Consider the following 56,098-nt stretch of genomic DNA (forward strand, 5'->3'; position numbering starts at 1 on the left):
CGCCCGGTTACATTCCGAACCCGGAAGCTAAGCCTTTCAGCGCCGATGGTACTGCAGGGGGGACCCTGTGGGAGAGTAGGACGCCGCCGAACAATTTTTAGCCTCAACCCCCGGACTCTGTCCGGGGGTTGAGGCATTTTTGCGTTCCGGCGGCGGGGGAGCCCCTGTACGCCCGGCCTTGTGGCTGAGGGTAAGGTCAGGGGGCATCGTCCGTACGTTCCCAGCAGGAGGCCCCCGGGTGGAGGTCCAGGAGACCCGTGTGCAGACCGACCGGGTCTTCACCATCCCCAACATTCTCAGCATGGCGCGCCTCCTCGGCGTGCCCCTGTTTCTGTGGCTGATTCTCCGGCCGGAGTTCGGCGGCCCCAAGAGCGACGGCTGGGCGCTCCTCGTGCTGATGCTCAGCGGCGTCAGTGACTATCTCGACGGCAAGCTGGCCCGGCGCTGGAACCAGATCAGCAAACTCGGCCGGCTGCTCGACCCCGCCGCCGACCGGCTGTACATCCTGTCCACTCTCGTGGGGCTCACCTGGCGGGAGATCCTGCCGTGGTGGCTGACGGCCGCTCTCCTGGCGCGCGAGGCCATGCTGCTGGTCATGGTGGGAATCCTCCGACGGCACGGCTACCCGCCGCCGCAGGTGAACTTCCTCGGCAAAGCTGCGACTTTCAACTTGATGTACGCGTTCCCCCTGCTGCTTCTCAGTGACGGAACGGGCTGGCTTTCGTCACTCGCTGAAGTTTTCGGATGGGCTTTCGCCGGATGGGGTACAACTCTGTATTGGTGGGCAGGGATCCTCTACGTGGTCCAGGTCCGTCGACTCGTGAAGACGGATACCGAGGCCGATTGAGCCCGTTCCCTCCGTGTCGAGCAGCGTCGCCGGCAACGACGAGGACGTCCGCGGTCCACTGAGCGGACAGGCGAAGTCGGCAGGACCGTCATCTCTTGAAGGAGGACGTTTCCGACATGAAGGCCGTTGTGATGGCCGGTGGCGAGGGAACCCGTCTTCGCCCCATGACCTCGAGCATGCCCAAGCCTCTTCTGCCGGTGGTGAACCGGCCGATCATGGAGCACGTCCTACGACTGCTCAAGAGGCACGGTCTCAACGAGACCGTCGTCACCGTGCAATTCCTGGCCTCACTCGTCCGGAACTACTTCGGCGACGGCGAGGAACTCGGGATGGAGCTCACGTATGCCAACGAGGAGAAGCCACTCGGTACAGCGGGCAGTGTGAAGAATGCCGAGGAAGCGTTGAAGGACGACGCCTTCCTCGTCATCTCCGGGGACGCGCTCACCGACTTCGACCTCACCGATCTCATCGCCTTCCACAAGGAGAAGGGCGCCCTCGTCACGGTCTGCCTCACCCGGGTGCCGAATCCGCTGGAGTTCGGCATCACGATCGTGGACGAGGAAGGCAAGGTCGAGCGCTTCCTGGAGAAGCCCACCTGGGGACAGGTCTTCTCGGACACCGTGAACACGGGCATCTACGTGATGGAGCCCGAGGTCTTCGACTACGTCCAGGCGGACGTTCCCGTCGACTGGTCGGGTGATGTCTTCCCTCAGCTCATGAAGGAGGGCAAGCCCATCTACGGCTACATCGCCGAGGGCTACTGGGAAGACGTCGGCACCCACGAGAGCTATGTGAAGGCCCAGGCGGACGTTCTGGAGGGCAAGGTCCAGGTCGACGTCGACGGCTTCGAGATCTCGCCGGGGGTCTGGGTCGCCGAAGGCGCCGAGGTACACCCCGACGCGGTGCTTCGCGGGCCGCTCTACATCGGTGACTACGCCAAGGTCGAAGCCGGCGCCGAGATCCGTGAGCACACGGTCGTCGGCTCGAACGTGGTCGTCAAGAGCGGCGCGTTCCTGCACAAGGCAGTCGTCCACGACAACGTCTACATCGGGCCGCAGAGCAATCTGCGCGGCTGTGTGATCGGGAAGAACACCGACATCATGCGGGCGGCCCGGATCGAGGACGGAGCCGTCATCGGGGACGAGTGCATGGTCGGTGAGGAATCGATCGTGCAGGGCAACGTGCGGGTCTATCCGTTCAAGACGATCGAGGCCGGCGCCTTCGTCAACACCTCGGTCATCTGGGAGTCCCGCGGGCAGGCCCACCTCTTCGGAGCCCGAGGGGTCTCCGGCATCCTCAACGTGGAGATCACGCCGGAGCTCGCCGTCCGTCTCGCGGGGGCGTACGCCACGACCCTGAAGAAGGGGGCGACCGTCACCACGGCGCGAGACCACTCCCGGGGCGCGCGAGCGCTGAAGCGAGCGGTGATCTCGGCACTTCAGGCGAGCGCCATCGACGTGCGCGACCTGGAGAACGTGCCGCTGCCGGTGGCGCGGCAGCAGACCGCGCGGGGAAGTGCCGGCGGAATCATGGTGCGGACCTCGCCGGGCGTGCCCGACTCCGTGGACATCATGTTCTTCGACGAACGGGGAGCGGACCTCTCCCAGGGCGGGCAGCGGAAGCTGGACCGGGTGTTCGCGCGGCAGGAGTACCGGCGGGCCTTCCCCGGGGAGATCGGCGACCTCTCCTTCCCGGCGAGCGTCTTCGACTCGTACACCGGCTCGCTGCTGCGGAACGTCGACACCTCCGGGATCGCGGAAGCCGGTCTCAAGGTCGTCGTGGACGCCTCCAACGGCAGTGCCGGGCTCGTGCTGCCCAGTCTGCTGGGGCGCCTCCAGGTCGACTCGCTGACCATCAACCCCGGCCTCGACGAGTCCCGGCCCACCGAGTCGGTGGAGAGCCGACGGGCCGGGCTCGTGCGACTCGGCGAGATCGTGGCCTCGGCGCGAGCGGCGTTCGGTGTGCGGTTCGACCCCGTCGGCGAACGGCTCTCGCTCGTGGACGAGCGGGGGCGGATCATCGAGGACGACCGGGCGCTCCTGGTCATGCTCGACCTGGTGGCGGCCGAGCGGCGCTCGGGGCGGGTCGCCCTGCCCGTGACCACCACACGGATCGCCGAGCAGGTCGCCGCGTACCACGGCACGCAGGTGGAGTGGACGACCACCTCGCCCGACGACCTCACCCGGGTCGGGCGCGAGGAGTCGACGATCTTCGGCGGCGACGGGCGGGGCGGTTTCATCGTGCCCGAGTTCAGCAGCGTCTTCGACGGCGCTGCCGCCTTCGTCCGCCTGATCGGTCTCGTCGCGCGGACACAGCTCACCCTGAGCCAGATCGACGCGCGGATCCCGCGGGCGCACGTCCTCAAGAAGGACATCGCCACCCCGTGGGCCGTCAAGGGCCTGGTGATGCGCCGGGTGGTGGAGGCGGCGGGGAATCGTTCCGTCGACACCACCGACGGCGTGCGGGTGGTCGAGGCCGACGGCCGGTGGGTGATGGTGCTGCCCGACCCCGCAGAGGCCGTCACCCATCTGTGGGCGGAAGGCCCGGACGACGCCTCCGCGCAGGCCCTGCTCGACGAGTGGGCCGTGGTGGTCGACGGCGCCGGCAGCTGACGTAGCAGACAGGTCTGCGGGGAGGCGCCTCCGGGTGCCTCCCCGCAGACCGGAGGGGCCATTCGGCGGTAGGTCGTGCGACGTGCGACGATGTGCGGCATGTCGCAGCAGCCCCCCGTTCGGAGCACCGGATCACCGCCGCCGCGTCCGGACGCGTCCATGTCGCTGCTGAACAACGTGATCGACCACGCGCTCGACGACGGCTACGCCGAGGCGACCGCCCGGCGCGCGGCCGAGGGCGGTGGGCTGCCCCGTAGCCTGCGGGCCAAGATCGGGGTCGCCGCGGGTCTCCTGCTCGCCGCCGCCGTGGTGACCGTGGGCGCGGCCGAGGCGCGTATCTCCGCTCCGGTCGTGGCCAAGGAACGGCAGGAGCTGATCGACCGGATCGACGCCGAGACGTCCACCGCCGACCAGCTGGAGCGGGACGTCGAGCGGATCCGCACCGAGGTCGGGGAACGCCAGCGACAGGCGCTGCAGCAGCACGGCGGCGACCAGGCCGAGCTCGTGGCGCTGCTCTCGGGCGCGACCGCGGTGCACGGCCCCGGGGTGAAGCTCGTCGTCGACGACGCCAAGGACACCGACTCCGGTGGCGGCGGGCCGCGGGAGGGCAGCGGCTTCTCCGACACGGGCCGGGTGCGCGACCGTGACATGCAGCGCGTGATCAACGGGCTGTGGGAGTCGGGCGCCGAAGCGGTCGCCGTCAACGGCCAGCGGTTGACCTCGCTGTCCGCGATCCGGGCCGCCGGCGACGCCATACTGGTCGACAACAAGCCGCTGGTGCCGCCGTACACCGTCCTCGCGATCGGGGACGGGCAGCGGTTGAGCACCGCGTTCCAGGACAGCGCCGACGGGCAGTACCTGCACGCGCTGGTGGAGAACTTCGGGATCAGGAGCGGTATCACGGCCGAGGGCGACGTACGCCTGCCGGCCGCGCCGAGCCTGACCGTACGTACCGCAGAGCCGAGGGGGGCCGGGGCCGCGACGCCCTCCGGCCGGGCCACGGCCGACACAGGGAAGGGCACATCGTGATCGCCGTACTGGGCCTGATCGTCGGAGTCGTGGTGGGACTGCTGGTCCGCCCCGAAGTTCCGGCGGTGGTCGAGCCCTATCTCCCGATCGCCGTGGTCGCCGCCCTCGACGCGGTCTTCGGCGGCCTCCGGGCCATGCTCGACGGCATCTTCGTCGACAAGGTCTTCGTGGTCTCGTTCCTCTCCAACGTGGTCGTGGCCGCGCTGATCGTCTTCCTCGGCGACAAGCTGGGCGTCGGCGCCCAGCTGTCGACCGGCGTGGTCGTCGTGCTCGGCATCCGGATCTTCTCCAACGCGGCCGCCATCCGGCGCCACGTCTTCCGGGCGTGACGCCGATGAGCGAGAACCCGCAGAACCCGCAGGATCCCCTGAACCCGCAGAACCCGCGGGATCCGCTGAACCCCCAGGATCCCCAGGACGCTCAGGGCCCGGGAAACCACGTCGGCGCTCCGGGCCCGGTCGACGTACCGAAGGTCGACGGCGTCGGGATGCCGCCGGAGGTCGAGGTGCCCCGGCCGCCCGCCGATGCCGGCCCCGGCGGTCAGGACGCCCAGGCGCCGGCGCACCCCGCCGCCCCGGTCGGCACCGACCCGAGCGGGCGTCGACGGCTGGCCTCCGCCCTGTGGCCGCTCCGGGTGACCCGGGCCCAACTCGTCGTCGCGCTCCTGCTCTTCGTCCTCGGTCTCGGCCTGGCCATCCAGGTCTCCTCGACCAGCGACAACAGCGCGCTGCGCGGGGCCCGGCAGGAGGACCTGGTGCGCATCCTCGACGAGCTCGACGACCGCACCCAGCGCCTGGAGGACGAGAAGGCCCGGCTCGAGAAGCAGCGCACGGAGCTGGAGTCCAGCTCCGACCAGGCCGAGGAGGCGCGCAGGCAGACGCAGGAGAAGGAGCGGCAGCTCGGCATCCTGGCCGGCACCGTGGCAGCCGAGGGACCGGGCATCACCCTGACCGTCGGCGATCCCACCGGGGCCGTCGAGTCGGACATGCTCCTCGACGCCATCCAGGAGCTGCGCGCCGCGGGCGCCGAGGCGATCCAGGTCAACGGCGTGCGGGTCGTCGCGGACAGTTATTTCACCGGGATCGGTGATGACATGCGGATCGATGGAACGAAGGTGGCCGCTCCGTACGTCTTCAAGGTCATCGGCAAGCCGGAGGATCTCGAGCCCGCGCTCAACATCCCCGGCGGTGTCGTGCAGACCCTGGAGAAGGAGCAGGCCACAGCCACGGTGGAGCGGTCGGCGAAGATCGTCGTCGACGCCTTGCGACCCGCGAAGCGGCCTGACTACGCTCAGTCGTCCTCCCCGTGACAGGGGGGACGAGGGGGCCCCGCGACATGGGCAAGGCGTTGCGGGGGGTCGGCGCACCACAACGGTGGTGCGTGGTGGAAACTGTCCGGAGGATACGGACGTTGTGAAGGTGTCCGGGTCGGCAGGTGTGATGGATCTCGGTTCGTCCTGCCCCACGGGCGGGTCTGTTTCGGTCAAGGGGAATCGCCCGTGAAGTTGTTTGCGAAGTTGTTCGGCAAGAGCGCACGCGAGGACGGCGGCAACGCCAGGCACCGCGCGCCGCGCCACGCCCAGAGCGAGGAGCAGGGTGCCGAGCGCCCGCTCTTCCGTGACGAGGTCGACGGCCAGGGCGGTGACATTCCGGGCGCGCAGGGCGCGTCGTCCGTTGACCCCGCCGGTGCTGGCCGCATAGGTTTCGGAGAACCATCAACCTCAAGTGCGGGTGGAGGGTTCGCCCCCGATCCGTACGCGACACAGACCTCGGCGGGGCAGCCGCGGCAGGAGGATGCGTCCATGCCGGTGTGTACGAGGTGCGGTCATCGCAACGCGGCCGACAGCCGGTTCTGCTCCCACTGCGGCACGCCGCTGCGGGGCGGGGTCGCCGCCGAGCGTCCTTCGGAGACGACGTCCACGATCTCCATCTCGGGCCTCGAGGCCTACGAGTCGGAGGTCACCGGCCAGACCCAGCTGCCCTCCCTGTCGCCCGAGGCGCTGGCGGCCGTGGAGGCACTGCCGCTGGGCTCCGCGCTGCTCGTGGTGCGCCGCGGGCCGAACTCCGGCAGCCGGTTCCTGCTGGACGGGGAGCTGACGACGGCCGGCCGCCACCCCCAGAGCGACATCTTCCTGGACGACTTCACGGTCTCCCGGCGCCATGTCGAGTTCCGGCGGGGTCAGGACGGCAGCTTCACCGTGTCCGACGTCGGCAGTCTCAACGGCACGTACGTCAACCGTGAGCCGATCGACTCGGTCGTTCTGTCCAACGGCGACGAGGTGCAGATCGGCAAGTACCGGCTGGTCTTCCACTCGAGCCAGCGGGGCGTGTGACGCGCCTCGGAGAAGCCTTCAGGGAAGGTCCATGCTGCGAACACCGACGGGCGGCGCCGAATCCGGCGCCCCCACCGCGGGCGACCGGCTGGTGAGCATCGGCACGGTGCTGAGCCAGCTACGCGACGAATTTCCCGAAGTGACCATCTCCAAGATCCGGTTCCTGGAGGCCGAGGGGCTCGTGGAGCCCCGGCGTACGGCCTCCGGGTACCGGAAGTTCAGCCCGCAGGACGTGGAGCGGCTCGCTCAGATCCTGCGGATGCAGCGGGACCACTATCTTCCGCTGAAGGTCATCCGCGAGCACCTCGACGCCCTCGCCAGGGGGGAGCAGATCCCGCTCCCGGCCCCCGGGCGCCGGCGGGACCTGGTCGAAGGGGCCTGGGAGCAGGACGCGGAGTCGCCCAGCCCCACGCGGCTCGGGCGGGCGGAGCTGCTGGCCGCCGCCGAGGTCTCCGAGGCCGAGCTCGTCGAGTGGGAGTCGTACGGTCTGATCACCCCGATGCGGGGCGGTGGATATCACGCCGAGACCGTCACCGTCGCGCGACTTGTCGCGAATCTGGGGAGATTCGGTCTGGAACCCCGGCACCTGAGGGCTGTGAAGGCGGCCGCGGACCGGGAGGCCGGGCTGATCGAACAGGTCGTCGCGCCACTGCGTCGGCACCGTAATCCGCAGACCAGAGCCCATGCGGAGACCACCGCGCAGGACCTCGCCGCGCAGTCGGTACGGCTGCACGCGGCCCTCGTGCAGACCGCCCTGGGGATCCGTCTGCAGTGAGCGGGGAGCGGCCTTGGCAGGGCCCGACTATCCAAACCGGTCGAGCACGTCCTAGGGTTGCTGTGTGAACGAGCTCGACGTTGTGGGTGTCCGGGTGGAAATGCCCTCCAACCAGCCGATCGTGCTCCTGCGTGAAGTGGGAGGCGATCGGTACCTCCCCATCTGGATCGGACCGGGTGAGGCGACCGCGATCGCCTTCGCCCAGCAGGGGATGGCCCCGCCGCGGCCGCTGACGCACGACCTGTTCAAGGACGTGCTGGAGGCCGTGGGACAGGAACTGACCGAGGTCCGCATCACGGATCTGCGGGACGGGGTCTTCTACGCCGAGCTGGTCTTCGCCAGCGGCGTGGAGGTGAGTGCGCGCCCGTCGGACGCGATAGCACTGGCCCTCCGTACCGGAACGCCGATCTTCGGCAGTGACGGTGTGCTGGACGATGCCGGCATCGCGATTCCGGACGAGCAGGAGGACGAGGTGGAGAAGTTCCGCGAGTTCCTCGACCAGATCTCACCGGAGGACTTCGGGACCAACAGCCAGTGACGCGGAGCGATGTGGCCGAGGGCCGTTCGCGGGGTGCCGTGAGGGCATTCGAGTAGCCTTTCCCCGACGAGAGATACGGGAAACCACTCTCAGGGTGATTATCACTCGGCGTGCCGAGTGTGGCGATCGTTGACGCACCCCGAGTGACTGCCTACCTTCGAGTGGGCAGGTCAAGGACGGAGGGTCGGCGTGATGAGCAGCGCGGACGGTACGGCAGGGAGCTCGCTCGGACGCGCGTCCGGGGGGAGCGGTCCGTATCCGCTTCACGGCAGGGTCGGCGACTTCGGTACGGATGCCGCCGCGGGTGGTACGGGGGCGGGCGCCGCTCCCGGAACCGGGCCCGGCGCGGCCGCCGAGACGGTCGGTTATCGCGGCCCGACGGCGTGCGCGGCGGCGGGGATCACCTACCGCCAATTGGACTACTGGGCGCGTACGGGGCTCGTGGAGCCCAGCGTACGGCCCGCGTACGGGTCGGGGACGCAACGGCTCTACAGTTTCCGGGACGTCGTCGTCCTGAAGATCGTCAAGCGGTTCCTCGACACCGGGGTGGCCCTCCAGAACATCCGGGCCGCCGTCCAGCACCTGCGGGCGCGGGGCTTCCGGGACCTGGAGCGGATGACGCTCATGAGCGACGGGGCCACGGTGTACGAGTGCTCCTCGCCGGACGAGGTCGTCGAGCTGCTCAAGGGCGGGCAGGGGGTCTTCGGGATCGCCGTGGGCGTGGTGTGGCGGGATGTCGAGTCGGCGCTCTCGCAGCTGCACGGGGAGCGCGTCGACACGGGCGAGACGCTCGTGGGGCCCAACCCGGGGGACGAACTGGCCAGGCGGCGTAGGGACAGGGCGGTCTGAGGGGCGGTCCGAGGCGTCAGGCGGTCCGCAGAGGCGTCTTCGAGGCGGTTTCGCGTGGGCCGTGCGTACCGTGCGGGTCGGGTGGCGTGGGGTGGTGCGGCGGCGTTGTCAGTGGTGTGAGGCAGCATCGGTAGCGTGAGAGCCGCGCCGACGATCCTGCATCTCGACATGGATGCCTTCTTCGCCGCCGCCGAACAGGCGGCGAAGCCCAGCCTGCGCGGAAAGCCCGTGATCGTCGGCGGTCTCGGGCCCCGAGGCGTCGTCGCCACCGCCTCGTACGAGGCGCGTCGGTTCGGCGTCCACTCGGCGATGCCCATGGGCCAGGCCCGGCGACTCGCCCCGAACGCCGCCTATCTCGTGCCGCGCTTCGCCTTCTACCGGTCGATCAGCGAGCAGGTCATGGAGCTGCTCGGACGGCTCTCGCCGCTCGTGGAGCCGCTCAGCCTCGACGAGGCCTTCGTGGACCTGGAGGCAGGGGAGCTCGCCGACGACAGCGCGAGCGCCCGCGCCGCCGGGGAGCGGCTGCGGGTCGACATCCTCGCGGCGACGGGGCTGACGGGGTCGGTGGGGCTCGCGGGGTCCAAGATGATCGCGAAGATCGCCTCGGAGGAGGCCAAGCCCGACGGGCTCGTCCTGATCCAGCCCGGGACCGAGCGCGAGCTCCTCGGGCCGCGTTCGGTCCGGATCCTGCCCGGTGTCGGGCCGGCGACGGGGGAGCACTTGCGGAGGGCCGGGATGACCACGGTGTCCGACCTCGCGGAGGCGGGGGAGGACGAACTCGTACGGCTCCTCGGGCGGGCGCACGGGGCCTCGCTGTACCGGATGGCCCTGGGGCACGACGATCGGCCCGTGGTGGCCGAGAGGGACGCCAAGTCCGTGTCGGTCGAGGACACCTTCGACGTGGACCTGCACGACCGGGTGCGGATCCGGACCGAGGTGGAGCGGCTCGCGGAGCGGTGCGTGGGGCGGCTTCGGGCCTCGGGCCACTCCGGGCGGACCATCGTGCTCAAGGTGCGGCGGTACGACTTCTCGACCCTGACCCGGTCCGAGACGCTCCGGGGGCCGACGGACGACCCGGGCGTGGTGCGGGAGGCGGCGGGGCGGCTGCTCGAGGCGGTGGACACGACGGGGGGTGTGCGGTTGCTGGGGGTCGGGGTCAGTGGGCTCGCGGACTACACGCAGGAGGATCTGTTCGCCCAGGCCGAGGCGGAGGGCCTCACCGGCGGTGAGGCCCCCGCGGTGGACGCGGCCGAGGCCTCCGCCGTGTCCGGGCCCGAGCCCGAGGCCGAGGGGGCCGTGGAGCGGCGTTGGGCGCCGGGGCACGACGTGCGGCACGCCGTGTACGGGGCGGGGTGGGTGCAGGGGAGCGGGGTCGGCCGGGTCACGGTGCGGTTCGAGGAGCCGTGGTCGGAGCCGGGTCGGGTGCGGACCTTCGCGGTGGACGATCCGGAGCTCGTGCCGGGGGAGGCGTTGCCGCTGGTGCGCGGCGAGGGATGAGGGGTGACGGCCCGGCTTGACGCGTGGGCGTGTCTCAGCGCCCCTGGGACTCGGCAGGGGCGCGGTGGGGACCGGCTACTGGCCTGCCAGGCGGCCGAAGTCCGTGTCCGGGGTGTCCGTGGGGGATGGGGGGAGCGCCATGCCGTAGTGGCGGTAGAGCTGGAGTTCCTGCTCGGGGGAGAGGTGACGGCCCACGCCGAAGTCCGGGGCGTCCTTGATCAGGGCCCGCTCGTACGGGACGTGGAGGCCGTCGTCGAGCAGGTCGCTCGGGTCCAGGGGGACGAAGGCGTCCCGGCTGAACAGGCCGGTGCGGACGGCCGCCCACTCGGGGATGCCGGTCGCGTCGTCGAGGTACACCTCGTCCACGGTTCCTATCTTGTGTCCGTCGCGGTCGAACGCCTTGCGGCCGATCAGGCTGCGCGGATCGATATCGGTCTGCACGGTCCCTCCAACTGGTCGCAACTGCACGTACCCCCTACGAAAGTGCACATGTGGGATGTCGGCCACTTGAGCGAAAGGAGCGCGAACCTCGCTGGTAGGCTGGCTGTGGCTGTCGACCCTGTGCGGGAGAGTCCCCCGGAGAAATCTTCCGGAGGGCGCCGAAGGAGCAAATCCTCCCCGGAATCTCTCAGGCCCCTGTACCGCGCGGACGAGGTCACTCTGGAAAGCAGAGCGGTGTCCGACGGCATGCGCTCTCACCGACGGTGAAAGCCGGCGTGCCGCGAGGCGTGCCGGTGAAACTCTCAGGTTGAGATGACAGAGGGGGAGGCCGTCCGGGTACCCGCGCCGTGGTGCCCCTCGCAGGTCGTGACGACCAGGAGGCCTCCGCACATGACCGTCAACCGAACTTCGCTCTCCGAACTCGAACAGGGCATTCCGTTCGAGCAGCGGCACATCGGGCCCGACGCCGAGGCGCGCGCCAAGATGCTCGCCCAGGTCGGCTACGGCTCGCTCGACGAGCTCACGGCCGCCGCGGTGCCGGACGTCATCAAGAACACCGAGGCGCTGGCCCTGCCGGCCGCGCGCACGGAGGCCGAGGTCCTCGCCGAGCTGCGGACGCTCGCCGACCGCAACCAGGTCCTCGCGCCCATGATCGGCCTCGGCTACTACGGGACCTTCACCCCGCCGGTGATCCTCCGGAACGTGATGGAGAACCCCGCCTGGTACACCGCGTACACCCCGTACCAGCCGGAGATCTCCCAGGGCCGCCTGGAGGCCCTGCTGAACTTCCAGACCGTCGTCGCCGACCTGACGGGGCTGCCCACCTCCGGCGCCTCCCTGCTCGACGAGGGCACCGCCGCCGCCGAGGCCATGGCCCTGTCCCGGCGCGTCGGCAAGGTCAAGGACGGTGTCTTCCTCATCGACGCCGACGCCCTGCCCCAGACGATCGCCGTCATCGAGACCCGCGCCGAGCCGACCGGCGTCGATGTCGTCGTCGCCGACCTCAGCGAGGGCATCCCCGCCGAGGTCGCCGAGCGCGGTGTCTTCGGTGTGCTCATCCAGTACCCCGGCGCTTCCGGTGCCGTCCGCGACATCAAGCCCCTGATCGACGCAGCCCACGAGCTCGGCGCCGTCGTGACCGTCGCCGCGGACCTGCTCGCGCTCACCCTGCTCACCTCGCCCGGCGAGCTCGGCGCGGACATCGCCGTGGGAACGACGCAGCGGTTCGGCGTGCCCATGGGCTTCGGCGGCCCCCACGCCGGCTACATGGCCGTCCAGGACAAGCACGCCCGTTCGCTGCCCGGCCGACTGGTGGGCGTGTCCGTCGACGCCGACGGCAACCGTGCGTACCGCCTGGCCCTGCAGACCCGCGAGCAGCACATCCGCCGCGAGAAGGCCACCAGCAACATCTGCACGGCCCAGGTGCTGCTCGCCGTCATGGCCGGCATGTACGCCGTCTACCACGGCCCCGAGGGCCTCAAGGGCATCGCGCGCCGCACCCACCGGTACGCCGCGATCCTCGCCGCCGGTCTGACGGCCGGTGGCGTGGAGCTCACCCAGGGCGCCTTCTTCGACACCCTCACCGCCCGTGTGCCCGGCAGGGCCGACGAGGTCGTGGCCGCCGCCCGTGAGGCCGGCGTCAACCTGTACCGCGTCGACGCCGACCACGTGTCCATGTCGTGCGACGAGACCACCGGCCGCGCGCAGCTCGCCGCCGTGTGGGGCGCCTTCGGCGTCACCGCCGACGTCGAGACCCTGGACGCCGGCATCGAGGACGCCCTGCCCGCCGGTCTGCTGCGCTCCGACGCGTACCTGACCCATCCGGTCTTCCACGCGCACCGCTCCGAGACGTCGATGCTGCGCTACCTGCGCCGGCTCGCCGACCGCGACTACGCGCTCGACCGCGGCATGATCCCGCTCGGCTCCTGCACGATGAAGCTGAACGCGACGACCGAGATGGAACCGGTCACCTGGCCCGAGTTCGGTCAGATGCACCCCTTCGCCCCGGTCGACCAGGCGCAGGGATACGTCACGCTCATCACCGAGCTGGAGGAGCGCCTCGCCGAGGTCACCGGCTACGACAAGGTGTCGATCCAGCCCAACGCCGGTTCCCAGGGCGAGCTGGCCGGGCTGCTCGCCGTCCGCGCCTACCACCGCGCCAACGGTGACCTCCAGCGCACGGTCTGCCTCATCCCGTCCTCCGCGCACGGCACCAACGCCGCCTCCGCGGTGATGGCCGGCATGAAGGTCGTCGTCGTCAAGACCGCCGACGACGGCGAGGTCGACGTCGCGGACCTGCGCGCCAAGATCGAGCAGTACCGCGACGAGCTGTCCGTGCTGATGATCACCTACCCGTCGACGCACGGCGTCTTCGAGGAGCACGTCGCCGACATCTGCGCCGAGGTGCACGACGCCGGCGGCCAGGTGTACGTCGACGGCGCCAACCTCAACGCGCTGGTCGGTCTGGCCAAGCCCGGCCACTTCGGCGGCGACGTGTCGCACCTGAACCTGCACAAGACGTTCTGCATCCCGCACGGCGGTGGCGGTCCCGGCGTCGGCCCGGTCGGTGTCCGGGCGCACCTCGCCCCGTACCTGCCGAACCACCCGCTCCAGCCCACCGGGGGCCCGGAGACCGGCGTCGGCCCGATCTCGGCCGCCCCGTGGGGATCCGCCGGCATCCTGCCGATCTCCTGGTCGTACGTGCGCCTGATGGGCGGCGAGGGCCTCAAGCGGGCCACCCAGGTCGCCGTGCTCGCCGCGAACTACATCGCCAAGCGTCTCGAGCCGCACTTCCCGGTGCTCTACACCGGCCCCGCCGGTCTGGTCGCCCACGAGTGCATCGTGGACCTGCGCCCGCTGTCCAAGGCGACGGGCGTCACGGTCGACGACATCGCCAAGCGCCTCATCGACTACGGCTTCCACGCGCCCACGATGTCGTTCCCGGTGGCCGGCACGCTGATGATCGAGCCGACCGAGTCCGAGGACCTGAGCGAACTGGACCGTTTCTGCGACACGATGATCGCGATCCGGACCGAGATCGAGAAGGTCGCCTCGGGCCAGTGGCCCGCCGACGACAACCCGCTGCGCAACGCCCCGCACACCGCTGCCGCCCTGGGCGGAGAGTGGAACCACGCGTACACGCGGGACGAGGCGGTCTTCCCGGCCGGGGTCTCGCCCGCCGACAAGTACTGGCCGCCGGTGCGCCGCATCGACGGTGCCTTCGGTGACCGGAACCTGGTCTGCTCGTGCCCGCCGCTCGACGAGTACAACCACTAGGCACCGGGCATGACGTGAGGGCCGGTTCGGAGTTTCTCTCCGGGCCGGCCCTCGGCGTTCTCCTCGGTGTCGCTCGCACGGGTCGTCCGTACGGGTCGCTCCTCCGGGTTGTTCGTACGGTGTCGGTGCCGCCGCTTCAGGCGGCGGTCGTCACCCGTCCCGCCGTCAGCGGCCGGTGCGGCGCGATGATCTGCCCGTCCGGCAGCAGTTCACCGGTGTCCTCGAAGAGCAGGACTCCGTTGCACAGCAGGCTCCAGCCCTGCTCCGGGTGGTGTGCCGTCAGTCGGGCCGCCTCCCGGTCGGCGGAGTCGGCGGTGGGACAGGCAGGCTGGTGCTGGCACATGGGTGGGTTCTTTCGCTGCGTCGTGATGGATGTCCTGCGGCTCTTCGCGCTCATCGCCGCCCCCGTCGGTCGGTTCGGTTCCGGTCCCAGTCTTGCCCCCTGGACGGCCTTCCGCAGGTATTTCACGTCAGCTCGTCCTCTTCAGGGAAGACGCATCACCCGCAGGGGCGGTTCAGGTCAACGGCACGGTCTCTTCGGGTGGTTCTGGATGGCCCGAGCGGGCTAGTCCGTCCGGGCGGGAGTGTTCGGAGAAGCGTTCGGGCAGGGTGCTCGGACGGCAGTGCGCCCCGTGACCCGACCGGGTCACGGGGCGGCGGTGCGCGTGCGACGGATCAGGCGGGCGCCGGCGAACCCATGAGGGGCGGCGGCGCGAGACGCGTACTGAGCACGGGCAGGAGGTCGGCGACCTGGTAGGCGCGGTGGGCCGCGATCCCCGGCGGTGCGGGCGCGAGCGGCACCATCAGATCGGCCGCGGCCGGGGCGGCGACGGCCCCGTCCGCCTCCGGATCGGCGTGCAGCCACAGCGTCTGCATGTAGAGCTCCGGTACCGAGAGCAGCCGCGGCTGGTACGCGACGGGCAGTGCCTCGGCCTGGAGCAGCGCTCGCTCGGTGGCGGTGACGTACGGCCCTTCGAAGAAGTGCGAGAAGGACCAGCCGTCGGGGGTGAGCATGGTGTCCGCGGCGGCGATCGCCCGGCCCCCGCTCCTGATCAGGAAACGCCATCCGGCGAGCCGGATGCGGGGTGCCTGCCCCGGTGCTCCGGTCACGTCCAGGACGTGGACGGGCAGGGGGAGTTCGGGGCTCAGCGGTCCCTGCGCTGCCCGCAGGGCGGGAGTGCGTGCCTCGTGGACGGCCGTCGGGGAGCCGAGGGCCGCGAGGACACTGCGGAGGGCCGGCGCAGGGGCCGGGGAGGGTCGGAGCATGGTGGGTCGCCTCTCGCTCAGGAGACACGGTGACGCGTGGGCAGGTACGACGGCGCTGTCGACGGCGGGGCCGGAGGAGGCCATGAGGCCGTGGCCCGGGCGCCAACACTCTGCCTCGTCCGCGGAGTTTATACGACACGTGTTCACAGAGTGTTTCCGCTAGACGTCGCCGATATTCCTGGCAAGGCGTCATCAGGTCGTAAAACGCGGGCCGCGGAAGCGGAATCCCGGAGGGGTGCCGTCCTCACCTGCGTATTCCTCGCGGAGGGGGACGGCTGAATTTCGTCCCGGAGTTCCAAGAAGATAGGACATTGGTATATGTCGATCGCCCTGTGCCCTCGGGATGTGCCGTTGGAGTGCCGCATCCAGCCTATCGTCCGACAGCCTTCTTCCGCAGGCGTTGTGGATCAGCGGGTTGGGCATCATCGTCCGTGACACGCGGCCGCGATGGCGGCCGGCCACTCGGGGAGGGACGCTTCGATGGGGGAGAAGGTCGTGGCCGACGGGTTCGGCCCGTCCGACCGGCAGCAGTACCGGAGAAAGCTCCAGCAGTGTCTCGCGGGGCTGGCGAGGCTGTTGGCGGAGAAGCGGTTCGACCGTCCCCGCAATCTCATGGGCGTGGAGATCGAACTCAATCTCGCGGGTGCGGACGGACTGCCCCGCATGCTGAACGGGCCGGTTCTCGAAAAGATCGCGAGCCCCGATTTCCAGACGGAACTCGGAATGTTCAACCTCGAAGTGAACATCGCGCCCCACCAGCTCGGTGGCCGCGTTTTCGACCGGCTCGCGGAAGAGATCGGAACCGGCATCGGATATGCCGACCGCAAGGCCGCGGAACTGGACGCCGGTGTCATCATGATCGGCATACTTCCCACGCTCACCCAGGACGACCTGGTCTTCGAGAACCTCTCGGTCGCCGACCGCTACACCCTGCTCAACAACCAGATCCTGGCGGCCCGCGGCGAGGACTTCACCCTCGACATCCACGGCGTCGAACGGCTCCTCTGCACCTCGGAGTCGATCGTGCCCGAGGCGGCCTGCACCTCGGTCCAGCTCCACCTCCAGGTGACGCCGGCCCGGTTCGCCGCCGTGTGGAACGCGTCGCAGGCGGTGGCGGGCGTCCAGATCGCGCTGGGCGCCAACGCGCCCTTCGTCTTCGGCCGCGAACTGTGGCGCGAGTCGCGCCCGCCGCTGTTCCAGCAGGCCACCGACACCCGCCCACCCGAGCTGCAGTCACAGGGCGTCCGGCCGCGCACCTGGTTCGGGGAGCGCTGGGTGGACTCGGTGTACGACCTCTTCGAGGAGAACCTCCGCTACTTCCCCGCGCTGCTGCCCCTCGTCGACGACGAGGACCCGCTCCTCGTCCTCGACGGGGGCGGGGTGCCGCGCCTCCAGGAACTCGTCCTCCACAACGGCACGGTCTACCGCTGGAACCGGCCCGTGTACGGCTTGGTCGACGGGGTCCCGCACCTGCGCGTCGAGAACCGGGTGCTGCCCGCAGGGCCGACCGTCACCGACGTCATCGCGAACGCGGCGTTCTACTACGGGCTCGTCCGCTCGCTCGCGGACGACCCCAGGCCGGTGTGGAAGCGGTTGGCCTTCGAGGACGCGGAGGCCAACTTCGACACGGCCTGCCGCCATGGCATCGAGGCGGAGCTGCGCTGGCCCCGCTCGGGCCGCACGGGCGGCATCGCGACCGTGCCCGCGGTACGGCTCGTCCTCGACGAGCTGCTGCCGGCCGCCGCGGCCGGGCTCGACGCCTGGCACATCGAGCCCGCCGACCGGGACTTCTATCTCGGGGTGATCGAACAGCGCTGTCTGCGGCGGGTGAACGGGGCCTCCTGGCAGGCCGACACCTTTCACCGGGCCTCGGCGTCGGGCCTCGACCGCGAGGCGGCGTTAGCGGCGACGACCCGTCGCTACCGGACTCTCATGCTCGGGGGCGAACCGGTGCACACCTGGCCGGTGGGCATCGACTGAGCCGGGGGTGCGGGCGGCGCGGCGGCTGATCATGACAAAGTGGTCGGGGCCGCCCGAACGGCGACGGCCGTCCGTGAGCGGGAAGTGGAGACAGGTGTGGTGTCGGAGCAAGGAGTCAGTGATGCCGCCCTGCCCCCTGAAGGACTGACCCCTCGGCTGCTGCGCTCCGAGACGCTCATCGTCCTCGCGCTGTCGCTCGGGGCGAGCGCGGTGTCGTCCCTCATCAGTTTCATCGGTTCGCTGACCAAGTCGGGGGCGCTGAAGGAACAGGCGGCCACGCTCAACGGCTCGTACGCCCTGGGGCGGCCGTGGCTCGACCTGTCCTGGCAGCTGTTCGGCATCGCCACGGCCCTCGTGCCGGTCGTGCTCGTCGCCCATCTGCTGCTGCGCGAGGGTGCCGGGCTCCGGGCCGTCGGCTTCGACCGGACCCGGCCGTGGTTCGATCTGGGGCGCGGGACGCTGGTCGCGGCGGGCATCGGGAGCGCGGGGCTCGCCTTCTACCTGGTGATGCGGGCGACCGGGTTCAACCTGACCGTCGTCCCCGAGTCGCTGCCCGAGGTGTGGTGGAAGTACCCGGTACTGATCCTCTCCGCGATCCAGAACTCCGTCCTGGAGGAGGTCGTCGTCGTCGGGTATCTGCTGCGCAGGCTCGGTCAGTTGGGGTGGACGCCGATGGCGGCCCTGGTGGCGAGTTCGGTGCTGCGGGGCTCGTACCACCTGTACCAGGGGATCGGCGGCTTCCTCGGCAACGTGGTGATGGGTGTGGTCTTCGTCCTGCTGTACCGGCGCTGGGGGCGGATCGGGCCCCTGGTCGTGGCGCACGCGCTGCTCGACATCGTGGCCTTCGTCGGGTACGGGCTGCTCGCGGGCAAGGTGGGGTGGCTGCCCACGGTGTGAGGTCGGCTCGGGGGGCCGGGGCGTACGGGTGATCCGTACGCCCCTTCGCCTGTGCGGGTGCGGGTGGGGGCAGTCGGCGGTGAGTGCCGGTGCCGGGCCGGTTCAGGCGTGCAGGTCGCCCTCGATGACCGTGACCGCGTGGCCGTTCAGCAGGGTGCGCTCGCCGCGCAGGCGGGTGCGGACGATCCCGGTGCGGGAGCCGCCCTGGAGGCCGACGAGGTCGTCGCGGCCGAACCGGGCCGACCAATAGGGGGCGAGGGCGGTGTGGGCGCTGCCGGTCACCGGGTCCTCGTCGATGCCGACGGCGGGGAAGAAGCCGCGGGAGACGAAGTCGTAGCCGCGGTCGGGGTGTTCGGCGGCGGCGGTCGCGATGACGCCCCGCGTGGAGAGGTCCCTCAGGGCGCCGAAGTCCGGCGCGAGCCCGCGCACGGCGGCCTCGTCGCGCAGCTCCACGACGAGGTCGCCGATGTGGTCGGCCGTGTCGTGGACGGTGAGGATCTCGGCGCCGAGCGCCTTCTCCAGGCCGTGGGGTACGGGGAGGGGGGTGAGGGAGGAGGTCGGGAAGTCCATCGTGATGGTGCCGTCGGACTCGGGGGCGGCCCCGAGGACCCCGCAGCGGGCCGCGAAACGCACGGGGCCCCTCATCCTCCCCGTGGAGTGCAGGACGTGGGCCGTGGCCAGCGTGGCGTGCCCGCACATGTCGACCTCGGTGGTGGGGGTGAACCAGCGCAGGGCCCAGTCGGCCTCGCCGCCGGCGGGCAGCGGGTGGGCGAAGGCCGTCTCGGAGAGGTTGACCTCCGCGGCGACCCGCTGGAGCCAGGTGTCGTCGGGGAAGGAGTCGAGGAGCAGGACTCCGGCCGGATTGCCGGAGAAGGGCTGGTCGGTGAAGGCGTCGACGATTCGGATCCGCATGTCGCCGACCGTATCGAGGACGGATCTCGGGGAGCCAAGTCCAATCGCGGAGAACTGGACCGGTCGGTGGCTCCCGGCGTGGGGCCGCGGACCTGCGGGGATGGCAGGACAGTCGGGATGCTTGCTCGACGAACGCTTCCGATATATCGTTGAAGCATCGCGACAGTTCAACGATGTCATCCCGATGAAAGGAGCGTTGCGATGCGTTCACATGGACACGAGTACGGAAACGGACACGGAGCCGGCCGTGGAGGCTGTGGCCCCGGGCCTCGCGGCGACTTCGAGGGACGGCGTGCGGCGTTCGGTCCCTTCGGGCCGGGCTTCGGCGGGGGACCCTTCGGCGGAGGGCCCTTCGGTGGTGGTCGCGGGCGCGGCGGCGGCGGCCGGGGGAGGGCGCGGCGCGGTGACGTCCGGGCCTCGATCCTGGCGCTCCTGACGGACCGCCCGATGCACGGCTACGAGATGATCCGGGAGATCGGCGAGCGCAGCGACGGGGCGTGGAAGCCCAGCCCCGGCTCGGTCTACCCGACCCTCCAGATGCTGGAGGACGAGGGGTTGATCATCAGCGAGAGCGAGGGCGGCAAGAAGCTGTTCACGCTCACCGACACCGGGCGCGCCGAGGCCGAGGACGGCCCCGACGCTCCCTGGGAGGAAGTCGGGCGCGGCGTCGACTGGGAGGCGCTGAACGAGGTCCGGCAGGCCGGGTTCGGTCTGATGGAGGCGTTCGGGCAGGTCTGGAAGACCGGCACTCCGGAGCAGCGGCAGAAGGCGGTCGGTGTGATCAACGAGGCCCGGAAGAAGCTGTATCTGATCCTGGCCGACGAGCACTGACGGGACGGGTGGCGAGTCGATGAGTGCCGGCCGGTGCTATTGAGGCCGGATCCGACGAAGGGTCCCGCGGCGCGTGCCGCGGGACCCTTCGTCGGATCCGCGTCAGATGACCCCGCCTGAGAGCCTGTCCGGGGACTTGGTCAGGACGCCCGTCGGGCCGTTGCCCTTGATGGCGAACGCGCCGTCCGGGAGGTCGGTGTGCGTGGCTGGCCGCGGGCATTCAATACCGATGAGCACTCAGTTCTGCCGTGGTCGGGCCCGCGCCGTCGCCGATCCACCAGATCTCGGCCGCGTCGAAACTGTCGGAGGCACGGGGTGCCCCGTCCTCCTCGTGGCAGTGGAACGCCGCCCAGAACAGATCGGCGGGCAGCGCCGCCCGGGGTGCGTACACCCGGTAGACGTACTGCCGCCCGTCGCGCGCGAGCAGAGCCACCATCCAGAACACGACAGGAAGACGTGCGGGGAAGGGCCGGTGGTTGCATCCCGGGTACGGAGCCGTCGGTGCGCGGTCGGCGGGGAGCGATCCGCCGGGTACGGAGCCGGCGGTGCGCGCCCGGTGGGGAGCAATCCGCGCGATCTCATCCGTGAGGAGGAGGAACCGCGCGCGCGTGCCCCACTCCGGTGGGACGCGGACATGCTCCTCCCCGGCGATGCCCCGGCCGCCCCGAGCTGATGAGGTGGGAGGGTGCACTGTCCCGTCCCGCTTCCCCAGCCGCTCCGGCAGCCCGTCGCCCCACGCACGGAGCTCACGACCCTGCTGACGCCGTCCTTCATGACGGTCGTCGCGGGCGCCCGGCGCAGAGCCCTCAGGGACGGGGACCGGCAGGTCGACACGGCGCACCTCCTGCACTCCCTCCTGGAGTCCGACCCCGAGGCCGGTGCGGCGTTCGAGGGTGGCGGTCCTCAGCTCGCCCGGGTCCTCGGCTATCTCGTCCAGCGGTCCATCGGTTACGGCCTGCGCTGGCAGCGCTCGACGGAGAACTCCGGCGCCGGGCGCAAGCTGCCCGCCGTAGCCGGAACGGAGTCGCCGGATCCCCGGGCCTCCGGTTGGTCACCGGCGGCCGCCGCCGCTCTGGAGGGGGCCTTCCGGCGGGCGGCGGAGCGGGGCGACGCGCAGGCGCGCGGCGTGGACCTCCTGGCCGTCGTCGCCGCCGACCCCGGGAGCCGGGCCGTCGAGGTGCTGCGCCGGGCGGGGGTCGATCCGGACGCGCTGGCCGCTCGGATCGGAGGGTGCTGAGCGGGCGTACCTGCCGCGCGCCTGCGTGAGCGTGGGCCGTCTCAACAGGTGCGACGGGGGTTACGCGCCTGACGGCGCCCTGTCATCATGGCCCGATGCACGCGTCTCAGGGGAGAAGCGCCGGCCTGGGACTCGCCCTGGCCTCGGCCTTCGCATTCGGCGGTTCAGGAGTGGCGGCCAAGCCGCTCATCGAGGCGGGGCTCGACCCGCTGCACGTGGTGTGGCTCCGGGTCGCCGGCGCCGCGCTCGTCATGCTCCCGGTGGCCTGGCGCCACCGCGACCTGCTGCGCCGCAGACCCGCGCTCCTCCTGGGCTTCGGCCTGCTCGCCGTCGCCGGGGTCCAGGCCTTCTACTTCGCCTCGATCTCCCGCATCCCCGTCGGCGTCGCCCTCCTCGTCGAGTACCTCGCCCCGGCGCTCGTCCTCGGCTGGGTCCGCTTCGTCCAGCGGCGGCCCGTCACCCGCGCCGCCGCCCTCGGCGTCGTCCTCGCCGTCAGCGGTCTCGCCTGCGTCGTCCAGGTCTGGTCCGGGCTCACCTTCGATCTCTTGGGTCTGCTCCTGGCGCTCGCCGCGGCCTGCTGCCAGGTCGGCTACTTCGTCCTCTCCGACCAGGGCGCCGACGAGGACGGGCAGGCCGACCCGCTCGGCGTCATCGCGTACGGGCTGCTCATCGGCGCGCTCGTCCTCACCGTCGTGGCCCGCCCGTGGGGCATGGACTGGGCGCTTCTGGGCGGCAGCGCCGACATGGACGGCAGTGCCGTGCCCGCGTGGCTGCTGCTCGGCTGGATCGTGCTGATCGCCACCGTGCTCGCGTACGTCACCGGGGTCATCTCGGTGCGCCGGCTCTCCCCGCAGGTGGCGGGTGTCGTCGCCTGCCTGGAGGCCGTCGTCGCCACGGTCCTCGCCTGGGTGCTGCTCGGCGAGCACCTCGACGCCCCGCAGCTCATCGGCGGCGCCGTGGTCCTCGTCGGTGCGTTCATCGCCCAGTCCTCGACGCCCAGGGCGGCCGCCCCCGGACCTGTGACGGGCTCGGCGACGGAGGCCGGAGCGGCTGAGGCCGGAACCGGGGGCCGGGATGCGGAGTTGTCCGCCGGGCGGACGGCCCCGTAAGGTGCCGATCATGCCTTCGACCGTCCTTCCGCCTCCCGCCCTCTAGGCGCGCGGCGACCCTCCTCGACGAAGACCGGGCTCGGCCGGGCGGCTCCTCGCCCCCGAGCGGTTCGTCGCTGCCCGCGCGCGGAGCCCAGCGACCACCTTTCCCTCCTGTCTTCCACGGAGAAGTCACGTGTCGAACTCCTCGGAATCCGCCCTGTCCGTCGGGCGGAGCCTGCTCTATCTGATCGTCGCCGGAATCGCCTGGGGCACGGCCGGCGCCGCCGCCTCGCTGATCTTCCGCATCAGCGACATGGGCCCGCTGGCCCTCTCCTTCTGGCGCTGCGTCGGCGGCCTCGTCCTGCTGCTCGGCGCGCTTGCCCTGCGGCCCCGGCGCGAGACCTCCCGGACGGCCGGGGAGCCGCGCGGCCGGCGGACGGCCCGCATCCTCGGTACGGGCATCGGCCTCACCGTCTTCCAGAGCGCCTACTTCGCCGCCGTCCAGTCCACCGGCCTCACCGTCGCCACCGTCGTCACCCTGGGCGCCGGTCCCGTGCTCATCGCGGTCGGCGCCCGGCTCACCATGGGCGAACGCCTCGGTCGCGGCGGCATCGCCGCCGTCACCGGTGCCCTCGCCGGGCTCGTCGTCCTCGTCCTGGGCGGCGGGGCCGCGGAGGTACGGCCGTTCGGTGTCGTCCTCGCGGTCGTCTCGGCGGCCGGATACGCGGCGATCACCCTGCTCACCCGCCGGCTCGGCCGGGGCGGCGGCCGCACGGACGCCCTGGCCACCACCACCTGGGCGTTCGCGATCGGCGCGGTCGGGCTGCTGCCCGCCGCGCTCGCGGAAGGGCTCGTACCGCACACCGACGCGCCCGTGAGCGTCCTTCTGCTCCTCGTGTACGTGGCGGCTGTGCCGACCGCGCTCGCGTACGCGCTGTACTTCGCGGGCGCTGCGGTCGTCCGGGCCGCCACCGTCTCCGTGATCATGCTCCTGGAGCCGGTGAGCGCGGCCGTGATCGCCGTCTCGCTGCTCGGCGAGCGGCTGACCGCCGCGATCCTGTGCGGCACGCTGCTGCTGCTCGCAGCCGTCACGGGGCTCGCCTGCGCCGAGGCGCGGACGGCGGCGGCGGAACGCAGTCGGGCGGCGGGCCGGCCGGTGGTCGTGTAGGCGTATCGGGGGAGGGGCGGGCTGGTCGGGCGGTCGTCCCGTCCGCCCGGTCCTCCGTCTGCGGATTGCCCTATGGTGCCTTCCGCCCTCCGCAGGTGTCAGAGCGCGGCCAGGTAGTCCGGCAGGGCGACGGCCGGGTCGAGGTCGTCGGCCGGGACCGGCGGGCCGTAGCCGCCGCGCACCGGGACGACGCCGGACCAGTGGGGGAGGGCGAGGTCCTCGGGGTCGTCGTTGGGGCCGCCGGTGCGCACCTTCGCCGAGACCTCGTCAAGGTCGAGCCGGATCACGGCCGTGGCGGCGAGCTCCTTGGCGTTCGCGGGGCGCGAGTCCGCGGAGCGGCCCGGGACGACGTGGTCCACGAGCGCGTCGAGCGCCGTGCGGAGTTCCCCGGGGTCGGTGACCTGGTGCGCGGTGCCGTGGACCACGACGGACCGGTAGTTGAGGGAGTGGTGGAAGGCGGAGCGGGCGAGCACGAGGCCGTCGACGTGGGTCACGGTCAGACAGACGGGCAGGCCGGGGGCGGCCACGCCGTCACCGGTGGCGCGCAGCGGACGCGATCCGGTGGATCCGTGCACGTAGAGGCGGTCCCCGACGCGGGCGAAGAGCGTCGGGAGAACGACCGGCGCGCCGTCGCGGACGAAGCCGAGATGGCAGACGTACGCCTCGTCGAGTATCGAGTGGACCAGCGCCTTGTCGTACGAGGCGCGCTCGCGGGAACGCGTGGGCACGGTCCGGTCGGTGGGCGGATACGTATCGGCGGTGGTGCTCATTGCCTACTCCTTTGCACTAGTGCATACTGATGTTTGTGCTAGGAGAATATCGGATCGAAGGTCGTCGCGCCTCGGACATCGCCGCCAGTGTGGAGAGAGGGGTCGGTGCCGGGAACTTGCAGCCAGGTCAACACCTGCCGCCCATGCGTGAGTTGGCCCTCACGCTCGGGGTGAACCCGAACACCGTCGCCGCCGCCTACCGCACCCTGCGGGAGCGCGGCGTGATCGAGACCGACGGGCGTCGAGGCAGTCGGGTGCGTCCGCGCCCCGCCACGACCGCGCGCGGCTCGATCCGTGTCGAGGCACCCGAGGGTGTCCGCGACGTGAGCAACGGCAACCCCGACCCCGCTCTGCTGCCCCCTCTCGGTGAGGCCTTCGCCGAGGTCGCCCGGCGGTACGCCGTGCGGCCCGGCATGTACGGAGAGACCCCCGTCGACGAGGAGTTCGGGCGGCTCGCGCGCGCCGCCTTCGACGCGGACGGGGTGCCGGACGGCCCTGTCGGCGTCGCCTCTGGCTCCCTCGACGCCGTCGAGCGCGTGCTCGCCGTCCACCTCAGGCCCGGTGACGCGGTCGCCGTCGAGGACCCGGGCTGGGGCAGCCTCCTCGACCTGGTGCCCGCGCTCGGGCTGCGTCCCGTGCCGATGGCCGTGGATGACGAGGGGCCGCTGCCGGAGGAGGTCGAGCGGGCGATCCGGCGCGACGGGGCGCGGGCGGTGATCGTGACCGACCGGGCGCAGAACCCCACCGGGGCGTGCGTCACGGCGGAGCGGGCGCGGGAACTGCGGCGGGTGCTCGCCGGGCACCCGGGTGTCCTGCTCGTCGAGGACGACCACGGGCACGGCATCGTCGCGCAGCCGCTCCACCCGCTCGCCGGGGGCGACCGCCCCTGGGTGCTGGTCCGCTCCGTCGCCAAGGCGTACGGGCCCGACCTGCGGATCGCCGCCTTCACCGGCGACGCCGAGACCGTCGACCGGGTCCTGGGGCGGCAGCGCCTCGGCCCCGGCTGGGTCAGCCGCCTGCTCCAGGGGACGGTCGCGTACCTCTGGGCCACGGAAGCGGTGGATCCCGCGGTCGTCGCACGCTCCTACGGGAAGCGGCGTGACGGGCTCGTGCGGGCGCTGGCGCGACGGGGGGTGGAGGCGCACGGGCGCGGCGGCATGAACGTGTGGGTCCCGGTCGCCGACGAGACGGGCGCGGTGGCGCGGCTGCTCGCGGCGGGGTGGGCGGTTGCGCCGGGGGCGCGGTTCCGGATGGAGGCGGGGGCGGCTGTGCGGGTGACGGTGTCAGGGCTGGCGGTGGGGGAGCTGGAGGGTCTGGCGGATGTGGTGGCGGGGGCGGCGGGGGTGCGGGTGGCACGGGCGTACGGGTGAGCAGGGGGGTGGGGGCGGGGGGGTCCCGCCCGGGTACGGCCGGCCGCGGGGCTTCTGGGGTCAGGGGCGGGCCGCTGGTTGGCGGGCGTCGAGGGGGGTCGCGGCCGGCGGGGGTGTCGGGCGGCGATGGCGGGTGCGGGTCTGGGTGAGGGCCGCGCCCGCCACGACGACCAGGGCGCCGACCGGGGTGTTCCAGGCGAGCTGCTCGTTCAGCACGGCCACGCCCGCCGCCGTCGCGATGACCGGGATGAAGTACGTGACCATCGCGGCCGTCGTCGGGCCCACCTCCGCGACCACGTTGTACTGGAGCAGCATCGCGTACCCCGTGCCGAGCGCGCCGAGTGCGATCACGGCGAGCAGCGGGACGAGTTCCACCGACTCCGGCATCGAGGTGAACAGCGGTGTCACGACGGCGAGTTGCAGCGTGGCGAGCCCCACCTGGGAACCGGCGAGGGAGAGGTTCGACGCGCCGGTGCCGGTGAGTGTCCTGCGGACGTAGATCCAGCCGACCGCGTAGCTGAAGGACGCCAGGAGGGCCAGCGAGGTGCCCGTCACGTCGAGGCCGGAGAAGCCCTGCCAGGCGCCGAGGACCGTGAGCACCCCCACGAAGCCGATGCCGAGGCCTGCGGCGCGGACCCGGGTCGGGCGGTCCTCGGAGAGCGCGACGAGGGAGAGCAGCATGCCCCACAGCGGAGTCGTCGCGTTACAGATGCCGGCCAGGGTCGACGGGATCGTCAGCTCCGCGTACGCGAAGAGGGAGAACGGCAGCGCGTTGAGGAGGAAGGCCGCCACCGTCAGATGACCCCAGACGCGGGCGCCGCGCGGCAACCGGTCGCGCTTCACCACCAGGGCCACCGCGAGCACCGCCGTACCGAACAGGAGGCGCCCGAAGGTGACCTGGAACGGCGCGAAGCCCTCCGTGCCGACCTTGATGAGCAGGAAACTGAAGCCCCAGATCAAGGCCAGTACGCCGAAGCGGACGCGCCAGTCGAGCAGGCGTGAGCCGGGAGGTGAACTGAGGACGAGGGGCGAGGAGGGCGGGGCTGCGGGGCTCATGCACTCAGGGTGAAGGCCGCGATCTCGTAGGACAAGCGAGATTTACTCGACCCCTCCCCTTAGGATTGCTTACATGTTGAACCTGGAGCGCCTCCGCACCCTCGACGCCGTCGCCCGGCACGGTTCGGTCAGCGGCGCGGCCGACGGGCTGCACGTCACCACGTCCGCCGTCTCCCAGCAGCTCTCCAAGCTGGAGCGGGAGGTGGGTCAGCGGCTGCTCGCCAAGAACGGCCGGGGCGTCCGGCTGACCGACGCCGGGCTCTTGCTCGCCGAGCACGCGGCCCGGATCCTCTCCCAGGTCCAGCTGGCCCAGGCCGACATCGAGGCCCAGCGCGGGCAGGTGGTGGGCGAGGTACGGGCCGCCGCCTTCCCGACGGCGGCCCGGGGGCTCTTCCCGGCCGCGCTCGCCGCCCTGCGCGACGGGCACCCCGAACTTCGCGTGCGGACGACGGAGCTGGAGCCCGAACAGGGCGTGCGCGCGGTCCTGCGCGGCGACGCGGACCTGGCGCTCGTCCTGGAGTGGAGCAACAAGCGCGCGCCGGTGCCCGGCGGGCTCGAGCGGGCCCACCTCCTCGACGACACGGCCGATGTGGCCCTGCCCGCCGGGCACCGGCTGGCAGGGCAGGAGGCGGTGGACCTGGTCGACTTCGCCGACGAGGAGTGGGTGTCCTGGCCGGAGGGCGAGTTCTGCCACGACTGGCTGATGTTCACCCTGCGTTCCCAGGGCATCGAACCGCGCATCGGACACCTCGCGGGGGAGCACCACACGCAGCTGGCGCTCGTCGCGGCCGGGCTCGGGGTGTGCGTGACGCCCCGGCTCGGCCGCCCGGTGCCCGACGGGGTCGTGTTCGTGCCCGTGCGCCAGCCGGTACGGCGCCACATCTACGCCACCTGGCGCGCCGACGCGGGCCGCCGGCCCTCCGTGCGCGCGGTCGTCACGGCGTTGCGGGCGGCGGCCGAGCCGTTGGCGAGCTGAGGCCCGGTCCGGGCGTACCTCGACGGACGGTGACGGGGAGCGGTCGCGCCGCCGGCCGGCCGAGGTCCGTACCGCGCGTGCCCCGTCGGGCGGGCGGTCGTCGCGCCGTCGGCGAGCTGAGGTCCGTACCCGTGTGGTGTCCCTCGGCCGAGGCGGCCGTCAGGGCGTCGTGGTGAGTTTGCGGAAGTCCCAGGAGGCGACGGCGTCCGGTGTCAGACGCATCCAGGCGTGCCGGCCGTCGTGCGGCATCGTGTCCAGGCCGAAGTTCTTGGCGGCGAACAGCTGCTCGGGCACGTCGAGTTCGGGCCACGGCTCACCGGTACGCGGGGCCTCACCGACGAAGGTGACCGTGCCCGACAGTTCGACCCCGCGCAGTTCGCCGTACTCCTCGCCGTCGTCCACCACGACGGCGACCCTCGGGTCGGCGCGCAGCTCGGCCCAGCGGCGGCTGCGCGTCAGCGAGTACAGCCACAGCGACGAGCCGTCCCAGGCGAACCAGAGCGCGCTCACATGCGGGCGGCCGTCGGCGGAGACGGTCGCGACCCGGCAGGTGCGCTGCTCGGTGAGGAAGGAGTCGAGCTCGGCCGGGGTCATCATGATCCGGCGTCCACGGCGCTGTGTGGCGGGCATCGTCCGCACCCTTCTGTGTTCCTGATGAGACGTCAGGAAGCATGAGGGCCCAGCCGCGCCGGTACAAGGGGGCGGGACCACGGGGAAGGTCCGGGGCCAGGTTCACGGTCGGGCGCATGGACCCAAGGAACGGCTCGGGGAGCGGACTCGGCCGGACGGCGGGGCCGGGCTGCTCACCGTCGAGTGCCGGCAGGGAGTCGAGGGCACGGGCAGCGCACGGCCCGGACTCGCCGCCGTCGCCCGCGTGTCGGGCACCCCGCCGAACGTCGCCCGGTCCGTGGCCGCCGCGCACGAGGCGGACGCCCAGGTGATCCACGCCGTCGCCGAGCGGCGCCCCGACGGGCGGGGCGACGCCCGGCTGTTCCGGGCCGCCGTCAGCCGAAGCTGATCTCGTCGCCCACCACCTGGATCGGCTCCGGCGGCAGGGGCGCGGGCGCCGGGCCGGACTTCACACTGCCGTCCGACATGTCGAAATGACTCTGGTGGCACGGGCAGACGATGACCCCGTCCTTGACGCTGGTCACCGCGCAGCCCGCGTGGGTGCACTTGGAGGAGAAGGCCTTGAACTCACCGGCCTTCGGCTGGGTGATCACCAGACCCTTGCCGGCGATGATCTTTCCGCCGCCCACCGGGATGTCCCCGGTCCGCGCGAGGGCGGCGCCCCCGGTGCCTTCCGCGGCCTCCGAAGGCGTGTTCTTGTCGTCCGTGCCGCCCCCGCAGGCGGCCAGCGCCGCCGCCAGGCCCGCGCTGCCCGCCGCCGCGACCACCGTCCGTCGTGCCACTCCGCTCATGTGCTCTCCCTCTTCTCCCGGTGCTCTTCCCCGGTGCCCTGGTGTGTCGACATCCGAAGGTACGGCTGTGAGCTGTGTCCCGTGCACAGGATGGGACTTCGCTTGCGTCACGATTCCGTCCGGACGGTGACTCAGGCCTTCGGCATGGCCATCGTGGCGACCGGCGCCGAGGTCGGGCGGGGCGAGCCGCCCTCGGGTTCCACGGTGATGCCGATGCCGCCGGACCTGTTCGCCGGACCCTCCAGGAGGGTGGTCGAGGACGTCGTACCGGAGGCCATGAGGCCGGCCGACCGCATCGTCCCGGCGTCGTCGTACCAGAGCTGGTAGACCTTGCCGGCCGGCGGCGCCGGCATCCCCGCGGCGGCGAACACCGCCCGGTCCAGAGACCGGGCGTGGACGAGCGTCCCCACGGCGCCGTCCGCGAGGCGCGCGGTGGAGACCCGGGCGTCGGGCGCCGCGAGCACCGCCGCGACGGCCGAGGCGCTCGCCTCGGCGCGGGCCGCCCGCTCCCCGGCCTCCTCGGCCCGCTGGTACTGCACGCCCGCGACACCGGCGAGCGCCACCACCGCGGCGACGGAGGCGGCGAGGGCCCACCGGGGCAGTCGGCGCAGGCCGCGGCCACGCGCGTGCGTACGGCCGGACGGCACGGTCACCGGCGGCAGTTGGCGGACGCCCGCGATCCGGCGCAGCACCTCGGCGCGCAGCGCCGGGCCGACCGGTTCGGCGACGGCCAGGCCGAGGCGTGCGGCCGTCTCCGACAGTTCCCGGACCTCGTGGGCGCAGGCGGAGCAGTGGGCGAGGTGCCGCTCGACCGCCTCGCGCTCCTCGTCCGTGTCCAGCGCGTCCAGCACGTACGCGCCGGTCAGCGTGTGCAGGTCACCGCCGGTCATGCCGTCACCCCCAGGCAGTCGCGCAGCCGGATGAGACCGTCGCGCATCCGTGTCTTCACGGTGCCGAGCGGCAACGAGAGGAGCTCGGCGACCTCGCGGTAGGTCAGTCCGCGGTAGTACGCGAGCGTGACGGACTGCCGCTGGCGTTCCGTGAGGCCGCGGAGACAGCGCCGTACCCGCTCGCGGTCGAGACGGTTCTCCACCTCCTCGGTCACCTCGTCGTACGCGGGGGTGTGCTCCAGGAGCGCGACCCGCCGGGCGCGGTCCGTCGAGGCCTGCTCGGAACGCACCCGGTCCACCGCACGGCGGTGGGCGAGGGTGAGCGCCCAGTTCAGGACGGAGCCGCGATCCGGCCGGTAGCGCGCGGCGGACCGCCAGAGGTCGACCATCACCTCCTGGGTCACCTCCTCGGACTGCGCGGGGTCCCGCACCACCGAGCGGACCACGCCGAGTACGGGTCCTGAGACCCGGTCGAAGACGGCCGAGAAGGCCTCCTGGTCCCCCCGGGCGACCTGGCCCATCAGTTCTGGCAGGCCGTCGCCGCCCGGGTCCGGGGCCGGACCTCCGTCCACGCGCGCGTGCTCTCTCACCGGCTGGGCCCTCCTGCGTGTCCTGGGATGCGCCCCTACTTCGGAGCGGCTGCGCCGACGGATTGGTCCGTACGACCCCGATCCTGGGGGAGCCGGCTCAGGGCACCGGGCCACCACGCCGCCGGGCCGAGGTCCCGGACGAGCGCCGGAACGAGCAGCGAGCGGACGACCAGGGTGTCCAGGAGGACGCCGAAGGCCACGATGAACGCGATCTGGACGAGGAAGGCCAGCGGGATCACACCGAGCGCCGCGAAGGTCGCGGCGAGCACCACGCCCGCCGAGGTGATCACGCCACCGGTGGCGGTCAGACCGATGCGGACGCCCTCCCGCACCCCGTGGCGCAGGGACTCCTCACGGACCCGGGACATCAGGAAGATGTTGTAGTCGACGCCGAGCGCGACGAGGAAGACGAAGCCGTACAGCGGGACGGAGGAGTCCGTGCCGGTGAAGCCGAAGACGTGCTCGAACACGAGGGCCGAGACGCCGAGCGTGGCGGCGAAGTTGAGGGCCACGGTGGCGACGAGGAGCAACGGCAGCACCAGCGAGCGCAGCAGCGCCACCAGGATCACCAAGATGATCGCCAGGACCACCGGCACGATGAGCGTCCGGTCCCGGGCGGCCGTGCGCTGGGTGTCGTACTGCTGGGCGGTGGAGCCGCCGACCAGGGCGTTCGCCTCCGGCACGGCGTGGACGGCGGTACGGAGCCGGGCGAGCGTCTCCCGTGCCGCGTCGCTGTCGGCGGCGTCCGTGAGGGTGGCGTCGACACGGACCTTGCCGTCGACCACGAGGGGCGCGCCGGGCGCGGGGCGGCCCGAGGCGTCCACCGCGAAGGCCGAGTCGACGCCGTCGACGTCCTCCGCGGCGGCGACGACCTTCGCCGCCGCCCCCGCGTCGGTGATGATCACCGCGGGGTTGCCGGCGCCACCGGGGAAGTGGCGGCCGAGGGTCTCCTGCGCGGCGACGGAGGGCACGTCGTTGACGAAGATCTCGTCGAAGGGCACGCCCCGGGAGTTCAGGGCGGGAGCGAACGCGGCGCAGGCAAGGAGGCCGGCCAGGGTGACCGCCCAGACCTTGCGGGGGGCGCGGTCGACGAGGGAGGCGATCCGCTGCCAGACGGCGTGGCCGCCGGTGCTGGTGCCGGCGTCGGTCTCGGTGCCGGGATCGGCGTCCGTACCGGCGCGCCGGGGGGCCGTCTTCGGGCGGGCCGGCCAGTACGCGGCGCGGCCCGTGAGGACCAGGGCCGCCGGCAGGAAGGTCAGGGCACTGAGGACCGAACAGACGATGCCGATCGCGCCCACGGGGCCGAGCGCCCGGTTGTTGGACAGGTCGCTCACGAACAGGGCGAGCAGACCGAGGGCGACGGTCGCGGCACTGGCGACGATCGGTTCGAAGGAGCGGCGCAGGGCCCGGTTCATCGCGGCGAAGCGGTCCGCGCCCGGCACCGTGAGCTCCTCACGGTAGCGGGCGGCCAGGAGCAGCGCGTAGTCGGTGGCGGCGCCTATCACCAGGATGGACAGGATGCCCTGCACCTGGCCGTCCACCCTCAGGACGCCGGCGTCGGCGAGCACGTACACGATGGCGCAGGCGAGACCGAGGGCGAAGACCGCCCCCAGGATGATCATCAGGGGGAGCAGGACGCTGCGATAGACGACCAGCAGGATCAGCAGCACCGCGATGAGAGCGACGCCGAGCAGCAGGCCGTCGATCCCGGAGAAGGCTCCGGAGAGATCGGCCTGGGTGGCGGCCGGGCCCGCGATGAGGACGGTCGTCCCGGGGACCGAGGCCGCCGCCTTCCGGATCGTGTCGAGCGTGGTCGGCAGAGCGTCCCCGAGGTCCGGCTTCAGGGCGACCACGGAGCGCAGTGCCTCGCCGTCCTCGGACGGCAGTGCGGGGGAGGGCGGGCCCGCGATGCCCTCACCGCCGGTGAGCGAGGCGAGCGCCCGGGTCGCGGTGGCGGTCGCGTCGGCGGCGAGCGGCCCGCCGTCCCGCGCGGTCCACACCACGATCGCGGGCACGCTCTCGGACCGACGGAAGGCCTTCTGCTCCTCGACGACGCGGGTGGACTCGGCGCTGCGCGGCAGGAAGGCCGCCTGGTCGTTGGTGGCGACCTCGCCGAGGCGCCCGGCGAACGGGCCGAGCCCGCCGCCCACCGCGAGCCAGGCGATGAGGAGCGTCAGGGGGAGCAGGAGGCGGGTCCTGCGGAGGGCGCTGGGCGGCATCGGGGGCTCCGTACTGTATCTCGATCATTAACTATCTCAATGATTGAGAGAGTTTCTATCATGTGTGTGTCTCGACTCTCGACGACCCCTTCGGTCACAGCCCGCAGGACGGATGCGCGTCGGGCGGACGACACCTCAACGGCGCGGTACGTGCAGCGCCCCGAGCTCCTCGTTCAGCGTGTTCAGGAAGCGCAGCGCCACCGAGAGCTCGGCCGGGTCGAACTGCTCCCGCGCCCGCTCCGCCGCCTCCGCGAGCGGCAGGAAGTACCGCCTGGCCGCCGCCCTCGCCCCGTCCTCGTACCGCACATGGACGACACGGCGGTCCGCGCTCTCCCGGGTCCTGCGGATGTGCCCCGCCTTCTCGAGGCGGTCGAGGCACGCCGTGACCGCGCCCGACGTGAGCCCGAGGTGCTCGCGCAGCCGCCCCGGCGTCAGGGGTTCGGGGCTGTCCAGGACGACGGCCAGCGCCTGCACGTCCGTGGGATGCAGCCCCTGCGCCTGCGCGAACCCGTGCACCAGACGGTTGATCTCGCCCTGGGTCCGCCGCAGCGCGACGGCGAAGCTCTGCAGGTCACCCGTGGGGCCTGCGGGGGCGGAGGGAGCGTCTCGGTCTTCGTTGCGGGCCACGCGTTCAGCCTATAGACATCGCTCCCACGCATCCGCCCGAGCCGCGGACGGGGAAGGATCACCAGGGGCGCCGCTTTCCCCGGCGTCGTGACGCCCCCGGACGCAGACGCCCGGACGGAACGGAGTACACACCATGGCGACGCACCCCCGGGCCGCGTCCGGCCGCACGCTCTGCCTCGTGACCGGCGCGGGCGGCTACATCGGCGGACGGCTCGTCCCCGAACTGCTCGACGCCGGATACGGCGTCCGCTGCCTCGCGCGCACCCCGGCCAACCTCCGCGACCACCCCTGGGCGGACCGGGTCGAGGTGGTACGCGGAGACGTCACCGACGCCGCCGGCCTGCGGGACGCGTTCCGCGACGTCGAGGTCGCCTACTACCTGGTGCACTCCATGGGATCCGGGCCCGGCTTCGAGGAGACCGACCGGCGCGCCGCCCGCACCTTCGCCGAGGAGGCCCGTGCCGCCGGGGTCCGGCGCATCGTCTACCTGGGCGGACTCACCCCGGCGGACGTACCCCAACAGGCCCTCTCCACGCACCTGCGTTCCCGGGCCGAGGTCGGCCGGATCCTGCTCGACTCGGGCGTGCCCACGACCGTCCTGCGGGCCGCCGTCGTCATCGGCTCCGGCTCCGCCTCCTTCGAGATGCTCCGCTACCTCACCGAACGGCTCCCCGTGATGGTGACGCCGAGCTGGGTCGGCACCCGCGTCCAGCCCATCGCCGTCCGCGACGTGCTGCGCTACCTCGTCGGCAGCGCCCGCATGCCCGAGGACGTCAACCGCAGCTTCGACATCGGTGGCCCGGACATCCTCACGTACCACGACATGATGATCCGCTACGCGAAGGTCGCCGGACTGCGCCGACGGCTCATCCTGCCCGTCCCGATGCTCACCCCGCGCCTGTCCAGCCACTGGATCGGACTCGTCACGCCCGTCCCCGCGTCCCTGGCCCGCCCGCTCGCCGAATCGCTGCGGTACGAGGTGGTCTGCGCCGAGCACGACATCGCCGACCACGTGCCGGATCCGCCCGGCACCCCCGTCTCCTTCGACGACGCCCTCGCGCTCGCCCTCCAGCGGGTACAGGAGGCGCGGGTCACCACCCGGTGGAGTTCCGCCTCGCTCGCCGGAGCCCCCAGCGACCCCCTGCCCACCGACCCCGACTGGGCCGGCGGCAGCCTCTACACCGACGAACGCGAACGGACCGTCGACGCCGGGCAGCAGGCCCTGTGGCGGGTCATCGAGGGCATCGGCGGCGAGAACGGGTGGTACTCCTTCCCGCTGGCCTGGGCCGTGCGCGGCTGGTTCGACCGGCTCGTCGGCGGCGTCGGGCTGCGCCGGGGCCGCCGCGACGCCGAGCGGCTGCGGGTCGGCGACGCGCTCGACTTCTGGCGGGTCGAGGAGATCGAGCCGGGGACCCTCCTGCGGCTCCGCGCCGAGATGCGGCTTCCCGGGCTCGCCTGGCTGGAGATGCGCGCCGAGCGTGACGAGGAGGGGCGCACCCGGTACCGCCAGCGCGCCCTGTTCCACCCGCGAGGCCTCGCGGGCCAGGCGTACTGGTGGAGCGTGTCGCCGTTCCACGCGGTCGTGTTCGGCGGCATGGCGAGGAACATCGCACGGACGGCGGAGAAGGGCGGGGCGGCGGCGGTTACGGCTGGCGAACGGGCTCCGGGGGACGGGCCTTCCGGGGGGCGATCCGCGGGGGAAAGACCCTCCGGGGGACGGGGCCCGGAGGACGGGCCCCCGGCCGGGCGGTCTCCCGGCGACGGGCCCTCGGGGGGACGGGGCCCGGAGGACGGGCCCCCGGCCGAGGAGGCTCCCGGCGACGGGCCCTCCGGGGGATGGGGCCCGGGAGCCGCTCCGCCGCCGCATCCGTGAGTCGGCGGTACGGGAAAGGGGGGCGGCACATCCACCCCAGCAGCCCGCCGGGCGTGCGGCGTCACCGTCCGTCCGGCGACCGATCCCCTCCGGAAGGGGCCCCATGACCGTCTCCGTCGTCCTCTTCACCTCCGACCTCCGCGTCAACGACCATCCGCCGCTCCGCGCGGCCGTGGACGCGGCCCACGAGGTCGTCCCGCTGTTCGTCCGTGACCCCGCCGTCGACCGGGCCGGTTTCGCGGCTCCCAACCGGCTCGCCTTCCTCGCAGACTGCCTCGCCGACCTCGACGCCGGCCTCGGCGAGCGGGGCGGCCGGCTCGTCGTGCGCGCGGGCGACACCGTCGCCGAGGTGTGCGGTGTGGTGCGGCAGGCCGACGCCGACGAGGTCCACATGGCGGCCTCCCACTCGGCCTTCGCCCGCACCAGGGAGGCGCGGCTGCGGCGGGCCCTGGAGTCCGACGGGCGCCGGCTCTACGTCCACGACGCCGTGACCACGGTCGTGCCTCCCGGCGACGTCACTCCCCTGGGCTCCGACCACTTCGCCGTGTTCACCCCGTACCTCAGGCGCTGGGTCTCCGCACCGCTCCGCACACCCCTCGCGGCTCCCCGGAAGGTGGTGGTGCCGCCGGGGCTGCGTTCCGAGCCCCTGCCCGACCGCGCCTCCGTGGCCGGCGTCTCCGAGGGCCTCGCCACGGGCGGGGAGACCGAGGGGCGCCGAAGGCTGGGGGCCTGGCTGTCCCGGCACGCCGACACCTACGAGGAGATCCACGACGACCTCGCGGGCGACGCGACCTCCCGGCTCTCCCCGTACCTCCACTTCGGCGCGGTCTCGGCGACGGAGGCCGTCCACCGGGCGCGGGCCCGGGGCGGCGCGGGCGCCGAGGCGTTCGTACGGCAACTGTGCTGGCGGGACTTCCACCAGCAGGTGCTCGCCGCACGACCTGAGGCCGCCGTCGAGGACTACCGGCCCCGGCACGACCGCTGGCGGCGGGGCGACGACGCCGAGGCGGACCTGAGGGCCTGGCGGGAGGGCCGGACCGGCTATCCCGTGGTCGACGCGGCCATGCGGCAGCTCGCGCACGAGGGCTGGATGCACAACCGGGGCCGGCTGCTCACCGCCTCCTTCCTCGCCAAGACGCTCTACGTCGACTGGCGCGAGGGGGCCCGCCACTTCCTCGCCCTCCTCGTGGACGGTGACATCGCGAACAACCAGCTGAACTGGCAGTGGGTGGCGGGCACGGGCACGGACTCACGACCGCAGCGGGTCCTGAACCCCGTACTCCAGGGCAAGCGGTACGACCCCCAGGGCGCCTACGTCCGGCGCTGGGTGCCGGAGCTGGCGACCCTGACGGGTCCCCTGATCCACGAGCCGTGGCGGCTCAAGGGCGCGGACCGGACCGCGTACGACTACCCCGATCCGATCGTCGACCTCGCCGAGGGCCTGAACCGCTTCCGGCGCGCCAGGGGCCGGGACTGAGGGCATCCCCGCGCGATCGTCGATACGACGCACAAACGATGCGAGTTGAGTCGCCTCCCCCTGTGGCCGGACGCTGAGGGAGCCGGGAGCACGGAGCCCCGGGAGGAGGAGGACCGCCATGACCGCGACCATGACAGCGACCACGACCCCGATCGCGCCCCCCGCCACGACCGTGACCTCGATCCCGAACGTGTCCGCGACCGCGGCCGTGACCTCGGATCCGGCGGCTGCCGGCCCCGCCGTCGGCGCCGTCCGGCCCGAGACGCTCTCGGACGAGGAGATCGGCAGGGGGCTCGTCCGGGGCGACGAGCGCTGTCTCGTCCTCGCCCACCGGCGCTGGGCCCGGCTCGTCCACACCCTCGCGGCCCGCGCGCTCGGCGATCCGCGCGAGGCCGAGGACGTCACCCAGCAGGTGTTCCTCGCCGCCTGGCGCGGCAGGGCCGGATACCACCCGGAGCGCGGCCCCGTGCCCGCCTGGCTCGTCGGCATCACCCGGCGGAAGATCGCGGACGCGCTCACCGCCAGGACCCGGCGACTGGACCTCGTCGCCGCCGCGGGCGCGGCCCTCACGCCGTCCCCCGACACACGCGAGGGGCCCGAACACGTCCTCGACCGGCTCGTGGTCACCCGTGAACTGGCGCGCCTGCCCCGGGTCCAGCGTGACGTACTGACCCTCGCGTTCTTCGCGGACCTGACACAGGTGCAGATCGCCGACCGCACCGGGATGCCCCTCGGAACCGTCAAGAGCCACGCCCGCCGGGGACTTCAGCGGATGCGCCGCAGCCTGGACGCGGCGTAGAACCGCGGGGGCTGCGAAGCCGCACCGGCCGCCCCGGCGCCGCGTCCCCTGCTTCCCGACCGGACGGGGTCGGTACGCGACGGCCCGCGCGACCTGGCAGACTGCGGCCCTCACGGTCGTCTCCCCCCTCGTCATGAGCGCCCCGCTCATCCGGGAAGCGGCAAACGACTCCTGGAGGCCCCCATGGCGAACCGGCCCGGACACGCGGCCCACTCGGCCCGCACGAGCGGGCTGTTCGACCGGCCACCGCAGCGGCGCGGGAACGGGACGGCCACCCGATGACCTGCCGTACCCGGCGCCCAGCCGACCCGAGCACGCCGAGCACCCTCATGGTCCGCAGCGCTCCGGCCGCGCCCACCGCGGCCGTGCTGCTGCTGCACGGCGGCCGCGCCGACGGGCCCGAGCCGCCGCCCGCCCTCAACCTTCCCGCGCTGCGGATGCGCCCGTTCGCCTCGGCGGTGACCCGCGCGGTACGGGGCCGGGACGTACTGATCGGTGAGGTGCGCTACCGCCATCGCGGCTGGAACGGCCCGCGCGCCGACGCCGCCAAGGACGCGGAGACCGCCCTGGCGGCCCTCAGGGAGCTGGCCGGGGCCGTGCCGGTCGTCCTCATCGGCCACTCCATGGGCGGCCGCGCGGCCCTCCGCGCCGCGGGCGACCCCGCCGTCCGCGGGGTCGTCGCCCTGGCGCCGTGGTGCCCCGCCGGCGAACCGGTGGACCACCTCGGCGGCCGACGCCTCTACCTCCTCCACGACGAGACCGACCGCGTCACCTCCGCCCGCGAGTCCTGGGACTTCGTCCGACGGGCCCGGGCGGCGGGCGCCGACGCCGTCGGCATCCCCATGCCGGCCGGGGGCCACGCCATGCTCCGCTGCGCGGACCTCTGGCACCGCCGCGCGGCGGAACTCACCGGGGCCCTGCTCTCCCACGGCTAGGCGGGACCGTCGGCTCCGGCCCGCACCCCCGTGACGGGCCGCGAGCCCGCCCCGTCTCCGTGCGTCGTGCCGTTGTGGGTGCCACGGAGGAGGCAGTGGGTCATCCTGGGCGTATGGGTGCCGAGCGTGTCGGGGGCGTGACGAAGGGCCGGTCCGGAGTCCGGGGCTCCCGGTGGGCTCCGGTCGGCCGTCTCGCCGCGGTCGTCGCGACCGTCGCCGCGCTGGTCGGTTGTGCGGGTGAGGGTCGGACGCCCACGGGAGCGCACGGGCCGACGTCGGTGATCCCCTCGGTCACGTCGTCCGCCCCGGCCGCCGACGCGCTCCCCGCAGCCCCCGCACCCACCTCCTCCGCTCCCACCCCGCGAGGGCCCGTCGACGCCGAGGTGTCCATACCGTCGATCGGCGTCGAGGATCTGGACGTCGTGCCGTACGAGGGCACGACCGACGACCCCGCGGGCACCCGCATCCAGGATCGCGGCGTGGCCGCCAGTCCCCACGGCGAGCGCGGTGGCGTGGGGCCGGGCGAGGTTGGCAACTATCTGGTGACCGCCCACCGGTTGTCGGCCGGCGGGCCCCTGCGCGAGCTGCCCTCGGTGGAGGTGGGGGACCGCGTGCACGTCACCGCTGACGGCACCGTCTACACGTACGAGATCGTCGAGACCCGCACCACGTCCTTCCGCTCGGCCCGCTCCCTCGCCGAGCAGCGCGCCGCGGTGCCGGGTGAGCCCGGCGAGAAGCCCACCCGGGCCATGATCACGCTCTCCACCTGTGCGACGCCGGAGGACGACGCGGCGGGCAACTTCTGGCGGGACGCCCAGGGCAATCCCGAGCACCGCATCGACAAGATCGGCGTCCTGACCTCGACCCGGCCGGTGTAGCGGATCCGTCTTCGCGACGGAGCGGGCCCGGACCCGTACGCGTGGGAAGACCGTTCACCGGGTCGCCGCCGCCTGTCGTTCCGCGTAGAGCCGGGACAGGCTGTCGAGTGCCTCCCGCAGACCGCCGGGACGCAGCATGCCCGCCTGTACGGTGCGCCCGGCCCAGCCCGGTCCGGCCAGCATCACCAGGGGGTGCGTCCGCGCGCCCTTGACGCCGAAGGAACTCGCGGCGACGTGCTCGGCCAGCGCGTGGTTCGCGGTCGAGCGGGCCTGCGACCAGAGCACGACCGCTGCCGGGCCCGTGCGCCGTACAGCCGCGTCCAGTGCCTCGGCGGGGACGGCCGCGCCGAACATGCGGCTGGGAAGGCCGCGTTCGGCGAGGCCCGCCGCCAGCGCCTCCAGCGGCAGGGTGTGCTGCTCGGCGGGGACGCAGGCGAGGATGACCGGGGTCATGGAGACGGGGCCGGGGGCCGCGATCTGCCGGAGCGCGGTCGACACGTGCCACGACAGCAGGTGCTCCACCTCCACGTAACGGTCTCCGGACGACTCCCACTTGCGTCCCACCGCGTGCAGGGTCGGGGCCATCACCTCCTCCCAGGCGGTGACGAGGCCGTGGTCCGCCACGACGTCACGGAGCAGGGTGTCGAGAGTGGGCCCGTCGAGCCGTACGGCGGCGCGTGCCAGCCCGCGGCACTCCAGGCGCACATCGCCGAGGGGAAGCCCGTTCCCTGACCCCGGCTGGCGGGCGGCGGCGCGAGGGGGCGCGGATGCCGCCGGCCCGGTCGGCCCGGTCACCCCAGTCGGTCCGTTCGGTGCGTCGGATCGGCTCGGGGTGCTGCTTGGGTTGCTGCTCGGGTTGCTCGGGTCTGTGGGGCCGTTCGGTATGTTCGGCCGGCTCGGTTCGTGCGGCCCGTGCGGCCCGTTCGGTCGGGTGGCGCCGGGGTACGGGGCCTCGGACCGGTTTCGGGTGTCGGTGCCGTCGCCGGGGTACGCGCGCGAGGACCGGGCGGCCCGCGCCGCTTCGGCGGGAGGGACGCCCGAGGCCGTCAGCCGGCACATCTCCTCCAGCATGGTGATGTCTCCCGGTGCCCACCGCCGGTGGCGTCCGCCCACCCGAGCGGCGGGACCGATGCCGTATCGCTGGTCCCATGAGCGCAGCGTGGTCGGTGACACCCCGAGGCGCCGGGCGACCGCCCCGGTGGTGATCCCGTGCTCCGTATCGGACATGCCTCCAGCGTACGACGCACAAACGATGCGAGTCCCAGGGGGCGGGGTACGCGCGTACGTCCCAGGCTTCGGCGCGGGTCAGGTGACCGGGGTGCCGGAACGTTCGGCGGCGAGCAGTCCCGCGCAGGCCTCCCTCGTCGCCCGGTGCACCGCGCGGGCGAGGCGCGCGCCCCACAGGGACCGCGGACCGGCGAACGGTTCGGCCGCGTTCCCGGCCGGCGACGGCGCGGCGACGCAGACGGCGTCCGTGGGCGTACCGGAGGCGTCGGCGCCGAGTTCGACGAGGGCCTGGGTCTTCGCCTCGGTGGCGGTGGCCACCGCGTTCACGAGCGCGGCGTCCGTGAGGGCCACCGGCAGCGACACGATGATGTTGATCGTCCCCGGGCGGGGGGCGGCGACGCCGCCGCGTCCCGGCGCGGCGGCCCAGCCCCGTACACCGATCCCGGCGGTGACGACGGCCTCGGCGCCGCCGTCCACGGCGTGACGCCGGTCCGTGACGGACGCCGCCGTCATCAGCCCCACACCGGGGCCCGCGAGTCCCGCGTCCGAGGCCAGATCGCGCAGGTGGGCCACGGGGTCCCGCCGGTCGTATCCGGGTGGGACCTGGGCGTTGAGCACCCATTCCCGGGCGCCGATGCCTCCACCGAGCACGGCGCTCGACACCATGCGTACCCCCGGCCCGGGAACCCACACCAGGAGCGGCCACTCCCGGCCCCCTTCCTCATGGGTGCGGAGAGTGGCGTGCGCGAGAGAAGCGCTGGTGGGGAGGGTTCGCGGAAGCACCCCACACCCTAACGCGCGGCTTTCAGCACCCCGAGTCGCATGAGGATCACGTCCACATCGCCTTCGCGTCCGGTCGAATGCCGCTGGAATCTCACTCCAACGAGTGAAAGACCCATCCGGAAGGCCCTGGGCTCCGAAACACCCACGACAACAGGGCCACGGCGGGGACTTCCCCGGCGGAGGTCCGGACGCGTCACCGCACTCCCGGCCGGGGTGGTCGTGCCGTCACTCGTACCCGTGCGCTCTTGCTCGCGCACTCGACCCAAGGGGTTTCCTCCTCATGAACGCTCTTCGCCTCCGCCGCGCCGCCGTCGCCGTGGCAGCCGCGGCAGCGCTGCCCTTCTCCCTGGCGGCCTGCTCGGACTCCGGCTCGGACACCAAGGCCGAGGCCGGCTCCGAGGCCTCGACGCCGGCGGCCCCGGAGAACGCGCCCTCGACCGGGACGGACATGGCCGCCGACGGTCCGTTCGGCCCGGCCTGCGCCACGGTGCCGAAGGACGGCGCCGGCTCCTTCGACGGGATGGCGAAGGACCCCGTCGCCACGGCCGCCTCGAACAACCCGGCGCTGTCCACGCTCGTGGCCGCCGTCAAGCAGGCCGGCCTGGTGGACACCCTCAACAACGCCCAGAACATCACGGTGTTCGCCCCCACCAACGACGCCTTCGCCAAGATCCCCAAGGCCGACCTGGACAAGGTGCTGGCCGACAAGGAGCAGCTCACCAAGATCCTCACCTACCACGTGGTGGGCCAGAAGCTGACGCCGAAGCAGCTGGAGAGCGGTTCCTTCGAGACCCTGCAGAAGGGCATGCTCACCACGGAGGGTGCGGGCGAGGCGTACACCGTCAACGACTCCTCGAAGGTCGTCTGCGGCAACGTCCCCACGGCCAACGCCACCGTGTACATCGTCGACACCGTCCTGATGCCCAAGTAAGGGCGAGCCGGGGAGCCGGGAGCCGGAGCGGGCACTCAAGGGGAGGGGGGGGCCGTCGCCACGTGACATCACGTGGCGGCGGGCCCCGCCGCGCCTGTGCCGGGTGACGCCCCGGGGTCCTGCGGCGCCCCCCCCGGACGCGCCTCCCGACAGACGCGCCATGGCTCGTACGAATGACCGGTTTCCCCCGCACGTGCGCATCGGCGGTCCAGCGGGGTGAGGCCGCGTGCCGTCCGCGGCCCCGGTGCCGTTGCCCTGGTGTGAGTACCGCAAGCAGCTTCACGGCATCCAAGGCGCTGCTCTCGCGGACGCCGGGACCGGCCGGTGCCCGGGGAGGCCGTCCCGCTTCCGGGGGAGTCGTACGGTCACACTTACGAAGGTGACGCCGTCGCGCCGGGATCGTTGGCCGGTCATGCTGCTGTCCCGTCACGTCATCACCGGCACCGCGATATCGGCCGACCGCCCCGCCCGGGAGGACGCCGAGGCGGCGCTCGTCGAGAACTATCCGCGGCTCGTCCGCCTCGCCTACCTGATCCTGCCGCCGACGCTCGGCCGCCACCGCCGGGTCCTGACCGCCCACGCGCTCGTACAGAGGACGCTCGGGGAATCCGCCGGCCGCCCCCGCCCGGCGCGACCCCGCCCCGAGCCGGTGCCGGCTCCGAAGCCCCTCGGCTCCGAACCCGCCCCGCCCCAGGTGCCGACAGCCGAGCCGCCCCGGCCCCGACCCCCGCTCGGCGAGGTACCCCCGCCCCCGGCACCGCTCGCCCAGCCTTCCCCGCCCCCTTTCCCCGGGGCCTCTGACCGCCCGGCCCCGGCGTCCCCCGACCGCTCCATCCCGGCCCCGGCGTCCCCCGACCGCTCCATCCCGGCCCCGGCGTCCTCCGACCCCCCGACCCCGCCCCCGGCGCTTCTCCCCGGCGGGCGTGGTGGCGAGCGGGCCGCGTACTCCTGGCTGCGGGAGACCGTCGTACGGGCCGCGCTGCGTCCGCCGCGTCGGTTCGCTCCGGCCGTCAGGCTGCCGCTCGTCCTGGGGCTGCGGCTCTTCCCCCGCGCCGGGGGCTCCGACGAGCTCGCCCTCGACCGCGCGTTGGCGGGCGCCGTGCCCGGGACGCGTGCCGCGCTCGCCCTGCGTACGCTCGAACGCCTTCCCGAGGAAGCGGTCGGCCCTCTGCTCGCCCGGGCGGGCCTCGCGGAACCCGATGTGGCCCTGCGCGCCGCCGAGTTGCTCGCCGCCACGTCGGGGGCCGACATCGCGACGCTTCTCGGCAGCGCGGAGTTCGACCCGTGCACCGTCCACACCCGCCCCACCGACCTGCTGCGCCGCCACCGGCGCGAGCGGCTCGCGGCCCTCGCGGGGGCGGTGCTCCTCGTCACGACGGCGGCGGTGACGACGGTCGAACTCCGCTCGGGGAACGAACCGGGAGGCCGGGCCACCGGCTCGGTGACCGCCCTCTCGGCCGCGGCCCTGGCCCGGGCCCTCGACCCCGCCGCGCTGGTGCGCGCGCCCGCCGAACGCTGGGCCGACATCTCGCGCGTCGACTTCACCGCCTGGCCGGCACGGGGGACGAGAACGGGAGACACGGCCCTGCTGCGGCGCGCCCTGGACGCCTGGTCCCGCGGCGGGGACGCCGAGGTGCGGCTTTCGGCGACGCCCGGCACGCCCACGTCACCGCCCGCCGAACCACCCCGTCTCCTCTACGCGGGAACGGTCGACGGCACCGTCGTGGTGCTTCTCCACGACGGGCGCAGACTCGCCCGGTACGCCGCCTCCGTCGACGGGCGCGGCCCCGCCGTCCTGGACCTCGCGCGCGTGGACGACGCCGACGTCACCACGGCCGCGGCCGTGGTGCTCACCCGCACGCCGGGCCAGGCGCGGTACCTCCTCGCGCCGTGGATCGCGGAGGCGGCGGTACGGGACCTCCGCACGCCCGGGTCCGCCGCCCGCCCCCTGGAGGTCACTCCGGAGGGCCTCACCGCGGCCGTCCCGTACGAGGGGGCGGGCGGGTGCGCCGGGGTGACCGCGCTCCAGCTCACCTCCTCCGCCCGGATCGTCGAGGACCACGCCTTCCTGCTGGCGGACCTGGGGGAGCTGACCCCCGTGCATCTGACCTGGACACCCGGGCCGGGCACGGGCGCCCCGGCGCGGGCACCGCGCGAGGCCACGGGTGAACGGGGACTCGCGGCCTGGGCGCCGGCCGCCTGTTGGCTCGCGGCCCTGCACGGCACGGGCGTTCGCTCGGTCAACCGCTGGGAGTACGCGGAGCAGCCACTGCCCGAGCGCGCGGGGCGGGCCCTGTGGGTCTGCTCGCGCGTGGACACCTGGGAGGGCAGCGGCCGGATCTCCGTCTCCCTGACGGCACCGGCCGACCGGGCGGGAACCGAGCCGCGTACCGTGACGGAACTCCCGGACACGGCGGCGTGCAGCCGCTTCGGCCAGCACGTCCTGGCCGGCGCGTACCGGACAGCGCCCTCGGGCACGCGGTACTTCCTCGCCGCGGGCAGCCGCCGTCTGACCGGCGTCACCGCCGACGGAGCCGTCACCGCCAGGACCCGCGGCCCGGTGCTGTCGACCGCGGCAGACGCTGCGGACGGTCCGGTACGCCTCACGGGGAGCCTCCCCGACGGGTCCGCCATCCTCGGCTGGACGACTCCGACCGGGCGGACGGCGACCCCCTGACATCCACGATCGGGAACGCGACGGTGGACGATGCTCCGCTGGATGCCGCTCACGGCCGGTTCTCCCTCATGAGCCGGTCCAGAGTCCGCCGCCCCCGGGCGATGAACTCGGCATCGTCGTGCTCCGGGCCCCAGGCAAGGCAGTTGACCGCGTCCAGAGCGGTCGGCCCAGCACTGCACGGCCGCGGGCACGGGTTTCGTCTGCGTACATCCTGTGGACCCGAGCGGTGACGGGGGCGGTCAGCGGTCCTGGGACAGTTCCAGCAGCTCGGCGAAGGTTCCACCGCCATGGGCGAGGTCGTCGTACGGGCCTTGTTCGGTGATCCGGCCGTGTTCCATCACGATGACGTGATCGGCGATCCTGGTGTTCTCCAGGCGGTGCGTGACCACGATCGTGATGCGGTCGGAGGAGACGGCCTTGATCTGCTCGAAGATCTGGTGTTCGCCGCGCGGGTCCATCTGCGAGGTGGGTTCGTCGAGGATCAGCAGTTCCGGTCGGCGGTACAGCCCCCTGGAGCATGCGGCGCGCTGCCACTCGCCGCCGGAGAGTTCGGTCCCGCCGAAGATGTCCCGGGCGAGGAGGGTGTCGAGACCCGCGGGGAGGTCTTCGACGGCGTCGCGCAGACCGACCGCGTCGATGGCCTCCCACACCGGGGCGTCGTCGTGGGTGCGGGGCTGGCCGAGGGTGACGTTCTCACGGACGCGCAGCGGCCACTGCGCGAAGATCTGCGGCACCAGACCGGTGTGCGCCCACACGGTGGCGGGGACCACCCCGGCGAGATCGGTGCCGTTCCATGTGACCGTGCCCTTGTCCGGCAGGTAGATCCCGGTCAGCAGACGGGTGAGGGTGCTCTTCCCAGATCCGTTCGCACCCACGATCGCGAGGATCTGGCCGCGCCGCAGGGTCAGGGAGACGCCGTCGACGGCGGGTCTGTCCTTGCCCGGGTACCGGTAGACGACCTGGTCCAGGCGGATCTCGTCGACCGGGGCGGTGAGAAGGTGGGGACCACGCCTGGGGGCGCGGGCGGCGGCGTCGTCGAGGAAGGTCTGCATGTCGCCCAGGTAGAGGCTGGTGTGGAAGACGGCGGCGCCGTTGACGACGACCTGGGAGAGGGCGGCGAGTGTGGTCTGCACGGCGATGACGGCCGTCGCCGCGACCGCGAGGTCGATCCGGCCGGACACGGCCAGCCATGCCAGAGCGCCCCACGTCGCCATCAGGAAGGCGCCACCGGCCAGGGCGGACAGCAGGGCGATCCGCAGGGTCCGTGGCGCGGCGGCCAGGGTACGGCGGTCGCACCGGTCGGACAGGGTCCGGTACCAGTGGACGAGGTAGTCGGTCATCGAGTTCGCACGGACCTCGTCGCTGTACTTCGACTCGGTCGCCCACCAGCGCATCATGCCGCGGACGTTGCGGTCGGCGATGTTGCCGTAGTGGATCTCGTAGTCGACCCGCGCGCTCAGGACAGCCCCGACACCGGCCGGGAGGACAGCGAGCAGGAGCAGCGGCAGCATCAGCGGGTTCAGCACCGTCAGAACGCCTCCTGCGGTGACCATACGGATGACCGCGGACACGAGGCGCTGCGCGTCGGTCACCATCACGCTGGTGCGCATCACCCCCATCTCGGCCGCCTCGCGTCGGTCCGAGAACCCGTCCTCCGCGTACGCCACCGCCTCCACCCGGCACACCGCCTCGACCAGCGCCGAGTCCGTCTCCGTCGTCAGCCGCGGCGTGATCCGCCGCTCGGCGTACGAGGCCGCCGCCCCCGCCGTACGAGCCAGCGCGGCGGCGAGCGCCACCACCAGCAGCGCCGGCAGCGCGCCACGCAGCCGGTCCCCGGCGGCGCCGGCGCCGAGGACGGGTTCCATGGCGCGGGCGGTTGCGGTCAACAGCACGGCGGCCGAGACGCCCGTGACCAGTTGGCAGCCGACGAGCAGCTGAACGGCCCGCCGGTCGATCCGCCACGACAGGCGCGCGATCCGGCCCAGGACGGCGGGGATCTGCGCGCACATGCGCCGGAAGGAGACCTCGGCGAGCGGATTGATGGCGTACTGCCCGCCATAGGTGATCTCCGCGGGCGGAGGAGGCGGAGGCGGGGTCTTCTGCTGCGCGTTCATGGGCGTCGAGGTCAACGGCGGGTCCTCCTGGACGGTCGTGCGGAACTGTCGTGAGGTTCAACGACCACGCCGAGATATCGAACTGGTGTTTTTCGGTCTCGGCTGGATCCCGAGATTCAGCGCGTGTCGGAGTGTGGGCAGTGCATCGATCCGCTTCCCGCAACGGGGGCGCGGGGTGCAGCAGTTGGCCGAAACGCCGACGGCAGTGCCTTCGGCGCGGGGGCGCACGTTGGAGCACAACGACCTGCGGCCGACTTGGCAGTGCGCCCCCTGCCCCTGTGCGCCTTCGCTGGATCCGATTCGTGGTGATCACTGATTCCGGCATCTCTGATGCCCGCGATGTGAGCGCCGAGCAGATCCTCGGCACTACGGCCACCACCACGACGGCTGACGCCCGCGTCGGCGCGGCCGGCGGGAGGTTCGGGCGTCCGCCGCGATCCGCGCGACTCGCACGGCGGGGGAGGAAGTCCTCCCTGCTGCTCGCCGCGCGCTTCGCGCACCCACGCCTCGATCAGGTGGGAAGCCGGAGAGGCCGTCGTGACCTGGTCCGATGGCTCGTCCACTCCTCGCCGGCGATCACCCTCGGTTACTATGTTCCCTTCATGCCGGAAGCCGGCAGCAAGGGCCGCGGCACCATCGACGGTCCGTTGGGGGAGCGGGGAGACCGGCTCGTCGGCCGAGACTCCCCGGACTCTCCCCGTCGCCGTCGACCGGTGATTCCTGCCTCCACGCTCCGGAGAAATCGTCCGTGGAGGGTGAGGCTGAAGAGATGGGTGGCCTGGGAAAGTGTTGGAAGAGGTCGTAGCGACCCGCTATGTCACGCCCCTGCGTGAGGGCGGTTCGCTCCCCGGGATCGTCGAGGCCGACGATCTCGGCACGTACGTCATGAAGTTCACCGGTGCCGGGCAGGGCCGCAAGACGCTGGTCGCCGAGGTCGTCTGCGGGCAGCTCGCCCGCAGGCTCGGACTGCGGGTGCCGGAGCTCGTCACCATCCAGCTCGACCCGGTCATCGGGCTCTCCGAACCCGACCAGGAGGTGCAGGAGCTGCTGAAGGCGAGCGGCGGGCTCAACCTCGGGATGGACTTTCTGCCCGGATCGCTGGGCTTCGACCCGCTGGCGTACGAGGTGGACCCCGTCGAGGCCGGAAAGGTCGTCTGGTTCGACGCCGTCATCAACAACGTCGACCGGTCCTGGCGCAACCCGAACATGCTCGTCTGGCACGGCGACCTGTGGCTCATCGACCACGGCGCCACCATGATCTGGCACCACAACTGGCCGGGCGCGCAGGCCTCCGCCGCCAAGCCGTACGACGCGTCCGACCACGCGCTCGCCCCCTTCTCGCCGGACGTCGCCGCCGCGGCCGCCGAACTCGCGCCGCTCGTCACCCGCGAGCTGCTCGACGCGGTGGCCGCCGACGTACCCGACGAGTGGCTCGTCGACGAGCCCGGTTTCGGCAGTACGGACGAGGTGCGCGCCGCCTACGTCGAGGCGCTGCTGCCCCGCGCCGCCACCATCCACGAGCGCATCACGCTCGGACCCCGCAGCGCGAGCCGGCCGCAGCGGCCGCCCGGCTGGCTCGCCGAGCGCCTCGCGCCCCGGCCGCACTCCACCGAGAAGGACAGCACCCCGTGACCGACCGCGATGTCTTCGAGTACGCGCTGCTGCGCGTGGTGCCGCGGGTCGAGCGCGGTGAGTTCGTCAACGCGGGGGTGGTCGTCTACTGCCGCGCCCGGTCCTTCGTCGCCGCCCGTACGCATCTGGACGAGGCGAAGCTCTCGGCGCTCGACCCGGCGGCCGACGTGACCGGCGTCCGGGCGGCGCTGCGTGCCGTCGAGGGGGTCTGTCTGGGGGGTGACGCCGCGGGCCAGGCCGCGCGGGACGACGCGGGCCGCCGCTTCCGCTGGCTGATCGCGCCGCGTTCCACGGTGGTCCAGCCGGGTCCCGTGCACACGGGCCTCACCGCCGACCCGGAGGCCGAGGTCGAACGGCTGCTCGACCTGCTCGTGCGCTGAGCGCGCGTCCCCGCTTCCCGGGCCGGGGGGCGGGAGTGAGCCGGTGCACCCGGTGGGCCGTTGACACCGGGTGCCAGGGCTTCTAGCGTCTCGTCTGCGGACGATACTAAGCGGTCGCTCATGTGCGGGACGCAGGAGCGGGTGACCGGTTCGGCCGCGACCAGGGACGATCCAAGGGCGAGGAGAACCAAGCATGTCCACCACCGAGCAGCGCGTAGCCGTCGTCACGGGTGCCGCACGGGGAATCGGCGCTGCCACCGCGCTCCGCCTCGCGGCCGAGGGCCGCGCCGTCGCCGTACTCGACCTCGACGAGGCGGCCTGCAAGGACACCGTCGAGAAGATCACCGCCGCGGGCGGTACCGCCCTCGCGGTCGGCTGCGACGTCTCCGACAGCGCCCAGGTCGAGGCCGCCGTCGCGCGGGTCGCCGCCGAGCTCGGCGCGCCCACGATCCTCGTCAACAACGCGGGTGTGCTCCGCGACAACCTGCTCTTCAAGATGTCCGAGGCGGACTGGGACCTCGTCATGAACGTGCACCTCAAGGGTGCCTTCCTGATGGCGAAGGCCTGCCAGAAGCACATGGTGGACGCGGGCTTCGGCCGGATCGTCTCGCTCTCCTCCTCCTCGGCACTCGGCAACCGCGGCCAGGCCAACTACGCGGCCGTCAAGGCCGGTCTCCAGGGCTTCACCAAGACCCTCGCCAAGGAGCTCGGCAAGTTCGGCATCACCGCCAACGCCGTCGCCCCGGGATTCATCGTCACCGAGATGACCGCGCAGACCGCCGAGCGCGTCGGCATGGGGTTCGAGGAGTTCCAGGCGGCCGCCGCTTCCGTGATCCCGGTGCAGCGGGTCGGCCACCCCGAGGACGTCGCCCACGCCATCGCCTTCTTCACCGGCGACGACGCGGGCTTCATCTCCGGCCAGGTCATGTACGTGGCCGGCGGCCCGCTCAACTGACGACCGGCAGCGAGAGGAGCAAGGCACACATGACCGCACAGGCACGGCCGGAGCTGTCCGGCAAGGTCGCCCTCGTCACCGGCGCGAGCCGGGGCATCGGTTACGGCATCGCCGAGGCGCTCGTCGCCCGCGGCGACCGGGTCGTCATCACCGGGCGCGGTGAGGAGGCCCTCAAGGAGGCCGTCGAGCGCCTCGGCGCCGACCGGGCGATCGGCGTCCCCGGCAAGGCCCATGACGAGGCCCACCAGGCCGCCGCCGTCGAGGCCGCGATGGACGGCTTCGGCCGAGTGGACTTCCTGATCAACAACGCGGGTACGAATCCGGTCTTCGGGCCGATCGCCGACCTCGACCTCGGGGTGGCGCGCAAGGTCTTCGAGACCAACGTGGTGTCCGCGCTCGGTTTCGCCCAGCGGACCTGGCACGCCTGGCAGAAGGACCACGGCGGAGCGATCGTGAACATCGCCTCGGTCGCCGGAGTCTCGGCCTCGCCCTTCATCGGTGCGTACGGCATGAGCAAGGCCGCGATGGTCAATCTCACCCTGCAATTGGCGCACGAATTCGCCCCGCTCGTGCGGGTCAATTCCATTGCCCCGGCCGTGGTGAAGACGAAATTCGCGCAGGCGCTGTACGAGGGCCGTGAGGCGGAGGCGGCCGCCGCCTATCCGCTCGGCCGCCTCGGCGAGCCCGAGGACATCGGCGGCGCCGCCGCCTTCCTGACCTCCTCGCAGTCGGAGTGGATCACCGGTCAGACGCTCGTCGTCGACGGCGGTATTTTCCTGAACGCCGGAGTAGGGTGACCGATAATCGGACACTTTCCGGTTTCGGTGTCCGGATTGCGCCCGGTTGAGTAATGAATGCCTCAAGTGCCCCGTCAGACTCGAACGTTGACCTGGCGGGGTGCTGCGGTATCGTCGGCCGACCCCTGGCTGAACGAGGAGCGTGCACGTGTTCAACCGGACCAGTCTGCAGGCCGCTGCAGCCCTTGTGTCCATATCCCTGGTGTCCGGATGCAGTGTCTTCTCGGACAGTGACTCCGCCGGGGATCAGAGGCTCGTCATCGGTACGACGAGTTCTCCCACCACGCTTGATCCGGCCGCCGCCTGGGACAATTCCTGGGAGCTTTTCCGGAATGTCTTCCAGACCCTGGTGAGTTTCCCGACGGGAAGTACCGTCCCGGCCTCGGACGCCGCCGACTGCAAGTTCTCGGACACCGCCAGCAGGGTCTTCGAGTGCAAGCTCGTCGAGGGCCTCACGTTCTCGAACGGGCACAAGCTGGACGCCAAGGCCGTGCAGTACTCGATCGAGCGCATCCGCACGATCAACCACAAGGGCGGCCCCAACGGGATGCTCGGCTCGCTCGACAAGATCGAGACCGTCGGCGACAGGACCGTCGTCTTCCGGCTGAACAAGTCGGACGCCACCTTCCCGTTCGTCCTCGCCACGCCGGCCATGTCCCTCGTGGACCCGGCCGACTACCCGGCCGACCAGCTCCGCACGGACGGCAAGGTCACCGGATCGGGGCCGTACGTCCTCGACTCGTACGCCGAGCGCGAGTCCGCGGAACTCACCAAGAACCCCACGTACAAGGGTTTCGCCGACCGTAAGAACGGCGGCGTGACCATCCGCTACTTCGACCAGTCCGACGCGATGGTCGCCGCGCTGAAGAAGAAGGAGATCGACGCCACCTACCGGGGCCTCACCGCCGAGGAGGTCGTCGCACTCCAGGAGGACAAGCCCGAGAACAAGGGCCTGCAGCTCGTCGAGTCGACCGGCGCCGACATCCGCTACCTCGTCTTCAACACCCAGGACGCCTCGGTCGCCAAGCCCGCCGTCCGCAAGGCCATCGCCCAGCTCGTCGACCGCGACGAACTGGTCAACAAGGTCTACCAGGGCACCGCCGAACCCCTGTACTCGATGGTGCCCAAGGGCATCGCGGCTCACACCACCAAGTTCTACGACCGCTTCGGCTCGCCGAGCGCCGCGAAGGCCAAGAAGCTCCTCCGCGACGCGGACATCACCGAACCCGTCGAGCTGACCTTCTGGTACACGACCGACCGCTACGGCTCCTCCACGGCCGCCGAGTTCAAGGAACTCAAGCGGCAGCTGGAGGAGTCCGGCCTCTTCAAGGTCACCGTGCAGGGCAAGCCCTGGAAGGAGTTCCAGGCGGGCTACCAGAAGGGCGACTACCCGGTCTTCGGGCGCGGCTGGTTCCCCGACTTCCCGGACCCGGACAACTTCGTCGCCCCCTTCATCGGCGCGGAGAACGTCCTCGGCACGCCCTACGTGAGCAACCGGATCACCGGCGAGCTCCTCCCGAAGTCCCGCCGCGAGAGCGATCGCGGGGCCGTCGCGGACGAGTTCGTCGAGGCCCAGGAGATCATGGTCCAGGACGTCCGGCTGCTGCCGCTGTGGCAGGGCAAGCTGTACATCGCGGCCCGTGAGGACATCGGCGGCGGCGAGGTCGCCCTCGACCCGCAGACGGTCATGCAGCTCTGGCAGCTGCACCGCCGGGCCAGCTGGTAGGAGACGGCCTGCGGGGGCCACTGTCAGTGGCCCCCGATAGGTTCGGGGACGGAGAAACAGGAACGTCCACCGGAGGTTGTTGACCGTGACCGACACCAGCATGCTGCCCGAGTCCTGGCGGGACGTCCTCGGTGAGGAGCTGCGCAAGCCGTACTTCGCGCAGCTCACCGAGTTCGTCGAGCAGGAGCGCGCCCGGGGGCCGGTCTTCCCTCCGAAGGACGAGGTCTTCGCCGCCCTCGACGCCACGCCGTACGACAAGGTGAAGGTACTGATCCTCGGTCAGGACCCCTACCACGGCGAGGGGCAGGGGCACGGCCTCTGCTTCTCGGTCCGGCCCGGGGTCAAGACCCCGCCCTCCCTGCGGAACATCTACAAGGAGATGCAGGCCGAGCTCGGCCACCCCGTCCCGGACAACGGCTATCTGATGCCGTGGGCCGAGCAGGGCGTCCTCCTGCTCAACGCCGTGCTGACGGTCCGCTCCGGCGAGGCGAACTCGCACAAGGGCAAGGGCTGGGAGAAGTTCACGGACGCGGTCATCACCGCCGTCGCCGCACGGCCCGACCCCGCCGTCTTCGTCCTCTGGGGCAACTACGCGCAGAAGAAGCTGCCGCTCATCGACGAGGAGCGGCACGTCGTCGTGAAGGGCGCCCACCCCTCGCCCCTCTCGGCGAAGAAGTTCTTCGGATCGCAGCCCTTCACCCAGATCGACGCGGCCGTCGCGGCCCAGGGACACGAGCCGATCGACTGGCGCATCCCCGACCTCGGCTGAGCCTCGCCCGGATCGGCGCCCGGTGCGGCTAGCGTCGACCCTCCCAGTGGGTGAGCGGTGGAGGCGCGGTGACCGAGCAGCGGCAGGTGTCGGACGACGGGGTCATGACGAGGATCGGGCAGGCGATGATGCTGCTCCACGGCGGCGACCGCGAGGAGGCCCGCAACCGCTTCGGTCTCCTGTGGCAGCAGATCGGCCCCGAAGGTGACCCCCTGCACCGCTGCACCCTCGCGCACTACATGGCGGACGCCCAGGACGACGTCGACACCGAGCTGGCCTGGGACCTCCGGGCCCTGAGCGCGGCCCAGGGCTTCGCGGAGGAGCGGCTCGCCGCCCACGGATCGGCCGTCGCGCTCCGGGCGCTGTACCCCTCGCTCCACCTCAACCTCGCCGCCGACTACGTGAAGCTCCAGCAGTTCGACGCCGCCCGCGTCCATCTGGACCGGGCCCGCACGGCTTCGGACCACCTGGACGACGACGGCTACGGGAACGGGGTGCGGGCCGCCATCGAGCGCCTGGAGCGACGACTCCGCGCGGAGTGACGAGAAGGCGGTGTGAGGAGAGCGCGGACGGTTCAGCGGCCGTACGCCCCGTGGCAGATCCTCGACGGATCGCTGCCGGGCGCCCAGCCCCCGTACCGCTCGCCCAGGGTGCAGACGTCCGCCCGCGACACGGGTGCCTCCTTCGGCAGTCCGGTCAGTTCCGGCAGACCGGGCAGCGCCGGCCGGGCGGGGACGCGCGGGCGCTCGTGGTCGCGTTCCCGCCCGCGCGGTACAACTTGGGGCGGCGCACCCCGGCCCGGGCCGGGGGCGCCGCCGCGCGCCTGCGTACGTCCGACGTGGGCACCGCGCGGGGCGCGGAGGACGGCGGGGGAGCGGGCAGCGCCGCTTCGAGGGCCTCGCGGGCCGGGCCCTCGACGATCTGCGGGGCCACGTCCTGGGTGGGGCGTACGGTCTCCGCTGCGGGTGCGGGAGCGGGCGCCGTCGGCGGGGCGTCCACCGAGACGCAGCCCGCGAGGGCGGCCACGGCCGCCCCGACCAGGATCTTCGCTGTGGTTCGGGTTCCATGCACCCGCGCAACTCTGCTGGTCCCGCGGTGATCTCCGCGTCCCTACCGGTGGGGAATGCCCCGCACGGGTGCCGCCGCGGGACCGGACTTGACCCGCTCAGTCCCCGGTCGTGCCGTCGATCCGCTCCCGGATGAGGTCCGCGTGGCCGTTGTGGCGGGCGTACTCCTCGATCATGTGGAGGTAGATCCAGCGGAGGTTGAAGGTCCGCCCGGTGCGGTGCTCGCCGGCGCCCAGGTCGTCGAGGCCGCGCGGCGCGGCCAGGGTGCGGGCGTGGGCGATCTCGGCCTGCCAGGTGGCGTGGGCCTCCTCGTAGGTGTCCTCGTCCGTGGTGTGGATGTCCCGGTCGCGGTCCTCGTCGGTCGAGTAGATCCACGGGACCTTCTCACCGGCCAGGACGCGGCGGAACCAGCCGCGCTCGACCTCGGCCATGTGGCGGACGAGGCCCAGAAGGTTGAGGTCGGAGGGAGGGGCGGAGGGCGTGCGCAGCTGGGCGTCGTCGAGCCCCTCGCACTTCTGCGCGAGGGTGGCGCGGTGGAAGTCGAGCCACTGCTCCAGTGCCTCGCGCTCGCCCGAAGTGGTGGACGGGTCGACGCGCGGCACGGATTCGGTGCGTTCGGTGGTCATGCGCGGCATCGTCCCCCATCGGCACCGGTCGTGCCACCGCATTCTCACCCCCCGGCGGGAGGGCTGCCGAGCATGCCCCTCAGCAACTCGTCGATGCCGGTGCGCAGTTCCGCGAGGCCGGGCACGGCGGAGTGGAAGGAGCCGACGGCGCAGGAGAACATCAGCCCTTCGGACCAGGCGATGAGGGAGAGCGCGTGCCGCTCCGGCTCCGTCGAGCCGGCGGCCGCCGTCATCGCGACCAACGGGCCGTGGAACACGGCTCCCGCGGCGTCGAAGAAGGCGCGGAGCTCGGGGCGGCGGGTGGCTTCGAGGGCCAGTTCGTAGCGGGAGACGAGCAGGGCGCGGTGGTCGGTGAGATAGCGGTGCAGGGCGTGGGCGAGGACGTCCGCGAGGACCCCGACGTCGACGCGGCCGTCACTGCCGCCACCGCCGCCCGGCAACGCGTCGGGGGTCAGGACCCGTTCCTCCAGCTGCACCTGACGTCGTACGGCCGTCTCCAGGAGGGCCTGCCGGGTGCGCGCGTGATTGGACGTCGAGCCCTGTGGCAACCCCGCCCGCTCGTCCACGGCGCGATGCGTGAGGCCGCGCATGCCGCGCTCGACGAGGAGGTCGAGGGCGGCGTCCCCGATCCGTTCGGCACGGGAGGGGGTCGGGGCGGCGGAGGTGCTCATGCGGGACAACCTACTACCCGGCCAACTACAGCTGTAGTACGTTCAGGGAGCCGGAGCACTACACCTGTAGTCTCCCGATCCGAGGAGTCCTCATGGAACAGCACCGCGCCGTCGTCGTCGGAGCAGGCATCGGCGGACTCACCGCCGCCGTCGCCCTCCACCGCGACGGCTGGCGGGTCACCGTCCTGGAACGCGCCGCCGACCTCGCCCCTGTCGGCGCCGGCATCGGCCTCGCCCCCAACGCCCAGCGCGCCCTGGACGTCATCGGCCTGGGCGACCGGGTC

The 56,098-nt window shown here is 72.4% G+C and carries 53 protein-coding genes, 1 rRNA gene, 1 pseudogene and 1 riboswitch (1 of these 56 cut by a window edge); of the genes and pseudogenes, 36 read left to right on the top strand and 19 right to left on the bottom strand.

From position 1 onward, the window contains the following. The 11 genes from rrf to ACFWV2_RS13340 all read left to right on the top strand — a co-directional run. Positions 1–92: ribosomal RNA gene (gene rrf, locus ACFWV2_RS13290) — 5S ribosomal RNA — on the top strand; the annotation flags it as partial. Positions 93–238: 146 nt separating this feature from the next. Continuing rightward, the gene (locus tag ACFWV2_RS13295; RefSeq protein WP_360791677.1) at positions 239–847 is read left to right on the top strand and encodes a CDP-alcohol phosphatidyltransferase family protein; all 609 of its coding nucleotides are present in this window, start codon (positions 239–241) and stop codon (positions 845–847) included. A 116-nt stretch (positions 848–963) separates the two neighbouring features. Then, a complete protein-coding gene (locus ACFWV2_RS13300) occupies positions 964–3,459 on the top strand; it encodes a mannose-1-phosphate guanyltransferase (RefSeq protein ID WP_360791674.1) in 2,496 nt (831 codons plus the stop codon). Between the two features lie 90 nt (positions 3,460–3,549). After that, positions 3,550–4,488, top strand: coding sequence for a DUF881 domain-containing protein (locus ACFWV2_RS13305; RefSeq protein ID WP_384405328.1), 939 nt, complete (start codon positions 3,550–3,552; stop codon positions 4,486–4,488). Then, the gene (locus tag ACFWV2_RS13310) at positions 4,485–4,817 is read left to right on the top strand and encodes a small basic family protein (protein WP_015032176.1); all 333 of its coding nucleotides are present in this window, start codon (positions 4,485–4,487) and stop codon (positions 4,815–4,817) included. The genes ACFWV2_RS13305 and ACFWV2_RS13310 overlap by 4 nt, the downstream gene beginning before the upstream one ends. Next, complete coding sequence (locus ACFWV2_RS13315; RefSeq protein WP_384405110.1) at positions 4,814–5,797, top strand: DUF881 domain-containing protein; 984 nt, start codon at positions 4,814–4,816, stop codon at positions 5,795–5,797. The genes ACFWV2_RS13310 and ACFWV2_RS13315 overlap by 4 nt, the downstream gene beginning before the upstream one ends. 81 nt (positions 5,798–5,878) lie before the next feature. After that, complete coding sequence (locus ACFWV2_RS13320) at positions 5,879–6,820, top strand: FHA domain-containing protein (protein ID WP_384405329.1); 942 nt, start codon at positions 5,879–5,881, stop codon at positions 6,818–6,820. 31 nt (positions 6,821–6,851) lie between these two features. After that, on the top strand, positions 6,852–7,595 hold the full coding sequence (locus ACFWV2_RS13325) for a MerR family transcriptional regulator (protein ID WP_384405111.1): 744 nt from the start codon (positions 6,852–6,854) through the stop codon (positions 7,593–7,595). Between the two features lie 64 nt (positions 7,596–7,659). Then, positions 7,660–8,133, top strand: coding sequence for a bifunctional nuclease family protein (locus ACFWV2_RS13330; RefSeq protein WP_017238433.1), 474 nt, complete (start codon positions 7,660–7,662; stop codon positions 8,131–8,133). Between the two features lie 192 nt (positions 8,134–8,325). Further along, entirely contained in the window at positions 8,326–8,982 is a 657-nt protein-coding gene (locus ACFWV2_RS13335) for a MerR family transcriptional regulator (RefSeq protein WP_384405112.1), read from the top strand. A gap of 135 nt (positions 8,983–9,117) precedes the next feature. Further along, a complete protein-coding gene (locus ACFWV2_RS13340; protein WP_384405113.1) occupies positions 9,118–10,479 on the top strand; it encodes a DNA polymerase IV in 1,362 nt (453 codons plus the stop codon). A 75-nt stretch (positions 10,480–10,554) separates the two neighbouring features. On the opposite strand, the gene ACFWV2_RS13345 is transcribed toward ACFWV2_RS13340, so the two are convergent. Next, positions 10,555–10,920, bottom strand: coding sequence for a PRC-barrel domain-containing protein (locus ACFWV2_RS13345; protein WP_384405114.1), 366 nt, complete (start codon positions 10,918–10,920; stop codon positions 10,555–10,557). 113 nt (positions 10,921–11,033) lie between these two features. Further along, positions 11,034–11,133, top strand: a riboswitch (glycine riboswitch). Positions 11,134–11,310: 177 nt separating this feature from the next. On the opposite strand from ACFWV2_RS13345, the gene gcvP reads away from it, so the two are divergent. Beyond that, positions 11,311–14,196 carry an aminomethyl-transferring glycine dehydrogenase gene (gene gcvP, locus ACFWV2_RS13350; RefSeq protein ID WP_384405115.1) on the top strand — a complete coding sequence of 962 codons (2,886 nt, stop codon included), beginning with the start codon at positions 11,311–11,313 and terminating at the stop codon, positions 14,194–14,196. A 136-nt stretch (positions 14,197–14,332) separates the two neighbouring features. Here gcvP and ACFWV2_RS13355 read toward each other — a convergent pair whose 3' ends face one another. Together ACFWV2_RS13355 and ACFWV2_RS13360 are read right to left on the bottom strand one after the other, a co-directional pair. Then, positions 14,333–14,539, bottom strand: coding sequence for a DUF5999 family protein (locus tag ACFWV2_RS13355; protein WP_053648929.1), 207 nt, complete (start codon positions 14,537–14,539; stop codon positions 14,333–14,335). A gap of 332 nt (positions 14,540–14,871) precedes the next feature. Continuing rightward, the gene (locus ACFWV2_RS13360) at positions 14,872–15,462 is read right to left on the bottom strand and encodes a hypothetical protein (RefSeq protein WP_360791648.1); all 591 of its coding nucleotides are present in this window, start codon (positions 15,460–15,462) and stop codon (positions 14,872–14,874) included. 480 nt (positions 15,463–15,942) lie between these two features. On the opposite strand from ACFWV2_RS13360, the gene ACFWV2_RS13365 reads away from it, so the two are divergent. Both ACFWV2_RS13365 and ACFWV2_RS13370 read left to right on the top strand, forming a co-directional pair. Then, positions 15,943–17,442: a glutamate--cysteine ligase gene (locus ACFWV2_RS13365; protein ID WP_384405116.1), complete on the top strand. Its 1,500-nt coding sequence runs from the start codon at positions 15,943–15,945 to the stop codon at positions 17,440–17,442. A gap of 99 nt (positions 17,443–17,541) precedes the next feature. Then, the gene (locus tag ACFWV2_RS13370) at positions 17,542–18,339 is read left to right on the top strand and encodes a CPBP family intramembrane glutamic endopeptidase (RefSeq protein ID WP_384405117.1); all 798 of its coding nucleotides are present in this window, start codon (positions 17,542–17,544) and stop codon (positions 18,337–18,339) included. Positions 18,340–18,441: 102 nt separating this feature from the next. On the opposite strand, the gene ACFWV2_RS13375 is transcribed toward ACFWV2_RS13370, so the two are convergent. After that, the gene (locus tag ACFWV2_RS13375) at positions 18,442–19,251 is read right to left on the bottom strand and encodes a PhzF family phenazine biosynthesis protein (RefSeq protein ID WP_384405118.1); all 810 of its coding nucleotides are present in this window, start codon (positions 19,249–19,251) and stop codon (positions 18,442–18,444) included. 201 nt (positions 19,252–19,452) lie between these two features. Between ACFWV2_RS13375 and ACFWV2_RS13380 the strand changes: the two genes are divergently transcribed. Next, complete coding sequence (locus ACFWV2_RS13380; RefSeq protein WP_384405119.1) at positions 19,453–20,082, top strand: PadR family transcriptional regulator; 630 nt, start codon at positions 19,453–19,455, stop codon at positions 20,080–20,082. Between the two features lie 220 nt (positions 20,083–20,302). Here ACFWV2_RS13380 and ACFWV2_RS13385 read toward each other — a convergent pair whose 3' ends face one another. Continuing rightward, positions 20,303–20,527, bottom strand: coding sequence for a hypothetical protein (locus tag ACFWV2_RS13385; RefSeq protein WP_384405120.1), 225 nt, complete (start codon positions 20,525–20,527; stop codon positions 20,303–20,305). A 240-nt stretch (positions 20,528–20,767) separates the two neighbouring features. On the opposite strand from ACFWV2_RS13385, the gene ACFWV2_RS13390 reads away from it, so the two are divergent. From ACFWV2_RS13390 to ACFWV2_RS13400, 3 genes are all read left to right on the top strand, one after another. Continuing rightward, positions 20,768–21,319 carry a Clp protease N-terminal domain-containing protein gene (locus ACFWV2_RS13390; protein ID WP_384405121.1) on the top strand — a complete coding sequence of 184 codons (552 nt, stop codon included), beginning with the start codon at positions 20,768–20,770 and terminating at the stop codon, positions 21,317–21,319. Positions 21,320–21,414: 95 nt separating this feature from the next. Then, positions 21,415–22,428 carry a DMT family transporter gene (locus tag ACFWV2_RS13395; protein ID WP_384405122.1) on the top strand — a complete coding sequence of 338 codons (1,014 nt, stop codon included), beginning with the start codon at positions 21,415–21,417 and terminating at the stop codon, positions 22,426–22,428. A 175-nt stretch (positions 22,429–22,603) separates the two neighbouring features. After that, entirely contained in the window at positions 22,604–23,578 is a 975-nt protein-coding gene (locus tag ACFWV2_RS13400; RefSeq protein ID WP_384405123.1) for a DMT family transporter, read from the top strand. 98 nt (positions 23,579–23,676) lie between these two features. Here ACFWV2_RS13400 and ACFWV2_RS13405 read toward each other — a convergent pair whose 3' ends face one another. Beyond that, a complete protein-coding gene (locus tag ACFWV2_RS13405) occupies positions 23,677–24,348 on the bottom strand; it encodes a pyridoxamine 5'-phosphate oxidase family protein (protein WP_384405124.1) in 672 nt (223 codons plus the stop codon). Between the two features lie 35 nt (positions 24,349–24,383). On the opposite strand from ACFWV2_RS13405, the gene ACFWV2_RS13410 reads away from it, so the two are divergent. Beyond that, positions 24,384–25,718 (top strand): aminotransferase class I/II-fold pyridoxal phosphate-dependent enzyme, encoded by a 1,335-nt coding sequence (locus ACFWV2_RS13410; protein ID WP_384405125.1) that lies wholly within the window; start codon positions 24,384–24,386, stop codon positions 25,716–25,718. A 60-nt stretch (positions 25,719–25,778) separates the two neighbouring features. On the opposite strand, the gene ACFWV2_RS13415 is transcribed toward ACFWV2_RS13410, so the two are convergent. After that, positions 25,779–26,774, bottom strand: a complete 996-nt coding sequence (locus tag ACFWV2_RS13415) for a DMT family transporter (RefSeq protein WP_384405126.1) — start codon at positions 26,772–26,774, stop codon at positions 25,779–25,781. A 73-nt stretch (positions 26,775–26,847) separates the two neighbouring features. Between ACFWV2_RS13415 and ACFWV2_RS13420 the strand changes: the two genes are divergently transcribed. Further along, positions 26,848–27,750 carry a LysR family transcriptional regulator gene (locus ACFWV2_RS13420; RefSeq protein WP_384405127.1) on the top strand — a complete coding sequence of 301 codons (903 nt, stop codon included), beginning with the start codon at positions 26,848–26,850 and terminating at the stop codon, positions 27,748–27,750. Positions 27,751–27,909: 159 nt separating this feature from the next. On the opposite strand, the gene ACFWV2_RS13425 is transcribed toward ACFWV2_RS13420, so the two are convergent. Further along, the gene (locus ACFWV2_RS13425; RefSeq protein WP_384405128.1) at positions 27,910–28,380 is read right to left on the bottom strand and encodes a pyridoxamine 5'-phosphate oxidase family protein; all 471 of its coding nucleotides are present in this window, start codon (positions 28,378–28,380) and stop codon (positions 27,910–27,912) included. Positions 28,381–28,549: 169 nt separating this feature from the next. Between ACFWV2_RS13425 and ACFWV2_RS13430 the strand changes: the two are divergent. After that, positions 28,550–28,753, top strand: a pseudogene (locus ACFWV2_RS13430) (cysteine hydrolase); the annotation flags it as partial. A 1-nt stretch (position 28,754) separates the two neighbouring features. Here ACFWV2_RS13430 and ACFWV2_RS13435 read toward each other — a convergent pair. The 5 genes from ACFWV2_RS13435 to ACFWV2_RS13455 all read right to left on the bottom strand — a co-directional run bounded on the left by ACFWV2_RS13435 (position 28,755) and on the right by ACFWV2_RS13455 (position 33,497). Further along, positions 28,755–29,171, bottom strand: coding sequence for a Rieske (2Fe-2S) protein (locus ACFWV2_RS13435; protein WP_384405129.1), 417 nt, complete (start codon positions 29,169–29,171; stop codon positions 28,755–28,757). Positions 29,172–29,302: 131 nt separating this feature from the next. Then, positions 29,303–30,061, bottom strand: coding sequence for an anti-sigma factor domain-containing protein (locus ACFWV2_RS13440; protein ID WP_384405130.1), 759 nt, complete (start codon positions 30,059–30,061; stop codon positions 29,303–29,305). Continuing rightward, positions 30,058–30,582, bottom strand: coding sequence for an ECF RNA polymerase sigma factor SigK (gene sigK, locus ACFWV2_RS13445; protein ID WP_384405330.1), 525 nt, complete (start codon positions 30,580–30,582; stop codon positions 30,058–30,060). Before sigK ends, ACFWV2_RS13440 begins: the two co-directional genes overlap by 4 nt. A gap of 104 nt (positions 30,583–30,686) precedes the next feature. Then, a complete protein-coding gene (locus ACFWV2_RS13450; protein WP_384405131.1) occupies positions 30,687–32,870 on the bottom strand; it encodes an MMPL family transporter in 2,184 nt (727 codons plus the stop codon). 135 nt (positions 32,871–33,005) lie between these two features. Next, the gene (locus ACFWV2_RS13455; RefSeq protein ID WP_360791605.1) at positions 33,006–33,497 is read right to left on the bottom strand and encodes a MarR family winged helix-turn-helix transcriptional regulator; all 492 of its coding nucleotides are present in this window, start codon (positions 33,495–33,497) and stop codon (positions 33,006–33,008) included. Between the two features lie 133 nt (positions 33,498–33,630). Between ACFWV2_RS13455 and ACFWV2_RS13460 the strand changes: the two genes are divergently transcribed. The 5 genes from ACFWV2_RS13460 (at position 33,631) to ACFWV2_RS13480 (ending at position 39,459) form a co-directional block, all read left to right on the top strand. Further along, the gene (locus tag ACFWV2_RS13460) at positions 33,631–35,370 is read left to right on the top strand and encodes a DUF2867 domain-containing protein (RefSeq protein ID WP_384405132.1); all 1,740 of its coding nucleotides are present in this window, start codon (positions 33,631–33,633) and stop codon (positions 35,368–35,370) included. Positions 35,371–35,473: 103 nt separating this feature from the next. Continuing rightward, a complete protein-coding gene (locus tag ACFWV2_RS13465) occupies positions 35,474–36,847 on the top strand; it encodes a cryptochrome/photolyase family protein (RefSeq protein WP_384405133.1) in 1,374 nt (457 codons plus the stop codon). A gap of 118 nt (positions 36,848–36,965) precedes the next feature. Then, entirely contained in the window at positions 36,966–37,646 is a 681-nt protein-coding gene (locus ACFWV2_RS13470) for a sigma-70 family RNA polymerase sigma factor (protein ID WP_384405134.1), read from the top strand. A 329-nt stretch (positions 37,647–37,975) separates the two neighbouring features. Then, entirely contained in the window at positions 37,976–38,581 is a 606-nt protein-coding gene (locus tag ACFWV2_RS13475) for an alpha/beta hydrolase (RefSeq protein WP_384405135.1), read from the top strand. A 113-nt stretch (positions 38,582–38,694) separates the two neighbouring features. Then, the gene (locus tag ACFWV2_RS13480; RefSeq protein ID WP_384405136.1) at positions 38,695–39,459 is read left to right on the top strand and encodes a class E sortase; all 765 of its coding nucleotides are present in this window, start codon (positions 38,695–38,697) and stop codon (positions 39,457–39,459) included. Between the two features lie 54 nt (positions 39,460–39,513). Here the strand turns inward: ACFWV2_RS13480 and ACFWV2_RS13485 are convergent, their stop codons facing one another. Then, positions 39,514–40,686 (bottom strand): MerR family transcriptional regulator, encoded by a 1,173-nt coding sequence (locus tag ACFWV2_RS13485; RefSeq protein ID WP_384405137.1) that lies wholly within the window; start codon positions 40,684–40,686, stop codon positions 39,514–39,516. Between the two features lie 78 nt (positions 40,687–40,764). Beyond that, the gene (locus tag ACFWV2_RS13490) at positions 40,765–41,469 is read right to left on the bottom strand and encodes an adenosylcobinamide amidohydrolase (RefSeq protein WP_384405138.1); all 705 of its coding nucleotides are present in this window, start codon (positions 41,467–41,469) and stop codon (positions 40,765–40,767) included. 280 nt (positions 41,470–41,749) lie between these two features. On the opposite strand from ACFWV2_RS13490, the gene ACFWV2_RS13495 reads away from it, so the two are divergent. Both ACFWV2_RS13495 and ACFWV2_RS13500 read left to right on the top strand, forming a co-directional pair. Next, the gene (locus ACFWV2_RS13495) at positions 41,750–42,400 is read left to right on the top strand and encodes a fasciclin domain-containing protein (RefSeq protein WP_384405139.1); all 651 of its coding nucleotides are present in this window, start codon (positions 41,750–41,752) and stop codon (positions 42,398–42,400) included. 412 nt (positions 42,401–42,812) lie between these two features. Continuing rightward, entirely contained in the window at positions 42,813–45,077 is a 2,265-nt protein-coding gene (locus tag ACFWV2_RS13500) for a hypothetical protein (protein ID WP_384405140.1), read from the top strand. 239 nt (positions 45,078–45,316) lie between these two features. On the opposite strand, the gene ACFWV2_RS13505 is transcribed toward ACFWV2_RS13500, so the two are convergent. Continuing rightward, entirely contained in the window at positions 45,317–47,191 is a 1,875-nt protein-coding gene (locus ACFWV2_RS13505) for an ATP-binding cassette domain-containing protein (protein ID WP_384405331.1), read from the bottom strand. A gap of 789 nt (positions 47,192–47,980) precedes the next feature. On the opposite strand from ACFWV2_RS13505, the gene ACFWV2_RS13510 reads away from it, so the two are divergent. The 7 genes from ACFWV2_RS13510 to ACFWV2_RS13540 all read left to right on the top strand — a co-directional run bounded on the left by ACFWV2_RS13510 (position 47,981) and on the right by ACFWV2_RS13540 (position 53,992). Then, the gene (locus tag ACFWV2_RS13510; protein WP_384405141.1) at positions 47,981–48,823 is read left to right on the top strand and encodes a HipA family kinase; all 843 of its coding nucleotides are present in this window, start codon (positions 47,981–47,983) and stop codon (positions 48,821–48,823) included. Beyond that, entirely contained in the window at positions 48,820–49,203 is a 384-nt protein-coding gene (locus tag ACFWV2_RS13515) for a DUF3037 domain-containing protein (RefSeq protein ID WP_384405142.1), read from the top strand. The genes ACFWV2_RS13510 and ACFWV2_RS13515 overlap by 4 nt, the downstream gene beginning before the upstream one ends. Positions 49,204–49,396: 193 nt before the next feature. After that, on the top strand, positions 49,397–50,158 hold the full coding sequence (gene fabG / locus ACFWV2_RS13520; RefSeq protein ID WP_360791566.1) for a 3-oxoacyl-ACP reductase FabG: 762 nt from the start codon (positions 49,397–49,399) through the stop codon (positions 50,156–50,158). Between the two features lie 29 nt (positions 50,159–50,187). Next, entirely contained in the window at positions 50,188–50,955 is a 768-nt protein-coding gene (locus ACFWV2_RS13525) for an SDR family oxidoreductase (protein WP_073816002.1), read from the top strand. A 148-nt stretch (positions 50,956–51,103) separates the two neighbouring features. Next, positions 51,104–52,681 carry an ABC transporter substrate-binding protein gene (locus ACFWV2_RS13530; protein ID WP_384405143.1) on the top strand — a complete coding sequence of 526 codons (1,578 nt, stop codon included), beginning with the start codon at positions 51,104–51,106 and terminating at the stop codon, positions 52,679–52,681. 85 nt (positions 52,682–52,766) lie between these two features. Further along, positions 52,767–53,450 carry a uracil-DNA glycosylase gene (gene ung, locus ACFWV2_RS13535; RefSeq protein WP_384405144.1) on the top strand — a complete coding sequence of 228 codons (684 nt, stop codon included), beginning with the start codon at positions 52,767–52,769 and terminating at the stop codon, positions 53,448–53,450. 68 nt (positions 53,451–53,518) lie between these two features. Beyond that, positions 53,519–53,992, top strand: coding sequence for a hypothetical protein (locus tag ACFWV2_RS13540; protein WP_384405145.1), 474 nt, complete (start codon positions 53,519–53,521; stop codon positions 53,990–53,992). A 154-nt stretch (positions 53,993–54,146) separates the two neighbouring features. On the opposite strand, the gene ACFWV2_RS13545 is transcribed toward ACFWV2_RS13540, so the two are convergent. The 3 genes from ACFWV2_RS13545 to ACFWV2_RS13555 all read right to left on the bottom strand — a co-directional run bounded on the left by ACFWV2_RS13545 (position 54,147) and on the right by ACFWV2_RS13555 (position 55,823). Beyond that, the gene (locus ACFWV2_RS13545; protein ID WP_384405146.1) at positions 54,147–54,521 is read right to left on the bottom strand and encodes a hypothetical protein; all 375 of its coding nucleotides are present in this window, start codon (positions 54,519–54,521) and stop codon (positions 54,147–54,149) included. Positions 54,522–54,615: 94 nt separating this feature from the next. Then, positions 54,616–55,143: a DinB family protein gene (locus ACFWV2_RS13550; protein WP_384405147.1), complete on the bottom strand. Its 528-nt coding sequence runs from the start codon at positions 55,141–55,143 to the stop codon at positions 54,616–54,618. A gap of 44 nt (positions 55,144–55,187) precedes the next feature. Beyond that, on the bottom strand, positions 55,188–55,823 hold the full coding sequence (locus tag ACFWV2_RS13555) for a TetR/AcrR family transcriptional regulator (protein ID WP_384405148.1): 636 nt from the start codon (positions 55,821–55,823) through the stop codon (positions 55,188–55,190). 83 nt (positions 55,824–55,906) lie between these two features. Here ACFWV2_RS13555 and ACFWV2_RS13560 point away from each other — a divergent pair, with 83 nt between their 5' ends. Further along, positions 55,907–56,098, top strand: partial view of an FAD-dependent monooxygenase gene (locus tag ACFWV2_RS13560; RefSeq protein ID WP_384405149.1) — the start only. Its footprint extends 987 nt past the window's final position; 192 of the gene's 1,179 nt are visible here — the first part of the coding sequence; its start codon is at positions 55,907–55,909; the stop codon falls past the right edge of the window.

This window comes from Streptomyces sp. NPDC058671, from assembly GCF_042716475.1.
GTDB lineage: Bacteria > Actinomycetota > Actinomycetes > Streptomycetales > Streptomycetaceae > Streptomyces.

Bases quoted from the DNA above. Each gene is read 5' to 3' on its own strand.
- ACFWV2_RS13475 (WP_384405135.1), top strand. From the start codon at position 37,976: ATGGTCCGCAGCGCTCCGGCCGCGCCCACCGCGGCCGTGCTGCTGCTG.
- ACFWV2_RS13365 (WP_384405116.1), top strand. From the start codon at position 15,943: ATGGGGGAGAAGGTCGTGGCCGACGGGTTCGGCCCGTCCGACCGGCAG.
- ACFWV2_RS13460 (WP_384405132.1), top strand. From the start codon at position 33,631: ATGGCGACGCACCCCCGGGCCGCGTCCGGCCGCACGCTCTGCCTCGTG.
- ACFWV2_RS13360 (WP_360791648.1), bottom strand. From the start codon at position 15,462: ATGCTCCGACCCTCCCCGGCCCCTGCGCCGGCCCTCCGCAGTGTCCTC.
- ACFWV2_RS13325 (WP_384405111.1), top strand. From the start codon at position 6,852: ATGCTGCGAACACCGACGGGCGGCGCCGAATCCGGCGCCCCCACCGCG.
- ACFWV2_RS13495 (WP_384405139.1), top strand. From the start codon at position 41,750: ATGAACGCTCTTCGCCTCCGCCGCGCCGCCGTCGCCGTGGCAGCCGCG.
- ACFWV2_RS13465 (WP_384405133.1), top strand. From the start codon at position 35,474: ATGACCGTCTCCGTCGTCCTCTTCACCTCCGACCTCCGCGTCAACGAC.
- ACFWV2_RS13450 (WP_384405131.1), bottom strand. From the start codon at position 32,870: ATGCCGCCCAGCGCCCTCCGCAGGACCCGCCTCCTGCTCCCCCTGACG.
- ACFWV2_RS13300 (WP_360791674.1), top strand. From the start codon at position 964: ATGAAGGCCGTTGTGATGGCCGGTGGCGAGGGAACCCGTCTTCGCCCC.
- ACFWV2_RS13435 (WP_384405129.1), bottom strand. From the start codon at position 29,171: ATGAGCGGAGTGGCACGACGGACGGTGGTCGCGGCGGCGGGCAGCGCG.
- ACFWV2_RS13425 (WP_384405128.1), bottom strand. From the start codon at position 28,380: ATGCCCGCCACACAGCGCCGTGGACGCCGGATCATGATGACCCCGGCC.
- ACFWV2_RS13440 (WP_384405130.1), bottom strand. From the start codon at position 30,061: ATGACCGGCGGTGACCTGCACACGCTGACCGGCGCGTACGTGCTGGAC.
- ACFWV2_RS13335 (WP_384405112.1), top strand. From the start codon at position 8,326: ATGAGCAGCGCGGACGGTACGGCAGGGAGCTCGCTCGGACGCGCGTCC.
- ACFWV2_RS13480 (WP_384405136.1), top strand. From the start codon at position 38,695: ATGGGTGCCGAGCGTGTCGGGGGCGTGACGAAGGGCCGGTCCGGAGTC.
- fabG (WP_360791566.1), top strand. From the start codon at position 49,397: ATGTCCACCACCGAGCAGCGCGTAGCCGTCGTCACGGGTGCCGCACGG.
- ACFWV2_RS13420 (WP_384405127.1), top strand. From the start codon at position 26,848: ATGTTGAACCTGGAGCGCCTCCGCACCCTCGACGCCGTCGCCCGGCAC.
- ACFWV2_RS13415 (WP_384405126.1), bottom strand. From the start codon at position 26,774: ATGAGCCCCGCAGCCCCGCCCTCCTCGCCCCTCGTCCTCAGTTCACCT.
- ACFWV2_RS13550 (WP_384405147.1), bottom strand. From the start codon at position 55,143: ATGACCACCGAACGCACCGAATCCGTGCCGCGCGTCGACCCGTCCACC.
- gcvP (WP_384405115.1), top strand. From the start codon at position 11,311: ATGACCGTCAACCGAACTTCGCTCTCCGAACTCGAACAGGGCATTCCG.
- ACFWV2_RS13470 (WP_384405134.1), top strand. From the start codon at position 36,966: ATGACCGCGACCATGACAGCGACCACGACCCCGATCGCGCCCCCCGCC.
- ACFWV2_RS13395 (WP_384405122.1), top strand. From the start codon at position 21,415: ATGCACGCGTCTCAGGGGAGAAGCGCCGGCCTGGGACTCGCCCTGGCC.
- ACFWV2_RS13505 (WP_384405331.1), bottom strand. From the start codon at position 47,191: ATGAACGCGCAGCAGAAGACCCCGCCTCCGCCTCCTCCGCCCGCGGAG.
- ACFWV2_RS13405 (WP_384405124.1), bottom strand. From the start codon at position 24,348: ATGAGCACCACCGCCGATACGTATCCGCCCACCGACCGGACCGTGCCC.
- ACFWV2_RS13375 (WP_384405118.1), bottom strand. From the start codon at position 19,251: ATGCGGATCCGAATCGTCGACGCCTTCACCGACCAGCCCTTCTCCGGC.
- sigK (WP_384405330.1), bottom strand. From the start codon at position 30,582: ATGGGCCAGGTCGCCCGGGGGGACCAGGAGGCCTTCTCGGCCGTCTTC.
- ACFWV2_RS13485 (WP_384405137.1), bottom strand. From the start codon at position 40,686: ATGTCCGATACGGAGCACGGGATCACCACCGGGGCGGTCGCCCGGCGC.
- ACFWV2_RS13500 (WP_384405140.1), top strand. From the start codon at position 42,813: ATGCTGCTGTCCCGTCACGTCATCACCGGCACCGCGATATCGGCCGAC.
- ACFWV2_RS13305 (WP_384405328.1), top strand. From the start codon at position 3,550: ATGTGCGGCATGTCGCAGCAGCCCCCCGTTCGGAGCACCGGATCACCG.
- ACFWV2_RS13355 (WP_053648929.1), bottom strand. From the start codon at position 14,539: ATGTGCCAGCACCAGCCTGCCTGTCCCACCGCCGACTCCGCCGACCGG.
- ACFWV2_RS13380 (WP_384405119.1), top strand. From the start codon at position 19,453: ATGCGTTCACATGGACACGAGTACGGAAACGGACACGGAGCCGGCCGT.
- ACFWV2_RS13525 (WP_073816002.1), top strand. From the start codon at position 50,188: ATGACCGCACAGGCACGGCCGGAGCTGTCCGGCAAGGTCGCCCTCGTC.